Origin of the sequence: Aeromonas sp. s8 (genome assembly GCF_040907785.1) — a bacterium.
Taxonomy (GTDB): Bacteria; Pseudomonadota; Gammaproteobacteria; order Enterobacterales; family Aeromonadaceae; genus Aeromonas; species Aeromonas veronii.
The window spans coordinates 1-56794 of record NZ_JBFOCL010000039.1; the positions used below are offsets into that span (position 1 = coordinate 1).

Sequence of the window (56794 nt, forward strand, 5' to 3'; positions counted from 1 at the left end):
GCGTTGGCGGAGCGGGTGAACGGGATTTTGAAAGGAGAGTTATTGTTGCAAAGCCCGCAGGATTTGGCGCAAGCGCGGGAAATGGTGCGTGAAGCAGTGGATATTTACAACGCGGAGCGGCCGCATCATGCGTTGAAATACAGAACCCCCGATGCGGTACATAGGGGGTTCTGAGTAGAGAAATGCTAGTTGAAAATGTGTAAACCTATTTCAGGACTAGACACTGTGAGTCAGCTAACAGTTTCCCGCCCACCAGCCCTGCGCAGTTTCAGATTGAAACATCCATCCCCCTTCTGCTGTTTCAAATCCGAACCAAATCGCCCGTCATTTTTATCCCTTTTTCTGTCGTTAGACTGGCTCCATCAACCATTTGCCCACCCGAGCGGTGGCAAGCCAAGGAGTGAGCCATGAAGAAACTGATCAATGCCGTCGATGCCGTGGTCCGTGAACAACTGATGGGGATGGCAGCCGCCCACCCCGAGCTCAAGGTACGTATCGAACCCCACTACATCACTCGCGCCGACTCCCCCGTGATGGGCAAGGTGGCGCTGGTCTCCGGCGGTGGCAGCGGCCACGAGCCGATGCACGGCGGTCTGGTGGGCAAAGGGATGCTGGATGGCGCCTGCCCCGGCGAGATCTTTACCTCCCCGACCCCGGATCAGATGTACGAGTGCGGTCAGGCCGTTGATGGCGGCGCGGGCGTGCTGTTTCTGGTGAAGAACTACACCGGCGACGTACTCAACTTCGAGACCGCGGTCGAGCTGCTGCACGGCGATGGTGTAAAAGTGGGCTTCGCCCTGATCGATGACGACGTGGCGGTCAAAGACAGCCTCTACACCGCCGGTCGCCGTGGCGTTGCCACGACCGTGCTGTGCGAGAAGCTGGTCGGTGCCGCCGCCGAGGCGGGCTACGATCTGGCGCGCTGCGAGGCGCTGGCCCGTCGTATCAACAACCAGAGCCGCACCATAGGCGTGGCCATGCATGCCTGCACCGTGCCTGCTGCTGGCAAGCCCTCCTTCACTCTGGCGGACAACGAGCTGGAGTTCGGCGTCGGTATTCACGGCGAGCCGGGCATCGAGCGTCGCCCCTTCACCGACCTCAATACCCTGGTGGACGATATGTTCAGCGAGCTTACTGACAACACCCCCTATGGCCGCACCCTGCGCCACTGGGATCGCACCAGCGGCAGCTGGCAGGAAGAGCACACCTTTATCGAACCGCTCAACAAGGGTGATCGGGTCATCGCGCTGGTCAACAGCCTCGGCGGCACCCCGATTTCAGAGCTCTACGGTGTCTATGGTCGCCTCGCGACCCTGTGCGAGGAGGCGGGCATCCATCTGGTGCGCAACCTCATTGGCCCCTACTGCACCTCCCTCGACATGACCGGTATCTCCATCACCCTGCTCAAGGTGGATGACGAACTGATGACCCTGTGGGATGCCCCCGTTCACACCCCCGCCCTGCGTCGCGGCTGCTAAGGAGAACCCATGTTAAGCAAGCATCACATCGTCAACTGGCTGCTCGACTGCGAACACATCTTTACCGAGCAACGTGACTACCTCACCGCGTTGGATACCGACATCGGTGACGGCGACCACGGCCTCAACATGCAGCGCGGCTTCGCCAAAGTGGCCGAAAAGCTGCCCGCAGTGGCAGACAAAGATATCGGGCAGGTACTGAAAACCACCGGCATGACATTGCTCTCCTCGGTCGGCGGTGCCAGCGGCCCGCTCTACGGCACCTTCTTTATCCGGGCCGCGGCCAGCAGCGATGCCTGCCAGAGCCTGAGCCTCAGCCAGCTGTGCAAAATGCTGAGTGACGGGGTCGAGGGGATCGTCTCCCGCGGCCGTGCCGAGCCGGGTGACAAGACCATGTGCGATGCCTGGTGGCCAGCACTGGCCGCCCTGCAACAGGCGCAGCAGCAAGAGTTGCCGCTCAATGAAGCGCTGGACAAGGCAGTAGCAGCCGCCGCAGCCGGTACCGAGGCCACCATCCAGATGCAGGCCCGCAAGGGGCGCGCCAGCTATCTTGGCGAGCGCAGCATCGGCCATCAGGATGCCGGGGCTACCTCGACCCTGCTGCTGCTGACCGCCCTGCGTGACAGAGCGAGGTTGTGACATGATCGGAATCGTAGTTGTCTCTCACAGCGCCCTGCTGGCAGCCGGCTTGAAAGCGCTGGCCGACCAGCTCGGCAGCCCGGCCCGATTGCTGCTGGCGGCCGGGGTCGATGACCCCGACCACCCCATCGGTACCGATGCCATCGCCGTGATGAGTGCGATTGAAGAAGCGGACGACGGCAGCGGCGTGCTGGTGCTGATGGATTTGGGCAGCGCTCTGCTGAGCGCCGAGACCGCCCTCGAACTGCTGCCACCGGAGTTGAGCGCGAGGGTGCGGCTCTGCCCCGCCCCGCTGGTGGAGGGCACCCTGGCCGCCGTGGTGGCGGCCGGTTCCGGCCTGACGCTGGAGGAGGTAGCCGCCGAGGCGCTCGGCGCGCTGGGCCCGAAACAGGCGATGCTGCCAGCCAGCGCGGCGCAGGCCGCCACCGAGACAGCCCCCGTTGCCGACGACGGCTGGCTGCGCTGCGAGGTGGTGGTGGATAACCCCCACGGCCTGCATGTGCGCCCCGCCGCCCGACTGGTGGCCGCCCTCAAGCCCTTTGCCGCTGAACTTAAGCTGCAAAAGGGGGATAAAGAGGCCAATCCCCGAAGCCTGACCCGGCTCGCCATGCTCAACGTGCGTCAGGGCGACCAGCTCACCCTGCTGGCGCGCGGCGAGGATGCCACCGCCGCCATGGCCTGCTTCCAGCAGCTGGCCAACGAGCGCTTTGGCGACTGACGCCACTGTTTCAAGGGGCTGCACTCGCTCGCTGAGCCAGTGCAGCTTCATTCAAGACGAAGGAGTCCCCGGCACAGCCGCCCCTTCGCCCCGATTCTTAATTCATAAAGAGAGAGGGATAGAATATGGACCGCATTATCATCAGCCCCAGCAAATACGTGCAAGGCAACGGGGCCCTCGCCAATATCGGCAACTACGTCAAAGCGCTCGGCAGCAAGCCACTTATTCTGGCCGACGCCTTCGTCACCAAGCTGGTCGGCGATACCGTGGCTACCAGCTTCCACGGCGCCGGTATCAAACCGGAGTTCGACTGCTTCAACGGCGAGTGCTCCCGCCCCGAGATCGACCGCCTGCTGGCCCGCTGCAAGCAGACCCCGTTTGACGTCATCATCGGCATCGGCGGCGGCAAAACGCTGGATACCGCCAAGTCGGTCGCCTTCTACCAGAAAGTGCCGGTGGTCATAGTGCCCACCATCGCCTCAACCGATGCCCCGACCAGCGCGCTGGCGGTCATCTACACCCCGGAGGGGCAGTTCAGCGAATACCTGATGATCCCGACCAACCCCAACATGGTCATCATGGATACCGGCGTGGTCTCCCGCGCCCCGGTGCGGCTGTTGGTCTCCGGCATGGGGGATGCGCTCTCCACCTACTTCGAGGCGCGCGCCAACAAGGTCTCCGGTTGCCAGACCATGGCCGGTGGTGCCTCTACGCTGGCGGCACAGGCCATTGCCGAGCTCTGCTACAAAACCCTGCTGGCCGATGGCTACAAGGCCAAGCTGGCGGTGGAGCAGGGGCTCTGCACCAAGGCGGTGGAGAACATCATCGAGGCCAACACCTATCTGAGCGGTATCGGCTTCGAGAGCAGCGGGCTGGCCGCCGCCCACGCCATCCACAACGGCCTGACCCAGCTGGCCGAGTGTCACCACCTCTACCACGGTGAGAAAGTGGCGTTCGGTACCCTGGTGCAGCTGGTGCTGGAGAACGCCCCGATGGCGGAGATCGAGACGGTGCTGGGTTTCTGCCGCTCGGTGGGCCTGCCGACCAACCTGCATATGATGGGGGTCAAGGAGCTGGATATGGCGCGCCTGATGGAGGTGGCCAAAGCCTCCACCGCCGAGGGCGAGACCATCCACAATATGCCGTTCAAGGTCACTGCCGAGGATGTGCTGGCGGCCATCGTCACCGCCCACCAGTTGGGGCTGTAGCAACGCCACCACTGACCCTGCCACATAACACGGCCCCGCATCTGCGGGGCCGTTTCGTTTTCTACGGGCCGGTTCGCAACGGCCTTAATAACCATCAGCCGTGATAGTCGGCGGGATCGATCTCGAGCAGCTTGAGCCGCCGCCAGAGGGTGGTGCGGCTGATGCCAAGATGCTGGGCCATCTGGCTCACCTGCCCCTTGCAGGCATGGGCGCAGCGCAGGATGGCTTGCCGCTCCAGCTCCGCCAGCGTGAGCAGCGGTTGCCCCACCACCTCGTCCGCCACCTGCTGATAGCCGTGCCGAATGGCAGCGGGCAGTGCCTCGGGCGGGATCGGCCCCTGACCGGCGTGAAGCAGCGCATGCTCGACGGCGCTGCGCAGCTCCCCCAGATTGCCGGGCCAGGGATAGGCCAGCAGACAATCGAGGGCCGCCGGACTGAACTGGCGCACCGGCTCGCGCCCCTGCGCCCCTAGCTGCTGGCTGATAAGGCCCGGCAGATCCGCCGCGCGCTCTCGCAGCCCCGGCAGCCATAACTCGCACGCCTGCAAGGCATAGAGCAGCTGGCGGCCAAACAGCCCCTCCTGCACCAGCTGCTCCAGCGGGGCGCTGCTGGTGGCGATGATCCGCACCTTGAGTGGCAGAATGCGGGCCGAATCGAAGCGCTGGATGCGGCCGGTCTTGAGCAGTTGCAGCAGCGCCGCCTGCATGGGGGCAGAGAGGCACTCCACCTGCTCCAGCACTAACGTACCGCCGTGGGCCAGCTCGAACTTGCCCGCCCGCTCCTGCCCCGCCTCGTCGGAGCCCATCAGCTCCAGCGCCATCCGCTCGCTCGGCAGCGCCTTGCAGTTGAGGGTAATAAGCGGCCCGGCGGCCCGCTCGCTGCCAAAGTGGATTGCCTCCGCCAGCTGGGCTTTGCCCACCTCCTCCTCGCCGCGCAGCAGGATCGGCCCCTGACTCTGGGCCGCCTGCCGGGCGTAGCGCAGCAGCTTGCGCATGGCGCTCGACTCCCCCACCAGCGCCGACAGCTCGGGCACCGTCTGGCGCAGCTGATGAATGGCCCGCAGCCGATCGACCGGGTGCAGCAGGGCGATAAAGCTGACCCCCTCCGGCCCCGGCAACGGCTTGAGGCTCACCAGCGCATTGATAAACTCCCCCTCCTGCGCGCCAAGCCGCTCCAGCGTCACCTCCACATGGCTGAGCGGCGTCTGGCCCTTGATGGCCAACTGTAACCGCTGGGGCAACAGCAGGTGCTGCTCCAGCGGTTGGCCGAGACAGAGCGCGGGATCGAGCCGCAGCCGGTGGGCCGCCAGCGCGTTGAGGTAGCGCAGCCGACCCTGCGGGTCCCAGGCCAGCACGCCGTCATCCATGCCATCGAGCAGGGCGTAAAGCTCGCTCAGGTGATGCTGGGACTCCTGCATCAGGGTCTCCATCTGCAGCAGATGGGCCAATTCGCGCCCGGCGCTGACGGTGAGCGCCAGATCGCCCGCGCTCGCCTCCTCCACCTTGCAGATCAAAGCTATGATGGCGACCTGACGGCCATTGCTGTTGTAGACCGGGCTGGCGCAGCTGTGCCAGGGGTGCAGGGTCTGATTGAAGTGCTGGGGGCCGCTGACACAGAGCGGCACGCCCTCCAGCGCCGCCAGATTGATGGCATTGGTGCCGATGCGCCCCTCGCTGAAAAAGGCGCCGGGGCCAAACCCCAGCGCCGCCAGCTCGCGCAGGGTGTCGGGGTGACCGGTTTGGGCCAGCAGGCAGCCGCTCTCGTCGGTGAGCAGCAGGGCGCAGGGGCGCCCCTCCATAAATTCGTAGAGATCCTCGAGGGCCATCTCGCCAGTGGTGAGCAGGTCGCGCTTGCGCTGGCGCAGGCTCTGCAAGGTCTGTCCCTTGGCGCTGTGGGGCGGATGCCAGAGGGTGGCACTGGTCTGGTGGGCGCAGCGCAGCCAGGATGCCTGCAGATAGTCGGGCCAAGGCTGAAGTTGCTGAAGGAGCTGAAGGTCAGATGGCATGGTCACAGCAATATCCGGCAAGATGTGAGCCGACCATTTAACCACGCCAGCGCCCCCGATTCAGTGACCTGCCTCAGAGGGTGGCAACCCCATCCTCAGCACGGTCGGATTCGCCCCCGGCAAATTGCTGGCCGAGCCAGTGGCAGAAGGCGCGGCACTCCTTCGATTTTTTGATATATAGCCCCCGATCACACTACTGACTTGTTTATGAAAAGGAGGTTGGATGGCGCTTTCCATTGCTGCTCCTTAAGTGTATTTTGGCTCAGCAGTGAAATGCAGAGCCAAAGGAAAATGTTGAGCGAACGCGTTCAGCACCAGAGATTAGTCTGGCAATATTTTAATTTAAAATGACTTTTTCACAGAAAACAGGGTGAACCGGAGTTATATGAAAGGCACTGTTAATGGATTAGTACCGCCTTTCATCTAATCACTATTAGATTTTCTTTGAAGTAGGTGGTTATATGAATAAAATCAGGAAGAAGCTCGACCCTAAAATAAAGAAAAAAATTTTAGATGAGTGTGGCAACAAGTGCGCTAATCCTGGTTGTTCAAACTGGAGAACTCACGTTCACCACATAGAGCATTGGGCAGTTTATGGTTCTAATGATGAAAAAATTCTAATACCAGTTTGTCCGTCTTGCCATGATGCGATTCACCACGGAAGCATCGAAATTGATGATGAGACACTTTATAAATGGAAGGATATTGAGCGACCTATTAAATCAGGTAGAGCGCATATCTATGTCGAACCATCAAAAGATATAAAGCTATTAACTGGCACAATTGCTATTGCAACAAAGAATAGAAAAGTCACGGTATTTAAACTATCAGACAATAATAAACTGAGCTTTAAAATATTAGACGGAGACATATCTCTGGTAAACCTCAAGATTTCCAATCTCAGCGGAAAAGAGGTTCTTAAAGTGTCGGATAATCACATAAAGGTACACGACCTAAATCAGGTCGGTTTCCAACAAGTTCCCGGTCATATTGTTGTAACTACTGTGAAAGCAGAACAGCATCTTGCCCCTACCTTACTAAAAAAAATGCTAATAGAACAGCCGGACTTTTATAACGGTTCAGAACTTTTATTATTGGAGCTTGAAGTATTGAAGCCCGGATTAGTTAAAGTAAAAGGCTGCTGGGCTGATCACGACAAAGCGGTAATAATTACTGATAAATCGTTGTCTTTTTTGAATAATCAACTCCAAAGGCCTTTAAGTATGGTTGGTTATGGTGAAGATTCAGTATTATTTTATACAGGGTCTGTCGATTGTTCTTTGTTTGGATTTAAACAGGATTCTGATACTAGCGCATTGAAAATATAACAACGCATTTAAGAGTGGTTCCTGACGCTTGCCGATTTCGCTTCGCTCAGAGTGTGGCAAGCGTACGTCACACCTAGCCTGTAGGTTCGATTAGCCGTAAGGCGTAATCGGACGTTCGCGTAAATTAATTCCCCCGCTATAACGGCCATCCATATTTCCCCTCTGCCAGATGCCGCTGACTCATGGATACAACCGGGACGGCGGCATCTCGATCGTCCGATTACGCTTCGCTAATCGAACCTACATGAGACGGTCATATGTAGGATATGGAGGTTGGCGAGGATCAACCAATCTGACTCGATCGCCATAAGCCACGATCACCACAAACAAAAGAGCCGCCCAGTTCACACCGGGCGGCTCTTGGTATCAGCGATGGATGGCTGAATCGTCTTTTTACTGAATCGTTATTGGGCTTTGGGAGCGTCAACCGCGGCAGTCGCCGGTTGGTCATCTTCCTTGATCCAGGCATCCAGCAGGGTGTAGCCCACCGCCAGCACCACGGGGCCGATAAAGAGACCGATGATCCCCATGGTCAGCAAGCCACCGATTACCCCCACCAGAATGAGGATCAGCGGCAAGTCGGCGCCCCGCTTGATCAGGAAGGGGCGCAGGAAGTTATCCATGGTGCCCGCAATCAGTGACCACACCAGCAGGAAGGTGCCCCAGGTGGTGTCGCCGCTCCAGTAGAGGTAGCCGATACAGGCCAGCAGCACCGGGAAGGGGCCGATCTGGGCGACGATCAACAGGAACATCACCACCACCAGCACCATGGCGTAAGGGATACCTGCAATCAGCAGGCCGACACCGGCCACCGAAGATTGCACCAGCGCGGTCACCACCACCCCCATCGCCACGGCGCGGATCGCCTGTGAAGCGAGCACAGTGGCGTTGTCACCACGCTGACCCGCCAACCGGTGGGCAAAGCGGCGAATGCCGGTCGCCACCACTTCACCTGAGTGATAGAGCACCCCGCAGATACCGACCGTCAGCAGGAAGTGGACGAACAGCAGCCCCAGATTGCCGGCCTGAGAGGCTAGCCAGCGGGCGGTCTGACCGAAATAGGGGGCCAGCTTGGCAAACAGCACCTGACCACCGCTCGCCAGAATTTGCTGCCAGAAGTCATAGAGCTTGTCGCCCACCAGCGGGATCTGTTGCAGCCAGAGCAACTCCGGCGGCGGTGACTGGCTGATATGGGTACCCAGCTCGATCAGCATGGGCGCCTTCTCCGCCACATTGGCCAGCGTCATAAAGAGCGGGATAACGAACATCAGCAGCAGCACCAGCGTCATAAAGAGGGCCGCCAGGGTGCGCTTGCCCCACAACAGGCGCTGCACCATCAACATCAGCGGCCAGGTGGCGATGGTGATCATGGTGGCCCACACCAGCGCAGGCAGGAAGGGCTGCAACACCAGGAAACAGGAGATAATCAGGATGCTGAGAAACAGCACCCCCAGGGTTATCTTGGCCAAATCCACTTTTTTCACATTCATAGAGTTCCCTTGTCAGAGCCGTTGCCCTTGGGTCGTGTGTCGCATTTCAAGAAAGAGAGTATCCACCAGAGGCCAGCGCTCAACCAGAGCCCCAGCCCGAAAAAGAGCACAAACTGGCCAAGCAGTATGGCCAGCGAACTGCTGGTCAGCAGCGGCAGCGCCCAGAGCCCCGCCCCTATCACCGCGCCCCCCACCAGGGTGACCGCGCCAGTCACAATGGGGGGATAACCGCCGCGGGTCAGGGTAAGCAAACCGCCAACCCAGATCCCGAGGGCCGCCAGCCCGATCCCGGCCAGATGGGCCGACTGGGTCAGGCCCGCGCAAACCAGTGCTGCAGCGATCAGCAAGCCCCACACGGATGAACGCTGATCCAGCCGCCAGTAGGGGCGAACCGCCAGCAGCAAGGCGCCAATCAGCAGCCCCGCCGCCACATCGGAGATAAAGTGCACCCCGAGCCAGACCCGCGCCAGACCTGTGGTAAGGGCCAGCAGCAAGGCCAGCGAATAAGCCAGCCCGCGCCGGGCAGGCCAAAGCCAGCCAAGCAGTGCCCCCCAGAACAGCAGGGCCGAGGCGGTGTGGCCGCTCGGCATGCCAAAGCCTTGCGCGCTCTGGGTTGCCAGTTCAGGTTGCAGATGGAAGGGGCGCGGCCAGCCGATCCCCTCCTTGCTTGCCTGCACCAGCAGCCCAAGCCAGAGCATGGCGAACAGCAGCTGGCGCAGCCGCGGCCACCCCAGCAGCGGGAGCAGCAAAGGTATCAGGGCAAGCTGAAAGCCGCCTGAACCAAACAGATTGCTGACCGACAGCCACCAGACATCGGGCCCCAGCCACTGCTGCAGGCGCACCATCAGCGGGATCTCGGCCTGATGCAGCGCATTGCCCTGCGCCACGAAATCGGCCTGCCAGTGCACCTCGCTCTCGGGCACCTTATCCAGTCGGGATTGCAGCCAGTCGAGCTGATCTGGGAAGCGGCGCTGCTCGCGGGGAAGCTGGTCGATGGCGATCAGCCTTGCGTTAAGGATCTCCCCGCCCAGATTGGGAGCTTTCAGCAGCGAGACAAAATCGGAATCTTGCTGGGCGACGATGGGTTCAAGCGTGTGGCAGGCGAAGATAAGCGCCCGCTGCCAGCGACCCAGCTCCTGCACCACCTCCCCCTGCAAGCCGGTCTCCTCATAGAGTTCGCGCAGTGCCGCCTGCTCGGGGCGCTCGCCGCCATCGATATAGCCACCGCTCAGGCTGTAGCGGGAGGAGATGCGATCCTGCACCAGCAGCAGTTGATCCTGATGGCGGATGGCGCAGGCCGCCGCCGAGGGAGCCGCCGGTTCGGCGCTCAGGGCTGGCAGAGCGGCAAACAACGCCAACAAGAGTAAAAAGAGGGTTCTCGACATCAATTTGCTTTCCCTATGCACAATGGCGACAAGCCTCCCAGAAATCAGATAGTTGGGCAACGGTAGCGGCCGGATCGCCGCCGTTCCCGCCGCGCTGGCGGTGCACGGATGATTGCGATGAAGCAGGGCACTCCCTACTATTGGCGGCTATCTTCAATTTCATGCAGCAAACGCTGGAGCCCTCCATGAGACAGTTCGGCTTTTTCCTCGGCATCGCCATCGGTGTCATTTTGATCCTGTTCGGCAGCATCGTCATCTTCCAGGCGCTTCCTGCCGCACTGGATGTACTGGAGATGCCAAGCCGCATCCCGTTCGTGCGCGAGGTCTACACCTGGCTGATGACCAGCGCCAACGGCCTGACCGCCCAGCTGGAGCAGAACTTCCTGGAAGCCTTCCAGACCGTGCTCAAGCTGATCCTGCTCATCACCTTCATGTGGGTCTGCGTCAAGCTGGTCAACATGGGGGTGCTGATTATCCGCGCCGGGGTTGATCTCATCCGCACCGCCATCGCCCACAGCGAAGGCCCCCACGACCAGAAGAAGCAGGATCAGCACGATCACTTCTGACTCTGACATGGTTGATGGATGTGAACGCTGCCGCCCCCAACCGGGGCGGCAGTGTTATATGCGCGGTATGAAGGCCCTTCCCAGCCCCCATGGATACCCGATAAAGCAGCGGCTTTCCCTTGTGAATCAGCAAACTGCCCATATGTTGCATCACCTTGACATGGTTTGCGCCCCGCGCGGCGGCGGCCCGGTTTCTATCCCGACCCCGTGCTCTGGTATAATCGACCACCTCTTTTCCCCGTTATGGAGCCTGTTCATGCCCAATCATGCAGAAAGTGCCCTCGAGGTTCGTCTCGACAAGTGGTTGTGGGCGGCCCGTTTCTACAAGACCCGCTCCATTGCGCGGGATCAGATAGACGGGGGCAAGGTGCACTACAATGGTCAGCGCAGCAAACCGGGCAAACAGGTGGAAGTGGGTGCACTAATCCGCTTCTGGCAGGGGCAGGACGAACGCGAAGTGCGGGTGCTGGCCTTGAGCGAGCAGCGCAAATCGGCCCCGCTGGCCCAGCAGCTCTATGAAGAGACCGCCGAGAGCCTGAAAAAACGGGCCGAGAACAGCGAGGCGCGCCGCTTCAATAGCCAATTTGCCCCCAGCCCCGAGCGCCGCCCCGACAAGCAGGAGCGACGCCAGTTGCTCAAGGTCAAACAGTACTGACCGACCCCGATTTGATACCGGGCTGGCCTCAACCCCAGCCCGCCCGATTTACCTCACCGAAAAGCCAGGAATACATGATGAGCAACCAAGATCTGCTGTATCGCTATCTGTTTGAAGAGTACGAAGTGCGTGGCGAGCTGGTCCAGCTGGATCACACCTACCGCCACGTAGTGGAAGCCCAGAACTACCCGGTGCAGGTGCAAAAACTGCTGGGCGAGCTGCTGGTCGCCACCAGCCTGCTGACCGCCACCCTCAAGTTTGAAGGCTCCATCACGGTGCAACTGCAGGGCGATGGCCCGGTGCGTCTGGCCGTGATCAACGGTGACAACAACCAGCAGCTGCGCGGCGTGGCCCGCTATGAAGGCGAGCTGCCGAACGATGGCAAGCTGCAGAGCCTGATTGGCAATGGCCAACTGATCATCACCATCACCCCGGAGCAGGGCGAGCGCTATCAGGGCATCATCGCGCTGGACGCCGATACCCTGGCGGGCTGCCTGGAGCACTACTTCGCCCGCTCCGAACAGCTGGCCACCAAGCTGTGGATCCGCACCGGATATCACGAAGGTGCGCCGCGTGCTGCCGGCATCATGCTGCAGGAGCTGCCAGCCCAGAGCGAGGATCACAGCAACGATTTCGATCACCTGACCCAGCTCACCAGCACCATCAAGGATGAAGAGCTGTTCGGCCTGCAGGCAGAAGAGATCCTCTACCGTCTCTACCATCAGGACAAGGTGCGGGTGTTCGATCCGCAGGCGGTCGAGTTCCGCTGCACCTGCTCCCGCGAGCGCTGCGAAGGGGCCCTGTTGCAGATAGAAAAGGAAGAGGTCATGGAGATGGTGCAGGAGCTCGGCAAGATCGACATGCACTGTGATTATTGCGGCGCCCAGTACCAATTTAATGGGATCGATGTCGAAACCCTGTTCAGCAGGGCTCCCGGCAATGATGCAAACCAGTTACACTAATTAAAGGCGGGCAAAACCCGCCTTTAACTTTAATAACAAAAAAATACCCTATTTTATAAAGTTTGATGGCGATCGCTAAACTCTACCACCTAAGTGATAGGATGACCGTCAGATAGAACCCTACCAACCTCTGAACCCAGGAGAATACAATGACAATCGTGGCAGAACCCACCCTGGCCCAACAATTAGGACTGGACCAGTACGGCATCAAAAACAGCCAAGAAATCGTTCGCAACCCCTCTTACGAGCAGCTTTTCGCCGAAGAGACACGCCCTGACCTGGAAGGGTTCGAGCGCGGTGTGGTGACCGAACTGGGCGCCGTCAACGTAAACACCGGTATCTTCACCGGTCGCTCCCCGAAAGATAAATATATCGTCAAAGATGCCACTACCCAGGATACTGTGTGGTGGTCTGACCAGGGTAAAAACGATAACAAAGCCATTACCCCGGAAGTGTGGTCACATCTGAAAGGGCTGGTCACCAAACAGCTCTCCGGCAAGCGCCTGTTTGTAGTCGACGGTTTCTGCGGTGCCAACCCGGATACCCGCTTGGCCGTGCGCATCATCACCGAGGTGGCCTGGCAGGCACACTTCGTGAAAAACATGTTCATCCGTCCGAGCGATGAAGAGCTGAAAACCTTCAAGCCTGACTTCGTGGTGATGAACGGTGCCAAGTGCACCAACCCGAACTGGAAGGAGCAGGGCCTCAACTCCGAGAACTTTGTTGCCTTCAACATGACCGAGAAGATGCAGCTCATCGGTGGCACCTGGTACGGTGGCGAGATGAAGAAGGGCATGTTCTCCATGATGAACTACTTCCTGCCCCTGCGCGGCATTGCCTCCATGCACTGCTCCGCCAACGTGGGTCAGGACGGCGACGTTGCCATCTTCTTCGGCCTCTCCGGCACCGGCAAGACCACCCTCTCCACCGATCCGAAGCGCCAGCTGATCGGCGATGACGAGCACGGCTGGGATGACCACGGCGTGTTCAACTTCGAAGGTGGCTGCTACGCCAAGACCATCAAGCTCTCCGAAGAGGCCGAGCCGGATATCTACCACGCCATCCGTCGCGATGCGCTGCTGGAGAACGTGACCGTTGCTGCCGATGGCACCATCGACTTCGATGATGGCTCCAAGACCGAGAACACCCGCGTCTCCTACCCCATCTATCACATCGACAACATCGTCAAGCCGGTCTCCAAGGCAGGTCACGCCACCAAGGTGATCTTCCTGACTGCCGACGCCTTCGGCGTACTGCCCCCGGTCTCCAAACTGACCAAGGAGCAGACCAAGTACCACTTCCTGTCTGGCTTCACCGCCAAACTGGCCGGTACCGAGCGCGGCATCACAGAGCCGACTCCGACCTTCTCCTCCTGCTTCGGCGCAGCCTTCCTCTCCCTGCACCCGACCAAGTACGGTCAGGAGCTGGTGAAACGGATGGAAGCGGCAGGTGCAGAGGCCTATCTGGTCAACACCGGCTGGAACGGCACCGGCAAGCGCATCTCCATCAAGGATACCCGCGCCATCATCGACGCCATCCTGGATGGCTCCATCGAGAAGGCCGAGACCAAGGTGCTGCCGATCTTCAATCTGGAGATCCCGACCGCGCTGCACGATGTGAACCCGGCGATCCTCGACCCGCGCGACACTTACGCCGACAAGGCCGAGTGGGATGCCAAGGCCGTCGATCTGGCAGGCCGTTTCATCAAGAACTTCGAGCGCTTCACCGATAACGATGAAGGCAAACGTCTGGTTGCGGCAGGCCCGCAGCTGTAACAGGCTCGCTTCGTATCAGTGACATCATGCCGGTCAGCCACGCTGACCGGCATTTTTGTTTTTGTGGAGCCTCGAACGCCGCCATCGCCCCCGTTAAAGGGGCCAAAACCTTGCCTTTGCCTATTGTGACAGGTTAGATTCAGCCAAACTTTATACAATATACAATTCTGTAACGCCCAATCGTGACCCGACCATGACCCCACCCTACAAGACCCGAACCCAGATGGTGATGGAAAACCTCCGTGGCCGGATCCTCCGTGGGGAGTTCCCCGCTGGCGCCCCCTTGCGTCAGGATGCCATTGCCAAAGAGCTGGCCGTGAGCCGCATTCCGGTGCGCGAAGCCCTGATGCAGCTGGAAGCGCAGGGGCTGGTGAAGTTCGAAGCCCATCGCGGCGCCGTGGTCACCATGCTGGACGCCTCGGCCATTGAAGAGCTCTTTTATTTGCGAGCGCTGCTGGAAGCCGATACCCTGTTTCACGCCGTCGACAAGATGACGGAAGCCACCTTCGCGCAAGCGGAGGCGATCCTCGCCCAGTTTGATCACGCCCTGGAGTCAGGCACCCAGATCGAACATTGGGCCGAGTTGAACCACAGCTTTCACGCCACCCTCTATCAGGCAGCCGGTCGCCCCCAGGCACTTGAACTGATCGCCCAGATCAATCTGAGCTGTGACCGCTATGTCCGCTTCGAGCTGCTGTTTGCCAGCGACGGCGTGGACAAGGCGGAGCGTGAACACGCCCAATTGCTGGAACTGTGTCGCGCCCGGCGCAAGCACGAGGCGGTGGTGCTGCTCAGGCAGCATATCGAAGCGGCAGGTCAGTCGATCAAGCGGATCCTGGCCAGCGGCCATAAAAACTGAACACTCATATAGCAACCATCTGGCACTAACGACATGAATAATTTCGAGATAATTGAAACCCGCGTCGCCCAAGTCAGGGCCGAGCTGGCCATGCAGGAGTTGGACGCCTTTATCGTCCCCCACGATGATGAGCACCTCGGCGAGTACATCCCCGCCTATGCCGAGCGGCTTGACTGGATCACCGGTTTCAACGGCTCTGCCGGAGTCGCCATTATCATGGCCCAGCGGGCAGCCCTCTTTGTCGATGGTCGCTATACGGTGCAGGCGCGGATGCAAACTCCCGCCGAACTGTTCGAATTCCTCCACCTCATTGAAAATCCTCATGTGCAGTGGCTGGCCGAGCAGCTGCCGTCAGGCTCCCGGGTTGGCTTCGATGCCCGCCTGCACAGCCTGACCTGGTACAAGAATGCCAAAGCCGTGCTGGCCGACCGCGGTATAGAGCTGATCCGCGTCGAGCAGAACCCCATCGACCTGAACTGGAGCGATCGCCCGGAGCCGACCAAGAGCCCGGTCATCCTCTACAGCGAGGAGCTGGCGGGCCAGTCCAGCCAGTCCAAACGTGAACAGCTGGCAGCAGACCTGCGCAAGCGCGGGCTGGATGCTGTGCTGCTGACCCAGGCCGAGCCCATCAACTGGCTGCTCAACCTGCGCGGCCGCGATATCGACCGGCTGCCGGTGGTGCTGGGCTTTGCGGTGCTCTACGCCAACACCAGCATGGATTTCTTCGTCGATACCGACAAAATTGACTGCTTCGCCTTCACCCAACACGTGGGGCAGGATGTCTCCGTCTACCCCATCGACAAGCTGGGCGACGTGCTGCAGCGCATCGGTGAAGATCAGCAGAAGGTGCTGGCCGATCCGGACAGCGCCAACGCCTGGACCCAGCTCGTCATGGAAGAGGCGGGCGCCATTCTGGTAGCAGGGCAAGACCCGACCATGCTGCCGAAAGCGTGCAAGAACGAAATCGAACTGACCGGCATGCGTGCCGCTCACCTGCGCGATGGCGTGGCCATGACCCGCTTCCTCGCCTGGCTGGATCGGCTGGTCGCCTCCGGCGAGTTCGAGGGAGTGGATGAAGGCACCCTGGCCGATCAGGTGGAAGCGTTCCGCCGCGAGCAGGAGCACTACGTCGAGCCGAGCTTCGATACCATCTCCGCGCTCGGCCCCAACGCCGCCATGTGCCACTACCACCACACCAATGGCACCCCGCGTGCGTTCGGTCAGGACAGCCTCTATCTGCTGGACTCCGGCGCCCAGTATATGGATGGCACCACCGACATCACCCGCACCATCAAGGTGGGTGAGGTGAGCGACGAGCAAAAGGCGATGTTTACCCGGGTACTGCAGGGCCATATCGCACTGGATCAGGCCCGCTTCCCCCGTGGCACCGCCGGTATCCAGCTCGACGTGCTGGCCCGCATGCCGCTGTGGCAGGCCGGTTACAACTATGACCATGGCACCGGTCACGGCGTCGGCCACTTCCTGAGTGTCCACGAAGGGCCCCAGCGCATCGCGCCGAAAGGGAGCATGGTTGCCCTGCAACCGGGCATGGTGCTCTCCAATGAGCCGGGCTACTACCGTGAAGATGGCTTTGGCATCCGTTGCGAAAACCTGGTGGTGGTGACCGAGCTGGAACAGGTTGGCGAGCTGCCGATGCTGGGCTTCGAGCGTCTGACCTACGTGCCGTTCGATACCCGCCTGATCGATCGCAGCCTGCTGAGCCCGGCCGAATTCCGCTGGATCAACGAATACCATGTCGAGGTGTTCCGCCGCCTGAGCCCGCTGCTCGAGGGCGAAGATCTCGCCTGGCTGGAGCAGGCAACCAGCCTCATCTGATGACACAGGGCCTGCGGGCCCTGTTTTTTATCCCCCCTTTTGACCTGTATCAACACCCAAAGCGAGCAGGTCAGGAGAATGGCGGCCATGAAAAGTCATCATGCCAGCCCAGCCCGGGGCTCACACGCCGCAGCCAGCAAAAAGGCGAGTGACCATCCCAGACTCATGCGCGAGCAGCAGACGGTCAGCGCCATGATCCGCCTCTACTGCCAGCACCATCATCAGGATCCCCATTGCCGCCACTGTCGCCAGTTGCGGGATTTCGCCCATCAGCGCCTGCGTCGCTGCCGTTATGGCCACGGCCACAAACCCACCTGCGCCAACTGCAATATCCACTGCTACGCACCGGCGATGCGCAAACAGATCCAGCAGGTGATGAAGTGGAGCGGCCCGCGCATGTTGCTGCGCCACCCCTGGCTCACCCTCCGCCACCTGCTCGACGGCTTTCGCAAAGCCCCCAAACTGCCCCAGAGCCGCCCCCTGCCGCCATAACCGCCAATCCCTTGCATCCGGCAGGGGATGACTACTACCCTATGACTCCTTTTTTGCCGTTGACCCCAAGGTCAGCGGCGTTGCCGATCCGTTTGCTGCCAATGGAGTCCTGATGCACCACAACCCGCCCCTGCTACGCCCCGCTACCCACCATGACATGCACGCCATCTGGCAGATCGATGCCAAGGTGTTTGGCGAAGATGTCTATCCCGCCTTCTTCTTCCGTCAGGCGATGGATTTGTGGCCCGAGTTGTTGCTGGTGGCCGAATACGAGGGGCAGCTGGTGGGTTATGTGCTGGGGGGCTTTGGTCAGGAGCGGTCGCAAGGCTGGGTGCTCTCGCTGGCGGTGCTGCCCGAGGCACGCGGTTTTGGTCTGGCCGAGCGAATGATGCGCCAGATGGAGGCCAACCAGCAGGCGCTGCAGATCAGCGAACTGCGGCTCACGGTCGATCCGGCCAATCCGGCCCAGCGCCTCTACTACCGGCTCGGTTACACATTGCAGGCGGAAGTAGCCAACTATTTCGGCCCCGGAGAAGACCGTCTGCTGCTGGTTAAAACCCTCTCCGGTACAGCTGCGATTCAAGGACAAAACCGGTTACAGAACGCATAATTGGTTACATTTTGCCGATTTCATGTGTGACGGGGTTGGAGTAAAGTTCACTCATCAACCGGATTGTTCAAATTACGTGCAGCCCAGGAGGCCCACCATGTTGAAGCGTATGACCCTTATTGCCCTGCTGGCAGCAACCACCATCACCGGATGCGCCAACAGTGACGTTTACTCTGGCGATGTTTACACCAAAGACCGCGCCAAACAGGTGCAGACCGTCAGCTACGGCACCATCATCTCCACCCGCCCGGTGAAGATCCAGGCCGATGAGAACTCACTGATTGGCACCATTGGCGGCGCCGTAGTCGGCGGCCTGCTGGGCAGCACAGTCGGTGGCGGCACCGGACGCGACATCGCAGCCGCAGGCGGCGCCATCGCCGGTGCGGCGGCAGGTAACGCCATCGGCAACAAGATGAATCAGGTCGACGGCGTCGAGCTGGAGATCAAGAAAGAGAACGGCGAAGCCATCGTGGTCGTGCAGAAAGCCAGCCCCACCTTCACCCCGGGTGCTCGCGTGCGCATGACCCAGGGTAACGGCAGCATCAACGTGGCCGTCGTGAATTAAGCGTGTGAATTCAGGTTTCGTCACGCTCGAGCCATAAAAAAACCGCCGACCCCGGCGGTTTTTTGTTGTCTGGCATTCGGGATTACATGCTGTAAGCCTTCTCGCCGTGGGAGGTGACATCCAGCCCTTCCCGCTCGGCATCGCCATTCACCCGCAGACCCACCAGCATGTCGACCGCCTTGAAGGCAATCGCCGCCACGACACCGGACCAGAGCAGGGTGACACCGACCCCGATGGCCTGGATCTTCACCTGAGTCAGAATGGAGTAACCCTCGGCAACCTGATTGGTGACATAGTCCCACACCCCGGTGCCGCCCAGATCCGGGCTGGCAAAAACGCCGGTCAGCAGGGCACCGAGAATGCCGCACACTCCGTGCAAGCCAAACACATCGAGACTGTCATCGGCCCCCAGCAAACGCTTGAGACCGTGGACACCCCACAGACCCGCCACGCCACTGATAAGACCCATCACCAAAGCACCGCCCACACCAACGAAACCGGCAGCCGGGGTAATCATCACCAGGCCTGACACCGCGCCAGAGGCCGCACCCAGCAGGGAGGGACGTCCCTTCATCACCCACTCGGCCAGCGTCCATGACAGAGCTGCCGCAGCCGGCGCCACCCAGGTGTTGATAAAGGCGAGCGCGGCGATACCATTGGCTTCCAGCGCGGAGCCCGCGTTGAAACCGAACCAGCCGAACCAGAGCAGGGAGGCGCCGATCATGGTCATGGTCAGGCTGTGGGGGGTCATGGGATCACGACCGTAGCCCAGACGCTTGCCCACCAGATAGGCACCCACCAGACCCGCCACGGCGGCGTTGATGTGCACCACTGTGCCGCCTGCAAAGTCCAGCGCACCATGCTGGAACAGATAACCGGCAGTGGCGGTCGCGGTTGCTGCGGCTTCGGCGCTGGTATAGGCATCCGGACCCGCCCAGTACCACACCATATGAGCCAGCGGGATGTAGGCGAAGGTGAACCAGATCACCGAGAAGAGCAGCACGGCAGCGAACTTGATGCGCTCGGCAAACGCCCCCACGATAAGTCCGCAGGTGATGGCGGCAAAGGCCCCCTGGAACACCACATAGAGCAGCTCGCTGATCCCGACACCCTTGCTGAAGGTGGCGGCGATGGAGTCAGGGGTCACCCCCTTGAGCAGCACCTTGCTGAAGGAGCCATAGAAATTGCCCCCCTCGGTAAAGGCCAGCGAATAGCCGTAGATCACCCAGAGCACGCAGATGAGGCAGAACAGGGTAAAGACCTGCATCAGCACGCTCAGCATGTTTTTGGCCCGCACCAGACCACCGTAGAAGAGGGCCAGACCGGGGATCGACATCAGGATCACCAGCGCCGCCGAGAGCAGCATCCAGGTGTTGTCACCCTTGTTGATTGTCATGGCGGCAACCGGAGCCACCGCCGCCTGTACCTGAGCGACCTCTTCGGCCCAACTTGGGGTAACCAGCAAGGCAGGCAACATCGTCAGACCCGCCATCATCCATTTTTTGACCATAGAGCACTCTCCTTCCCTGTCGTACCGGTACAAGACCGGCTCCGTTTTCCTGATTGAATCTGTGGCGAACCGCAAGGTGTTGCTGCAACCCGCCAGAATCACACCCGCGCCCGGCACGGGGATGTCTCTTGCCACTTCCTCATCACTGCGTCTGCCGCCGATGACCACAAGAGACCGTCTGACATGTAAAAAGCATAAAGCGGGCCACAAATTTAAATCCTTTTAAATCACTGCATTAGTAAGATCATGCATCATCGATGCACCAATTTGGCGCATGAGCTGCGCTAACCTGCCCAGGGTCGCCCTGTCACAGGGCAGGCGATACTTCACGCACCAGAAATGCGCAAACCCTGAGCCAGCCCACAAGCTGACGTCATCGATATCGCGCGCTGCGGGCCCGCTCGTTTACACTGACAGACCAGCCGTTTCCTGTTATCCGACCACGGCATGCCATTACACAGCCCCTTGTTTGCAACCTGATGGCAGGCCCAATCCGAGGAACACCATGCAGTTCGATCGTCTCGACATCAGCCTCTCCCACTACCGTCATCTCGACCGGGAGCATCGCGCCCACATCGCGCTGCTGGGGATAGTGATGCTGGCCATCATGGCCCTTCATCTGTTGCTGCTGCCCCACTTCCCTTACGAGCGCTTTTACGCCGTCAGCTTTGGCTTCGAGGTGATCAACTGGCTCACCATGCTGTTCCTGTTCTGGGTGGTGCAGTGCGCCCACCTGCCCACCCACACCTACCGCATGCTCTCCTGCGGTCTGATGTTGTGGATCATGGGGGCCACCGCCGACATCATGGATGAGCTGGTGGCGCAGCCACTCTGGCTAGCCATCTATGCCGAGGATCTGCTGCGCTCCAGCGGCATCCTGCTCAGCAGCATCGGCATCCTGAGCACCATGCACCACCTCTTCCACATCAATACCCAGCTCAGACAACAGGCACTGTTCGACGATCTGACCCGGCTGCCAAACCGGCGCTACTTTCATCAGCAGCTGTTTCTGGAACAGGGGATTTGCCACGCCCTCATCCTGCTGGATCTGGATCACTTCAAGGGGATCAATGACAACTACGGCCACGATATCGGGAATCGGGTGTTGCAGCAGTTTGGCGAGCTGTTGCAACAGCACTGCCCGCCCGGTGCGCTGGCGGCCCGTGTCGGGGGTGAAGAGTTTGCCCTGCTGCTGCCCGTCGCCCACGAAGCCGAGCTGCAGCAACTGGCCAACACCCTGCTCACTGCGACCCGCACCATAGCCCCCGACCCGACCCATACCATGACGGTCAGTCTGGGAGTGGGGATCCGCGAGCCCAAGGAACCTGCAGTCTCGCTGTTCAAACGGGTGGATCAGGCGCTTTATGGCGCCAAGGAGGCGGGCAGAAACTGCGCGGTATGGGCGACGCCGACTAATAAAGAGGCGTGAAGAGCTACCGATTGATTACCGATCACGGCGGAACATTGCTGCTGAAACAGGGGCCCAATGGCCCCTGTTTCATAGGGAAAATCCCCTCACCTAAAAGCGGAAGGTAAGACCGATATTGGCCTGCCACTGAGTTACCAGCTCCCCGCGCACCTTGAACACGCACTGCTCCGGGTTGCAGAGAAACTGGTTGTTGTCGTTGACCAGCGAGCCATAACCGCGCACCTCGGCCCGCAGGGCCAGATACTCGGCGAGGCGCGGTTGCACCCCGAGCGCCAGCGACATGGAAGGAGTCACCTCGCTGTCGTAGGCGGCAAAGCGGGTCACCCCGATCCCGGCGCCGATATAGGGCGCCATCAGGTTGTCAGAGAGAGTAAGCGCACCGGCAAAGTGCAGGGTATCGACCGTCAGGCGATCCGGCTGGTCGGGAGAGAGGGTGGTGGACTGGTGGCTGTAGAGCAGCTCGATCATGCCGGGATCATCCACCTCCTTGCTGATAAAGAGGCCCCAGCTGCCGGAGCCCTGTCCCTGCAGTGAATCAAACGATGCAGAAAGCGGCACCGGCTGCACCACATCGTCACTCTTCTCGAAGTCGATGACTGAGCTGTAGCCGAAAAATGGCGTCACCTGCCAACCGGATGTGGTCGCGGCCTCGCTACTCCAGGCCTGCCCCAGTGGCAGCAACAGCCCCATCATCACAATCCCGGCTCTCTTCATCATCATCCCCTGCTCCCTGTGTGATTGTGCAGAAAGCATACCAGAGGCGTCCTAGGCCCATCCTAAACGGCGGCTGTACCGGATCACTTTCATCGCGGGATTTCCCTCTCGCCGAAACCTCTGCCGAGCCGCCCCACTGGCGCCGCTATGCGCCCCTGCCACCATTCATCGACGGTTAACCTCTGCCACGTATGCTGGCGCCAAATCGGGTCATCGGGGCCCGTTATCACTACTCAAAAGGACATCAGGGAATGGTTGCCGCGCAACTCAACGACCCCACAACTACCCTCGCGGATACCCTGCGGGCCACCGCGCATGCCATCGACGAGAGCCACATCAGCCTGCGCCAGATGCTCGCGCTGGTGGGCGAGCAGGGCATGCTGCTGTTTTGCGTGCTGCTCACCGTCCCCTTCCTGCTGCCGGTCTCCATTCCCGGGGTCAGCACCCCTTTTGGCCTGCTGATCCTCTTTATCGGCATCGGCATCACCCTCAATCGGGTGCCCTGGCTGCCCGCCATGCTGATGGAGCGTCGCTTCGCTGCCGACCAGCTCAAGCCGACCCTGCACAAGGGGGCGGATCTGCTGGCCCGGGTCGATCGCGTTATCCGCCCACGCCTGCTGGTGCTGACCGGCAGCAACACGGTCAACCGCTGCAACGGCCTGCTGATCATGCTGGCCGCCCTGCTGCTGATGCTGCCCCTGGGCGCCATCCCATTCACCAACGCCATGCCTGCCTGGGCCATCTTGCTGCTGGCCACCGGCATGTTGCAGCGGGACGGTCTGTTCGTCGCCAGCGGCTATCTACTGGTAAGCGCAACCCTGGTCTGGTTCAGCGTGCTGGCCATCGGCTTGCTGATGGCGGGCCAGAGCGCCAGCGGTCTGCTCGGCTAACCCCGATGCACAGAAAAAGGGCGACCAGATGGTCGCCCTTTTTGATTTGTGCGGGATACCGCCCGGTCAAAGCAGATCGTAGATAAGGGCCGAGATGGCAAGCAGCCCCATCACCAACACAAAAAGGGTACTCGGCCCGCGATAACGCTTGAGTGCGGGCAAGCGATAGATGGAGCAGGCCGGCAGCAGAAACAGGATCACCGCGATCAGCGGGCCACTGACGCGCTCGATGATGTCGAGCACGTTGGGGTTCAGATAGGTGATGACGGCGGTCACCATAAACAGGATCACCGATGACACCCGGGCGATGGTCGACTCCTTGAGGGAGAGCCCCAGCCCCTGACAGGCACCGCTCACCATGCTCACCGTCCCCTCGCTCACCCCCATGGAGGTGCCGAGGAAGGATTTGGACATGGCCAGAATGGCGATGAGCGGCCCCACATAGGCGATCAGCGGGTTGGAGAACTTGTTCGCCAGCGCCGACAGGACGGAGATATTGTCGGTGCGGGCCAGCGCCATCTCGGCCTGACTCAGGCTCATCACGCAGCTCACCACGAAAAAAAGCACGCTGCCGCAAATCAGCATGCTGCTGTACTTGATGATCCGCTTGGCACGCAGGTCGGCACTCTCCTGACAGCGCTTCTTCTGCGCCGCGCTGAAGGAGGAGATAATGGGCGCATGGCTGAAGGAGAAGACCATCACCGGCACGATCAGCCAGAGGGATTTCCAGAACGCCGGGTCACGCCAATCCACCGCCTGACTCTCGCTGAAATAGGAGAGGCTCCACTGGGGCAGCAGATAGATGGAGAGGCCAATCAGAAAGGCGACCATCGGTAGCGCCAGCACGCTGATGGCCGACACCACGATCTGTTTGCCGGCCAGCAGCACCAGATGCAGGCCCAGCATCACCCCCAGCACCAGCAAGCCGCGCGGCAGCTCGGCATCCCCCAGCTGGTGAACCACGAAGCTCTGAATCGCGTTGGTGATGGAGATGCTGTAGACCAGAATGATGGGGTAGAAGGCCATCAGATAGACCAGCATCAACAGCTTGCCCGCCTTGGCTCCGAAGTGCTCCTCCACCACATGGGTGATATCCCCCTCCTTGTGGGAGCTGGAGAGCACAAAGCGGCTCAATGCCCGGTGGGAATAATAAGAGAGCGGAAAAGCCAGCAATAAAATAAACAGCAAAATAACCGGGGAATTACTGCCAACAGTAATAGGGAGAAATAACGTACCGGCACCGACAGCAGTGGCATATAGGCCCATGGTCCATACCGAATCGCTTTTCTCCCATTTCAATTTTGAAACAGGGTTACTCTTTTCAGCAATAGAAACACTCATTGCAATATATACCTTATTAATCTGTCATCATTATTTTTATTGGCCGAATAACAGGCTGGAGATATGTCGTTGCATATCGCCCTGCACATGAAAAAACAACGCCGCCAGTGGCCAACAGGGCCACCGGAGAGAAACGGAGCTGCCACGCTACCATCGTTGAAATCGCTATCCGGGTCAAGGTTAATAATTCATGACTGTTTGAATCGGAATGTTTCAAAAGACAACAGGATGTATCACATTCGTCACCCAAAACCCGATTCACGCCTGTTTGATAACATACCGATAAAACCTCATGCTGTTGCCCAACAACATAAATAAGACCAGCGAACAGGCCGATAATATTAACACCTTAAGCTGTGGAATATGAGTTAAATAATACGGCCAACTTTTCTACTAATTGACAGTGATGTCAGCCAATTTATTCAGGGTAAAAGCGCAGGCTATTTCAGACAGCGACCGGGGCGGCACTTTCAACCTACCGGGCAGTGCGCCACCCGGTTGCGGCCTGCCCGCTTGGCCCGATAGAGCCACTCGTCGGCCCGAGCCAGCGCCTGATTGATCTCCTCCTCCGGCTGCACCAGAGTTGTGCCCAGACTGACCGTGATGGCGACCGGATCGGCAGGCAGCGCTTCGACGGCGGCACGGATCTGCTCCGCCATCTGCAGCAAACCGGCTTCATCGATCCGCGGCAGCAGGATCAGAAACTCCTCGCCACCGCTGCGCACAAAGAGATCGTCCGCCCGCAACAGGGCATCGATACAACTACTGAAGCGCTGCAAGGCCCGATCTCCCTGCTGATGGCCGTAGTGATCGTTGATCTGCTTGAAGTGATCGATGTCGAGCATGATAAGACCACAGGGGGCCTCCCCTGCCCGCAACGGCTGGCAGTGCTCAAAGAAGAACCGGCGGTTGTAGAGGCCGGTCAGCTGGTCGGTTTCACTCTGGCGCAGCAGTCGCTGCTGCAACTCGTACTGGCGGGTGATATTGCGGGTCACCCAGGCCACCGCCCGCTTGCCGTCATAGAGGGAGGGCAGCGGCGCAATCTTGCCCTCAAAACGCTGTATCCCTTGCGGCCCGGCGGCGGCATTAATCCCCCCCACTTCGACGGCGGAGAGCTCATACTCCACCACCCGCACCTGACCGTTTGCCAGCGACTCGGCCACCTGCGCCTTGACCCACATGGCCATCTCGGGTGGCAGCACATCGGCCAGCTGCTTGCCCGCCAGCGGATTGCCGTCGTGATAGGATTGCTGCTCCATACCGCCGATATATTCCACGTAATAGCCATCTTCACTGAGGATAAAGACGGGATCTGGCAGCTGGGCCATCACTTCATAAAGCTGGGTTACCGAAAGCGCCACTGAGACTCCTGTACTTCAACGTCAAACAGGGGGGAGATATTCTGCCTCAAGAGGACTCACTCGCCCTCATCGGCAGAACAGAAAAATCTGCGGCCACAGCCAACAATCCTTTACATCTAGCAGCCTGCCAGCCTCTCGGCCACCACCTGTGGCCTGCGCGTTGCTACTCCCGCCACTGCGCTCGCTCACGGCGGCGAAAGCCCCCTCACCCGGTCACGCATATCCCATTGTTTCAACTCACAAGTTCATTTACGCTGGCCGTCCTGAGTCCAGTTTTCACCTCATCAGCCATCAGGAACGCCAGCCACCCGCAACCGCAGGGGCTGTACCACGGAAAAGGAATCGCCAGATGAAAAACGCCATCGTTACCGCCCGCTTCGACGCCATCAGCACCGAAGGGGAACAGCTCGTCCTCAAGATCGCCATCAAGGCCCCCGAGCCGGATCCCAAGTCCGCCAGCGGCGACTGGCGTTGCAAGGTGAAGCTGGCGGGGCTGAGCGACAAGACCTTTATCTACGGCATCGACAGCCTGCAGGCCCTGAGCCTCGCCATCAAGTTTGTCGAAACCGAACTGCGCGCCTTCTCCGATGCGGGCTGGCAATTTTATCTGCCCAATTGCCCAGATCACCCCATCGACATGAGCGCCTGCTACTTCCCGGCGCTCTAGCCCAAGGTCAACTCAGGGAGCATGGGGTGCAGCCCAGCTCCCACAATATCCCTTTCATCGACAACGAGCTCATCATAGGCAAGTGCTGCCCCACAACCCGCAATGCCAAGGGTACTGTTAGAAAATTTGACAATTAAATCAACAACATGCATCCAAAAACAATTGACAATAATTCTCATTTAATCAATGATTGATTCCCAAATGAACCACTCTGGAGATAGTGGATGAAGCTCTGTTTAGCCACAGCATTATTGCTGTGCAGTATTTCAAGTGCCAATGCCAATACTTGCCCATTGAGTAACTGCAACACACTACACGCTGGTGAACATTACTCTATTAATGCCGATGGAAAGTATTGCATCAATTTCAACAAAGAAAACATCACGGTGGTAAACCTTTCGAGTCGATACATTGAAATAGAAGACAAAAATTCAAATCCAACTGTTATATACCCTGGTGAATTTGTTGATGTCGATACCATATCAACAATCGCAAATTCAACCAAGGTAGTTATCAGCATAGAGCACGATAGCTTTATCGTGATAAGAGATATAAATGAAAGCAAGCGTAACAAGAGAGCGGCACCCGCATTGGTATGGGCGGGCGGCGGGGCCGTTATGGGGGCGATGGGCGTCATTGCCAACAATCCTGATGCCAGCATGAGAGATATTGCTGCAGGTGCATTTGGTGGTGCCGTTACCGGTAGGTTAAGCCCCATCATGGGAAGTGGTGTCGCAGGCATGATGGCTTCAGGCAGTGCTGGCCTGGCAGCCAGTGGTGCCTGTGCCTCATGTCACTAGTGATGATAATCGTCACATTGATAGCGGCCGTTGTAGCACCCTTTCTTTTAAGCAAAAACCTTGCCCATCGAATTGGGCTGCTACTAATTTCAAGCGGTTCAATACTATTGAATTATTTCTCGGGCACTTTCTCAGCCTGGATATATTTAACCTTTATTGTATTTACAGTTATTTTAAAGGCTAACTATCGTTCTACTCTGGTGCGTTGTGATGATGCAATACTAGGTTGCTATATAATTTTCTACATCCAGCCATTAGTTTTCAGGATGATTTAAAACTCTCTATTTAAATGAAGCTGACAAAATAAACTAGCCATAAAAAGAGCGCATATTATGCGCTCTTTTTATTTAAGGCCTGTTTGGTAATATTTATCAACCCGTATTACGCATCCCTGCGGCAATACCGGCGATGGTGACCATCAGTGCCTTGTCCAGCTCGGGGTGCAGGGTCTCCGGGTGGTTGCGGGAGCGGTTGAGCAGCTCGGCCTGCAGCACGTTGAGCGGGTCTGTGTAGGGGTTGCGCAGCTTGATGGACTCCTTGATCCAAGGCTGATCCTCCAGCAGATCCCCGCGCGGGCTCAGTTTCAGCACCACCTCGATGGACTCGGCGAGCTCCTGACGCAGCTGTTTGCCAAGGCCCCACAGCTCCTGCGGCACCAGACGGGTGTCGTAGTATTCGGCAAGCCAGACGTCCGCCTTGAGGAACACCATCTCCAGCATCTCGAGGCGAGTGCGGAAGAAGGGCCACTGGGCGCTCATCTCTTCCAGCACCGCCAGCTTGCCGTCGTCGATAGCCTGTTGCAGCGCCTTGTGGGCACCGAGCCAGGCCGGCAGCATCAGGCGGTTCTGGGTCCAGGCGAAGATCCACGGAATGGCGCGCAGGCTCTCGACACCGCCATTGGGCTTACGCTTGGAGGGACGGGAGCCGAGCGGCAGCTTGCCGAGCTCCATCTCCGGGGTAGCGGCACGGAAGTAAGGGACGAAGTCCGGATGACCGCGCACGATACTGCGGTAGTGCTCGCAGGAGTCGGCGGCCAGCTGTTCCATCACCTCGCGCCAGCACTCTTTCGGCTTGGGCGGCGGCAGCAGGTTCCCTTCCAGCACGGCGCTGGTGTAGAGCTCCAGACTCTTGATTGCCACTTTCGGCAGACCGAACTTGAAGCGGATCATCTCCCCCTGTTCGGTGGTACGCAGACCGCCGCGCAGGGATCCCGGCGGCTGGGAGAGGATGGCCTGATGGGCAGGGGCACCACCACGACCGACGGTACCGCCACGGCCATGGAACAGGGTGAGGCGGATGTTGTTGGCTTCGGCAAGCCCCACCAGGGATTCCATGGCGGCGTACTGGGCCCAGCCAGCGGCCATCATGCCCGCATCCTTGGCGGAGTCGGAGTAGCCGATCATTACGTACTGACGGCCCTGAATGTAGCCGCGATACCAGTCCACCGAGAGCAGACGCTCCATCACGGCGGTGCCTGCCATCAGGTCATCCTGGGTTTCAAACAGCGGGGCGACCGGCATGCGGAACTTGCAGCCCGCCTCCTTGAGCAGCAGTTGCACCGACAGCACATCGGACGGCGCACCGGCCATGGAGATGATGTAGATGCCGAACGCATCGGGGTCGTGCTGGGCGATGACCTGACAGGTATCCAGCGTCTCGCGCACCTCGGCACTCGGCTCCCAGTCGTGGGGAATGAGCGGGCGGCGGGAGTTCAGTTCGTTTAGCAGGAAAGCCTGCTTGTCATCCTCGCTCCACTCGGCGTAGTCACCCAGACCCAGATAGCGGGTCAGCTCGGAGAAGACCAGCCCGTGACGCTCGCCATCCTGACGGATATCGAGCTTGACCAGATGAATGCCGAAACAGGCGACCTTGCGCAGCACATCCAGCAGCATGCCATCGGCGATGTTGCCCATGCCGCAGGCGTGCAATGAGTGGTAGCAGAGCTCCAGCGGCTCGCGCAACTGGGCGGTGGTCTTGACCAGATCCTGGCTCTCGCTCGCCTGACCCTGCACCTTGGCGGTCAGGTGCTCCTTGGTTTCGCGCAGCGCTTCACGCAGCTCGCGCACCAGCGCACGGTAGGGCTCGGGGTGATCGCCAACGCGAGCACGCACGGCGTCGGTACAGTCGGACATGGAGAGCTCGGAGGTGAGCTCCTTGATGTCTTTGTAGAACAGGCTAACCGCCATCCAGCGGCCCAGCTCCAGCACTTCGGCAGTCACCTTGGCGGTAACGAAGGGGTTGCCATCTCGGTCACCGCCCATCCAGGAGGTGAACTTGACCGGCGCGGCATCCAGCGGCAGCCGCACACCCAGATGATGTTGCAAACGCTCGTCCAGATTGCGCATGAATTCGGGAATGGCTGGCCACAGGCTGTTCTCCACCACGGCGAAGCCCCACTTGGCCTCGTCGACCGGAGTCGGGCGCTGTTCGCGGATCTCGTTGGTGTGCCATGCCTGATTGATCAGCTGCTCGATGCGATTGAGGATCTTGTCCCGCTCGCGGGGCAGCAGGTCGGAGAGCTCCAGCGCCTCGAGGCAGTCGTTGAGCTGCACGTGCTTGTGGATCAGGGTGCGACGGGTCACCTCGGTGGGGTGAGCGGTCAGCACCAGATCGATATCCAGCTCGCGCACGGCCGCAATGATGGCCTCTTGCGACAGGTTGGACGCTTTCAGCTTGTCGAACATCTGCTCCAGCGGGTCCGGGGTGCAGACCTGCTCCTCGCAGCGACGGGAGATGGTGTGGAACTGTTCCGCCACGTTGGCCAGATTGAGGAACTGGCTGAAGGCGCGGGCCACCGGCAGCAGTTCATCATCGCTCAGGGTGCGCAGGGTATCGAGCAGACGTTCCCGGTCTGATTCATTGCCCTTGCGGGAGGACTTGGCCAATTGGCGAATGGTTTCGATCTTGTCGAGAAAGGCCTGACCCTGATGATCCTTGATGGATTTACCCAGCAGCTGACCCAGCATACCTACGTTGGCGCGTAGTGCGGCGTACTTTTCGTTCATTCCACATCCTTATCTTGTTGGTGCCTGACACCCATCCGGGGTGCTAGACGACCTCACTTATTGTTGTGCGATTACAACATATGCTCCGTCATCTTAGGGTGACAATCTACCCAGATTGTCTGCGCAAGGTCAAATAACAGGCCGATTCAGAACATGTATTTCCCTCACCACTCCACAACCGGCTTGTTATGTAACTTACTTACAGTTCTTACGCCCCTTTCACCGCCGCCGCTACAGGCAAAAACGTCTGATCAGGTGCTGCAACACCGAGGTGGTCGGCTTGACGAAGGAGAGGTCGAGATACTCATCCGGCTGGTGCGCCTGGGTGATATGACCGGGGCCCATCACTATGGTCTGGCAGCCAAGCTGCTGGATAAACGGCGCCTCGGTGCAGTAGTTGACCGACTCGGCGGCGCGGCCGCTCGCCTTCTCAGCTTCGCGCACCAGCACAGAGTCGTCGGCGCAGGCATAGGCGGGAATAGGCTCGTGCAGATGTTGCAGATGCAGGCAGCCCGGCTGGTGGATCTCGATGGGTGACAGCGCCTCTTTGAGCATCCCCATCAACTCGTCCGGCCCCACCTGCGGAGTGGGTCGCAGGTCGATATGCAGCTCGCAGCAGCCGCAGATGCGGTTCGGGCTGTCACCGCCCTGAATGTAACCGAGGTTCAGGGTTGGCTGCGGCACGGCAAAGCGGTGGTCGGCGTAGCGATCTTTCAGATCCTGCTGCAAGCGCAGCACCTGCCCCATCGCCTTGTGCATGATCTCCATGGCGTTAACGCCGTTGGCGGGATCCGAGCTGTGACCGCTCTTGCCGGTAATGCGGATCGCCTCCGACATATGCCCCTTGTGGGCCACCACCGGCACCAATCCGGTCGGCTCGCCAATCACGGCGTAGTCGGGTTTCAATTCGGCCGCCGCGGCGATGGCGCGGGCCCCCGCCATGGTGGTCTCTTCGTCGGCAGTGGCGAGAATACGCAGCGGCTTGTTGAGCTTGGTGAGATCAATATCTTTGAGCGCCTCGACGATAAAGGCGAAGAAGCCCTTCATGTCGATGGTACCGAGGCCATAGAGTCGGTTGCCCTCTTCCGTCACCTTGAAGGGATCCTTGCTCCAGCCCCCCTCATCGAACGGCACAGTATCGGTGTGACCCGCCAGCAGCAGACCGCCCTCCCCCTGACCGAGCGTCGCCACCAGATTGAACTTGCCCGGCAGATCGGGGAGCGCCGTTACCTCGCACTGAAAACCGAGCTGACCGAACCAGTCGGCCAGCAGCCGGATCACTGCCTCGTTGCTCTGATCCCACTTGGGATCCGTGCTGCTGATAGAGGGAATCGCAATAATATTCTTATAAAGTGAAAAAAAATCCAGATTGGCCATCAGCTCCTCCTTGCGTCCCCGGAATGTTTCTGTTAGAAAATACAAATGCAAAGTGAGTGCATGAATATTCCGTAATTTTACCTGAATATCTGGCTCATCAACAAAGGCTTCTAGTTGTAAGGGAAAGTTAATGTTCTGTCACCTGATCTATAACCGACGACACACACCCGCCTGAATTGCCCCTCCGCACTTGTGCAAAGGGGCGATCGAACCCCCTTGTGCACTGCAGCGTCATGCTGTGAATCTCGAACTCTGACTTGGAATATTCAACATGCTCAACACCGTTATCGTCGGTGCCAGTGGCTACGCGGGAGCCGAACTGGCCGCACTGGTACAGAACCACCCACAACTCAAGCTGTTCGGCCTCTATGTCTCCGCCGGCAGTCAGGATGCCCACAAGCGCTTCTCTTCCCTGCATCCCCAGTGGGTCGGCGCCCTCGATCAGCCGCTGCTGCCACTGGACGACGACGGAATGACCCGGATCCTGACCCAGGCCGATCTGGTGCTGCTAGCTACCGCCCACGAGGTGAGCGCCGAGCTGGCACCCAAGTTTCTCGCCAAGGGGCTGCCGGTGTTCGATCTCTCCGGCGCCTTCCGGGTCAAGGATCAGGGCTTTTACGACAGCTTCTACGGCTTCACCCACGACAGCGAACAGTGGCTGGATCAGGCCGTCTATGGCTTGGCCGAGTGGAACGCTGATGCCATCACCAGCGCCCAGCTGATTGCGGTGCCCGGTTGCTACCCGACCGCATCGCTGTGCGCCCTCAAGCCGCTGCAGCAGAATGGCCTGATTGCCAAGGGGTGGCAGCCCATCATCAACGCCGTCTCCGGGGTTTCCGGCGCCGGGCGCAAGGCCGCCATCAACACCAGCTTCTGCGAAGTGAGCCTCAATCCCTACGGCACCTTCAATCACAGACACCAGCCGGAGATCAGCCACCACCTCGGCAAGGAGGTGCTGTTCCAGCCCCACCTTGGCAACTATGTGCGCGGCATCCTGGCCACCATCTATGTGCAGCTGGCGGACGGCGTGACCCCCACCCAGGTGGATCAGGCCTTCCTCAAGGCCTACGAAGGCAAACCGCTGGTGCGCCTCACCGGCCAGATGCCCTCCATTCGCGGCGTAGCGGGCACCCCTTACTGCGATATCGCCTGGCAACAGCAGGGCAACATGCTGGTGGTGGTCTCTGCCATCGACAATCTGCTCAAGGGCGCCGCCTCGCAAGCCATGCAGTGCATAAATATCAAATTTGGATTTGAACCGGCCACCGGCCTGATTTAAGGACTTAAGGAAGGATTGAGAGATATGGACAAGCAGACGTTGGTAATCAAGCTGGGCGGCGCCCTTATCGAGAACGACGAGGCGCTGACCGCCCTGTTCGCCACCCTCAAAACCTTTCTCGATGATCAGCACCGTCCACTGGTGCTGGTGCACGGCGGTGGCTGTCTGGTGGATGACCTGCTCAAGGGGCTGGGTCTCACCTCTACCAAGAAGAACGGCCTGCGGGTAACCCCGTTCGAGCAGATCCCCTTTATTGCCGGGGCGCTGGCAGGGACGGCCAACAAGCAGATGATGGCCAAGGCAATCGCCACCGGCATTCCGGCAGTTGGGCTCTGCCTCGCCGACGGCGGCCTCTGTCAGGTGACCCAGCTCGACCCGGATCTCGGCGCGGTCGGCGAGTGCAAGCCGGGCAACTCGGCGCTGGTAGCAGGCATCCTAGGTCAGGGCTTCCTGCCGGTGGTGAGCTCCATCGGCATCACCGCCGAGGGGCAACTGATGAACGTCAACGCGGATCAGGCGGCCACCGCCATTGCCGAGGCGCTCGGTGCCGATCTGGTGATGCTCTCCGATGTGAGCGGCATCCTCGATGGCAAGGGCAAGCTGGTGCCCCAGCTCGACAAGCTGACCGCACTGGATCTGATGGAGAAAGGGGTGATCCGCGATGGTATGGCGGTCAAGGTAGAAGCGGCCCTGCACGCCGCCCAGACCCTCGGCAAGCCGGTCTGTGTCGCCAGCTGGCGTTACCCGGATCAGCTGCTCAAGCTGCTGGCTGGCGGCGCGGTCGGCACTCTGGTCAAGATTGCCGATGGCAATCAGGTAGCCCTCTAATCCTCACCGGAACAAGGAACATCCGATGCAACATCTTCTGAAAGACAGTGATCTGAACAAAGCCCAGATCGAGGCGCTGATTGCGCTGGGCAAAGCGGTCAAGGCCGACCCGAAGAAGTACAGCCAGGCGCTGGCCGGCAAGAGCGTGGTCACCCTGTTCGAGAAACCCTCCCTGCGCACCCGGGTCACTTTCGACATCGGCATCGCCAAGCTGGGCGGCCACAGCGTCTATCTGGATCAGCAGAACGGCGCGCTGGGCAAGCGGGAGTCGGTGAAGGATTTCGCCGCCAACCTGTCGCGCTGGTGTGATGCCATCGTCGCTCGGGTGTTCGATCACCAGACCCTGGTCGAGCTGGCAGAGCACGGCACAGTGCCGGTGGTGAACAGCCTGTGCAACCTCTACCACCCCTGTCAGGGGCTGGCCGACTTTATGACCATTGCCGAGCACTACGACGACCTGTCGAAGGTGAAGCTTGCCTACCTCGGTGATGGCAACAACGTCAGCCACTCTCTGCTGCTGCTGGGGGCGACCCTCGGCACCGACGTCACCCTCATCTGCCCGAAAGGCCACGGCCCGGATACCCAGATCTTCCTGCAGGCGCAGGCTCTGGCGGCCAAGTCAGGGGCAACCATCCACATCAGCGATGACGTGGCGGATATCGAAGGGTTCGACGTGGCCTACACAGATACCTGGGTCTCCATGGGCGACAACACTCCGATGGAGCAGGTCACCGAGCTCTTTATGCCTTACCAGATCAACCAGGCCCTGCTCGACCGCACCGGCATCCAGCATGTGCTGCACTGCCAACCGGCGCACCGGGAGCTGGAGATCACCTCGCAGGTGATGGATGGCCCCGCCTCCCTCATCATGGACGAGGCCGAAAACCGGATGCATATCCAGAACGCCGTGTTGCTGACCCTTCTCGGCGGCAAGTAACGCGGCACTCAACCTGAATCACGACCCTTTTATTGAATCATCATCGAATCATCACGGAGAGAAGTAACATGAGCGGAATCAACAAGATCGTACTGGCTTACTCGGGTGGACTGGATACCTCGGCCATCATTCCCTGGCTGAAAGAGCACTATGACGCCGAAATCATCGCCTTCGTGGCCGACGTCGGTCAGGAGCGCGACGATCTGGAAGGGATCGAGCAGAAGGCCATCGCCTCCGGCGCCACCAAGTGCATCATCAAGGATCTGCGCGAAGAGTTCGTCAAAGAGTACGTCTATCCGACCCTGAAGACCGGCGCCGTCTATGAGGGCACCTATCTGCTGGGTACCTCCATGGCCCGTCCGGTGATCGCCAAAGCGATGGTCGAGGCCGCGCTGGCGGAAGGGGCCGATGCCATCTCCCACGGCTGCACCGGCAAGGGTAACGATCAGGTACGTTTCGAAGGTGCGGTCGCTGCGCTGGCGCCCCAGCTGAAAGTGATCGCCCCGTGGCGGATCTGGGACATGCGCTCCCGGGAAGATCTGCTCTCCTATCTGGAGACCCGCAACATCCCCTGCAAGGCGACCCTGAAGAAGATCTACAGCCGCGACGCCAACGCCTGGCACATCTCCACCGAGGGTGGCGAGCTGGAGAGCACCTGGAACGAGCCCTCCGAAGCGGTCTGGCAGTGGACCGTACCGGCCGAACAGGCACCGGATCAGCCGGAGTATGTCAAGCTGACCGTGGCGCAGGGTGAAGTGGTGGCCGTGGATGACCAGCCGCTGAGCCCGCACCAGATCCTGATGACCCTGAACGAGCGTGCCGGCAAGCACGGCGTGGGCCGCATCGACATCACCGAAAACCGGATGGTGGGGATGAAGTCCCGCGGCTGCTACGAGACCCCGGGCGGTACCGTGATGGTCGCCGCGCTGCGCGCCGTGGAAGAGCTGGTACTGGATCGCCCGACCCGCGCCTGGCGGGAGAAGCTGGGTGCCGAGTTCTCCCATCTGGTCTATGACGGCCGCTGGTTCACCCCGCTGTGCAAGGCGATCCTCGCCTCTGCCAACGCCATCGCCGAAGATCTGGACGGTGAAGTGGTGCTGAAGATGTACAAGGGTCAGGTCACTGCGGTGCAGAAGAAGTCGCCAAACAGCCTCTACTCCGAAGACTTCGCCACCTTCGGTGCCGATGAAGTGTATGACCAGAGCCATGCCGAAGGCTTTATCCGTCTCTACACCCTGGCCAGCCGGATCCGCGCCATGAAGGAGCAGCATCAGGCTATCGGTGGCGATCACACCCACGGCTAACCAAGCGCGATAACCCGTTGATTCCATTGAGGGGGCATGGCCCCCTCTTCTACAGGCAGAGGGCATAACCCCTGACCCATCATCGGCGGGTGTGACAAGAGCGGCAGCGCACCGGCCGCTTCTGTGAGATAACAGGGGCCGTGTGAATATGATGCTGACGTATTTTCTCCCTTCTCCCCTTGCGGGAGAAGGGGCGGGGATGAGGGGGGAATTACCCTCACCCTAGCCCTCTCCCAGAGGGAGAGGGAACCGATTCGCAGTTGCTGGATTTGACGTGTTCAACGGCAACAGCACTCATCACCACCGCACTGTTATTCAGGAAAATACAGGGCAAGATTTCTGCGCGCAGGCCAAGAGGCAGCGCGAGTACGGCAGGCGTAAACGCCTACCGACAACGCATTCAAGGAGAGCAGTATGGCACTTTGGGGTGGACGCTTCAGTCAGGGAGCCGATAGCCGGTTCAAGCAGTTCAACGATTCGCTGCGGTTCGATTACCGCTTGGCGGAGCAGGATATTCAGGGCTCCATGGCCTGGGCCAAAGCGCTGGTGAAAGTGGGCGTGTTGACCGACGATGAGCAGGGCAAGCTGCAACAGGCGATGGAGGTGCTGCTCGCCTCGGTGCAGCAGGATCCCCAGCAGATCCTGAGTTCGGACGCCGAAGATATCCACTCCTGGGTCGAGAGCCAACTGATTGCCGCCGTCGGCGATCTTGGCAAGAAACTGCACACCGGCCGCTCGCGCAACGATCAGGTCGCCACCGACTTGAAACTCTGGTGCAAGGCGCAGGGCGAGCTGCTGCAGGGCTCCATCACCGCCCTGCAGCAGGGGCTGGTCGCCTCCGCCCGTGCCAATCAGGCGGCGGTGCTACCCGGTTACACCCACCTGCAGCGGGCCCAGCCGGTCACCTATGCCCACTGGGCGCTGGCCTATGTGGAGATGCTGGAGCGGGACTACTCCCGCCTGCAGGATGCGCTGAAGCGCCTCGACACCAGCCCGCTCGGCTGCGGCGCGCTGGCGGGCACTGCCTATGCCATCGACCGTGAAGCGCTGGCGCTGGACATGGGCTTTGGTGGCGCCACCCGCAACAGTCTGGATTCGGTCTCCGATCGGGATCACGTGGTGGAGCTGATGCACGTGGCGTCCCTCTCCATGACCCACCTGTCGCGCTTTGCTGAAGATCTCATCTTCTACAACACCGGCGAGGCGGGCTTTGTCGAGCTCTCCGACGCGGTTACCTCCGGCTCGTCGCTGATGCCACAGAAGAAGAACCCGGATGCGCTGGAGCTGATCCGCGGCAAGACCGGCCGGGTGGTGGGCGCCCAGATGGGCATGCTGATGAGCCTCAAGGCGCTGCCACTGGCCTACAACAAGGACATGCAGGAAGACAAGGAGGGGCTGTTCGATGCCCTCGACACCTGGCACGACTGCCTCGATATGGCCGCGCTGGTGCTGATCGATCTGAAGGTCAACGGCGAGCGCACCATGGCGGCGGCCCAAGGCGGCTACGCCAACGCCACCGAGCTGGCGGACTATCTGGTAGCCAAGGGCATTCCGTTCCGTGAAGCGCACCATATCGTCGGCGAAACCGTGGTCTTCGCCATCAGCGTGGGCCGCCCGCTGGAGGAGCTATCCATCGGCGAGTTCCAGCGCTTCAGCCCGGTGATCGAGTTCGACGTCTACCCCAATCTGGAACTGGAAGCGACCCTCGCCAAGCGGGTCGCCAAAGGCGGCGTCGCCCGCGAGCAGGTAGAAGCGGCCCTCACTGCCGCCGAACAGTGGCTGGCCAAGCGGGTGGGTTAAACCAACCTGCTTGTCATTCGAATAAGAAAGCAAAACGGCAACCTCGGTTGCCGTTTTTTATTCTCATATAAATCACTCAGTACATATTCATACCAAAACCTATAGGCTTATAAAGCTATAAACTATGGTAACTGAAAATGCATCCATTATTCATTAGGAAATCGCAGCTCATCGTACAATTCCTGTAGGCATTGCTCAATCAATTTAATTGAATTTTCATACACAGATATTGCGCTGCTTGATAATTCTGAATCTTTATTACCACCAGACATGTAAAGCTCTATGTTACATAGAGTAGAACAACGACTGTGTAAATCATTCAAAATATCTTTTGATTTTTTTGAGAGGAAGATGAAATCCTCCTGCATTATATAATGCAAAGCTGTTAGATGAAGCAAGGCGGAAGTGTAAACCTCTGGTGATAGCGAATCAAATGTAGGATGAAAATCCCCTCGCACATCATGCTCACCAAGTGATGCTTCACAATACTTCTTGAAATCAACAAGTTGATTTTGAAGCCTTTTGAAAACCCTAATTTTTTCATCCAACAAAACATCTTGTTTTTTAGATAGTAAAGATAAATCCACCTTTAATCGTTCAATTTCTTTCAAGTAAACTACTTTTACATCCTCAACCTTCCTTGTTATCTCCTCAATATCTTCTTGTGTCGCTAAGTTTTTACCTTTTTCAGATGAGTAAGCAAATAAGTAACGTCGAAATAAGAATACGCAACCTATACCTAACAGAATTAGGCACTGTAAAAAAATCATAACCCCACTCATAGACACATCGACCTCTAGAGGAAACATTGCTCATTTAAAAAAAATGAACTAAAAACATAGTTGCTTTAAGATCTAACATCTTATTTTATGATTATTCCATGTCAACATTTAAATCTGCAGAATAATAACCTCGGGAGCACTAATTACAACTCCCCTCAAGCGCTGGCATTGAGCAGTTTGCCAACCCCCTCCCCCTTACCATTGGGCAAGGTCTGTTTAAAGGCGCCGAGCAACTGATCGAGATTGAGAACGCTGGCACCAAGGGTGCCCTTGAGGGTATCGAGCTCGCTTTGCAGCGCATCGAGGCGGGTGCTCTGGGTGCCGCTCGCCAGCTGATTGCGGGCGCTATCGATGGCAGCTGGGAGTGACTGACCGCTATTCTCCTGCCCCAGAGTCTGCATCAGCTCCCCCATAAAGTGGTTGATGGCCGAGCGGTTCTGTTCGCTGTCGGCATCCTTGACCCCCAGCCGCTGGAACAAGCTCTGGACGGTCGGGGCGAGGCGATCTTCCTGCACTGTTTGCTGCACAGGCTCAGATTTAGCACTGCTGCCGAGCAGCTGACTGCCCAGCTTGAGGGCGATAGAGGCAAGGGGAAGCAGGTTGCTGATCATGATATTTCTCCGCGACAACGACCCTTGATGGTGTTGCCAAGAGATGTGCATAAGCGGGGCCAGCACGGCGATAAAACGCACTGCACCGGCTAATCCCTTGAATGGCTGATCTATTTATTCAACCAGCACGCAGGAGATAGCCGAGCGCAAAGGGGAGTCAGGCGGCCAGTAGCTGCCGCCACGGGCGGTAGTGGCAATATGGTGGCAAAGCGTTTTGCCGCCCCCCCCGGGCAGCTATCGCCCTCTTTTCACACCCGGATCGCCAACTCTTTGAGCCACTTGCGCAGCCGCCCGTTGGCGTTGAGATAGGGGGAAGCGCTATTGAACTGGATCATCCGCCCCAACGTCCACTTCTCATACCAGAGGCAGCCATACAGCTGCTGGTCGCTGCGCGCCTCCACCAGTTCAATGATGTGCCCTCTGGCAGCAGCCAACCGCTGCAACAACGCCGGATAGCAGAGCCCCTCGTAATCCCGATAGAACTTTTGGGCCAGCCCGCCCAACTCGTTCCACTTAAAACCGGTTTCGGGAAAATCCACTGGCAGACCCGCCGCATCCCGCTCGATCCACTTGATCAGCAGTTCGTTCCAGCCGATAAGGTAGGCCAGCAGATTGGCAACGCTCATGGTGGTTCCCTTGCTGTGCCCTGCCAGGGTCGGCTCCCGCACCCGGCTCTCGGGGACGGCCTGCAACGCCTTGAACAACTTGCTGAAATTGGTATCGATCGCGAGTAGCAGCTCGGCCTTGTTTTGCGGGATCCCCATTGCTCTCCCCTTTTCAGGTTTACTTGCGGTGCAGCCGAGGCGATTGCCGCAACCCCGGCAGCACGTTACGCTAGCCCTCTTCCATCCTGTGCAGCTCATCCAGTGCAGGCCAACCATCACGGCAAGATCGGCAATGAATCAACTAATCAGCTATATCAGGGCCATTCATCGACAGGAGAGCCCCGTCACTCTCACCCGCCAAGAGAGTGAACACTATAGCGAGCATGATGAGAGCGGCACTGTGATCCAGCACCAGATAACCACCAGCTGGTTTGCCAATGGGGTCGTCATCCGCCAGCAAACCGAACAGGACGAAGCGCCATCGCAGCAGCTTTGTGCCGAGTGCTGGATCAGCTATCGGGTCATCGCCAGTCCCATTCCCATCACTCCAGCCAGCAAGCTGTTTCACAACCACTGTCAGGAGCGATTCTGGTTGAAGGTGCAGGGCATCACGCCACAAGGGTGATTGGTATGCCCATGAACAGAACCGGCAGGGAGAAATGCAAAGAGGCTCCGAAGAGCCTCTTTGCGTTTCCGTGTCTGAACCCGACTCAGCCCAGCAGCAGATAGAGCTGGTGAGCGGCCACACCGGCGCACAGGCCACCGATAGTGTGGGCGACGATGGCGCGGGAGGTGAGATGGCGATAGCCGAGGGCATCGAGCATGGCTGTATGGGTGCTCAAAAAGCCGCTCCAGCACATCCCCATGGCGGTAAACACCGCGACCTCGTTACCGGTGATCCACCCTTTGGCAATAAAAGGCGGCACCAGTGACATGGCGGCACCAACCGCACCGAGCGAGGTAGCCGGGAAGGCAACCAGCTCCGGCTGCTGGAAGCCGAACAGCAGGTCAAACAGCCAGCTCACCTTGGCGGCCAGCACCGGCAGCAGGGCAACCCCCTGAAACGCTTCGCCGGTATAGCCCTTGTCGCCCGGGCCAAAGGTGAGCAGCATCACGAAGGTACTGATGATCAGCACACCCGGGATCACCGCCATACCCAGCTCCACACCGGATTTGCCGCCATCGAGCAGAGAGTTGAGGATCCGCAGCCAGCCGGGAGCCACCTCTTTGGTCACCCCTACCTTGCGGCCGTCGGACGATACAGCGTCATCGTTCAGCACTTCCCCCACCAAGGGGCGGATCATCCGCTGCATCAGTCGGGTAGAGACCACCGAGCCCACCAGAGCACCGAGCAGCCCGATCAGCGCCGCGCTGGCGGTGGATTCACCGCTCGGCAGTTGCAGGGTGGCCATAAAGGTGACCACGATCAGCCCCATGCCGAAGGCGGTGCCGAAGTTGGTGAGCGACACCAGTTGCCACGGAGTGAAGCCTTTGCGAAAGCGGCTGTCCTTGGCGAGGCTGATCACCGCCGGGTTGTCGGAGAAGAAGGTCATCAGCGCCGCCAGCGCGGTGCGGCCAGGCAGACGAAACACCGGCTTCATCAGCGGGGCCAGCAGCACCTCCAGCAGGCGGATCACCCCGAACTCGCTCAAGAGTTGGCTCAGGGCACCGGAGAGCACCGTGATCCCCATGATAAAGAGCACGGTATTGAGCAGCAGCTGGTGGGCGGTATTGAACAGGGTGTTGACCATGGCAGAGAGGCCCATCTGGCTGCCGAGGTAACCGAACAGGCTGCCAAGAATAAGCAGTACCAGCACGGGTTCCATCCAGTTCCTAATGGCGGCAAGTCGCCCCTTTGACTCTATAACTACATGATTTTCCATATCTATCCTGCGGTTCATCTGTGCATGTGTGGTTGTTTTTATGGTTAAAAAATGGCTGCGCCAAATAGAAAAAAGCCCTTGTCTTGCGACAAGGGCTTTTTTAATTGGCTCCTCCTACTGGACTTGAACCAGTGACATACGGATTAACAGTCCGCCGTTCTACCGACTGAACTAAGGAGGAATTGTAATTGGTGCCCAGAGACGGAATCGAACCGCCGACACGGGGATTTTCAATCCCCTGCTCTACCGACTGAGCTATCTGGGCAAATGGTGCCGGCTACCGGAATCGAACTGGTGACCTACTGATTACAAGTCAGTTGCTCTACCTACTGAGCTAAGCCGGCACACTTTAAACCATTGTGCATGAACAAATTTTATATTTCATGGCACCAAAATTGGTGCCCAGAGACGGAATCGAACCGCCGACACGGGGATTTTCAATCCCCTGCTCTACCGACTGAGCTATCTGGGCGTGGGCGCTATTAAACGGATTTTAAGGCGGATGGTCAACGGGAAATTTCACTTTTTGTCTCGTTCGTCTCTTTTTTGCGCAAATTGCACAACTATGAGCACTTTTCGGCATTTTCCCGAGTGTGGGGCCGCCAGAGATCAATAAGAGAGGTCGTCAGAACGGCTGGCTACAGGCAAGAGTTAAGCAGAGAGCCTCCCCCTTATTGGCTGTCGTCATGGCTGAGTGTTTGACGCAGGACCAAGCACCGCCAGCAGCCCAATTGTGAATCAGCTAGCCATCACCTCTCATAGCAGAAAGAGGGCCGCCCCATTATGAGTGGTCACGGGGTTGGACTGTCCTGACACTCCTGTATCGGCTATGGGACTTATTCCCTCCTAGCCACACTGAGTCAGCCAGCTTGGGAAGTATCACCACCATCCACCACGCGACAATAGATCCGCCTCGGATGACCAATCTTGCCATACAGCATATCAACCCGCAGAAAACCGCTCTCGACACAGTGTTCGAGATAACGACGGGTGGTGGTTTTGCTTAGGCCTGTTGCACTGACTACATCATCCACTGAAAAGAATTGGCAATCTGCATCGTTGAACAGCTTTTGTACCAAGGTCAGCGTACTCTCTTCGATCCCCTTGGCACTGTTATCCAGGCGATAATTTTTGGCCTGCAACAGATAAAGTGAATCGACACTCTTCTGGTCAACAATCTTCCAAAGCCGCTGTTGCTCGGTAAATTGAACAAAACGCTCAAGAGACTGGTCAAGGCGCCGCCATGATACGGGCTTTAGGATGTAGTCAAAGGCCCCGTTACGGATCGCCTGACTGCACGTATTCATATCGCTGGCAGCGGTAATAAAAATGACCGAGGTATTGGCCAGCAGATCCGGGTGATTGATGAGCGTGATGCCTTTCCCATCGGGTAAATAGTTATCCAGCAAAATCAGCTGTGGCTGCTTGCTGGCGATCTGTGCCTGTGCATCAGCCAGTGATGACGCGATACCCACCAGCCGTAAACAGGGATGCTTCTGGATCGACTCCGAATGCAACTGTGCCAGCGCATTCTCATCTTCAACAATAAGGACGTCTATCGGTTCATATCGCATGATTATGTTTTTCCAGCCCTGAATTATTAATATGTTCAGCTACGGGTATAAAGATGGAAAATATTGTTCCACGGGGGATGTTATTCGTCACCTCGATGGAGCCGCTCACCTGCGTCACATAACTATTGACCAAATACAGACCTATACCATGGTCACCACTAACCTTGGTTGTCACCCCTCGTTGGAAAATATGCTCTCTAATGTTATTATTAATTCCAATCCCTTGATCAGCCACCTCAACAATCAATTCTCGCTGTGTCAGTTTAATCAATATCTCTACCGGGGCATGAGGTAATGGCGCACGTTGGGTTGCCTCAATGGCATTATCCAGCAGGTTGCCAATAATCGATATCAGTTCAGATTCCGCAAGCGTGCCAAACTCATTCGTCATCGAGCAAGCTGGGTCAAATTGTAACACCACTCCTTTCTCGGTGGCGCGTGAAACCTTGCCCAGCAGCAAACCGCATACTGTCGGTGAACTGAAATTCAACGAGATAAAATCAAGCAACTCCTGCGCATATTCAGAGTGAGCCTGGATATAACGAATTGCTTCATCATAGCGCCCCATATGAAGCATGCCTGACAAGGCAGCCATCCGATTCAGTTGTTCATGCCGCATAATCCTAAGATTATCAACATATCGTTTCACCTGGCTTAACTGGGCACTCAATGAATCGATTTCTTTACGATCTCTGAATGTTATCACCCACCCCTGCAAATCATCTCCCAGCATAATTCTGACTCTACTGGCGATCACCGTTAAATTATTAAAAGTACAGATTTCATCATGTGTATCATTTGCCAGCATAATATTTTCATCAAAAAATGGCACTGGGCTTATCACATTACCAATCGGCTGACCACGTAAAGAGTGGGCAGATTGAGGAAAATCAAGCAATGTCCGTGCGGCATGGTTAATAACCTCAATATGTAATTGGCTATCAATAGCGATCACCCCTTCAAATATCGACTCCATCAGTGCTTTTTGTTGCCGCACCAGCAAGCCAATTTCTCGCGGCTCCAACGCAAACATCTGTTTTTTGATGCTTCGAGTGAAATACCATGAAAATACAAATAGCGCAGCAAGGAAAGAGATCGCAACCATCAATATATTAACCACTTTGCTGATAGTGATGTTATCAAGATAACTCGTCAGATACCCCACCGAGACAATCCCGACAACGCGCCCGGCATCATCTCTAATTGGCACCTTGCTACGCAGGGACACGCCCAAGCCCCCACGACGCAGGGTCACGATGCTTTTTCCAGCCAACACTTCCGCATTATCACCGCCTATCAGAGCGGTCCCCACCCGATCATCAAACACCGAATGGTACAAATGACGCCCTTGCGTATCACCGATGACGATAAAACTGGCATCGCTTCGTGCAGCCAGTTTCTCCATTAACAATTTAATCGCGTCAGTGTCATTCTTCAGCACATCGAGGCGTAATGTCGGAATCAAGGCAATCTCTTCTGCCTGTATTTTTGCCCGTTCACCCATATGCTCATACAACTGGCGACTAAAACTTGTGTAATACATGCCCCCCAATACCAGAGAGAGTACCAGAGAAAACAACGCCAACGAGACAAACAATCTGATTTGGAACGACATTTTCATAACATTATGCAACAATAAAAACCAGCATTTAGCTTATCAGCTTTTATGCAATGTGGTGGCTCACAATATAAATGTTGTGAGCTATTCCACAACATACCTGCAGCCCTAACCTAAGGCGACAATGCACGGGACAATTAATAAAGTTAGTGCTCTCTGTTACAAAATCGGCCGTGATTGAAAAGAAACCATAAAAACCACACTATAAAAAACGACATCGATCACGCAGGATAAAAAGAAACCATAAAATCCATAGCCACCATTAAAATCATGACTTTATCATGCGGTCACTCACACAAAGCAATCAGGGATGTCTATATCTTGGCGATGACAAATAACTGAAAGGATGGCTTGACTATGAGTGCAATAGACAACTTGGATGCACCAGGAGCACTGAATACCAAATCGGTCTCTCTCAAGGAGCGGTGGTGGTACATCATGGACACCTGGAAGGTAGGCATTATTCCACTGCCTCTTTTTATATTGGCTGGAGTACTGATTGCTATTGATTGTCTGGGTGGCAAATTACCCAGTGATATAGTTGTTATGGTTGCCACACTGGCATTTTTCGGTTTTGCCTGTGGTGAATTTGGCAAACGACTCCCTATTGTTGGTAAACTTGGTGCAGCCGCGATTTGTGCGACCTTTATTCCGTCTGCGCTGGTCTATTATGGTCTGCTACCTGACTCAGTCGTCGAATCAACAATAAAATTCTACAAATCCACCAACATTCTTTATCTCTATATCTGCTGCATTATTGTTGGCAGCATTATGAGCATGAATCGCCAGGTACTAATCCAGGGCTTCTTGCGTATCTTCTTCCCGATGCTGTGTGGCGAAATCGTTGGCATGATCGTTGGCATGGGTGTTGGCCTGGCATTAGGTCTTGAACCATTCCAGATCTTCTTCTTCATTATCTTGCCAATCATGGCAGGGGGGGTAGGAGAAGGCGCAATTCCACTATCTATCGGCTATGCCACGCTCCTCCACATGGATCAGGGGGTTGCCCTTGGCCGTATTCTGCCAATGGTAATGCTGGGCAGTTTGACCGCAATTATTATTGCAGGTTGCCTGAACCAACTTGGCAAACGCTACCCACATTTGACCGGCGAAGGCCAGTTAATACCCAACAGCAATAGCCGCGATGACAAAATCGCCAATTTGTCCGGCGCATTTACTGGCAAGACCGATGTGACAACCTTAGCTTCAGGGGTATTGCTGGCAGTCCTGCTTTATATGCTCGGCATGCTTGGTCATGAACTGATTGGCCTGCCTGCACCGGTCGGCATGCTGTTTATCGCCGTACTGGTGAAACTGACCCATGGTGTCTCACCGCGAATTCTGGAAGGTTCTCAGGTTGTTTATAAATTCTTTCAAACATCCGTGACCTACCCCGTGCTGTTTGCGGTTGGTGTCGCCATCACCCCATGGCAAGAACTGGTGAATGCCTTCACTCTGACCAACCTGCTGGTGATTATTAGCACGGTATCAGCACTGGTTGTGACCGGCTTCTTCGTGGGTAAAAAAATCGGTATGCACCCTATTGATGTCGCCATTGTCTCATGCTGCCAAAGCGGCCAGGGCGGAACGGGTGACGTGGCCATTCTGACTGCCGGCAACCGCATGAGCTTGATGCCTTTTGCCCAGATTGCAACCCGTATTGGCGGTGCAATCAATGTCTCCATTGCACTGCTGGTATTGGGCAATTTCCTCATTTGATTGAATAGAAGTAATAAGGAACACGCGATGAAACTCGCAAGTTTTATGTATCAAGGTATGAGTAGCTACGGCATTGTCCGCGCGCAAGGCGTGGTCGATTTAGGACGCCGCCTTGGCCACCGTTATAACAATCTGAAGTCACTGCTTGATGCCAATGCGCTCAGCGAAGCTGCAAACTATCAACATGATCCTGTTGATCTGGATATTGCTGAAATTACCTTTTTACCGGTCATTGAACAGCCTGGAAAAATTCTTTGCGTTGGCATGAATTATGCCGCCAAACGTCAGGAGTTTGATCAACATAATCCGGCGCCCACGCTTTTTGTCCGATTTGCTGATTCCCAGACTGGCCACAACAACCCCGTCATCAAGCCATATCACTCCAGCGAATTCGATTATGAAGGCGAGCTGGCGGTCATTATCGGCAAAGGCGGCGAGCATATCGCCAAACAGGATGCTCTCAGCCATGTCGCCGGGTATAGCTGCTATATGGATGGTTCGGCCCGGGACTGGCAGCACACCTGGTTTACCGCTGGTAAAAACTGGCGGCAAACCGGTGCCTTCGGCCCGTGGCTGACCACCGCTGACGAGATCCCCGACCCGCATCAACTGGCCATTCGCACCTGGCTAAACGGGATCATGGTGCAAGAGGACAACACCAGCAGCATGATCCACAAAATTGCTGACCTGATCGAGTACATCAGTACCTTCACTCGCCTCAGCCCGGGGGATGTCATCATCACCGGCTCACCCGGTGGTGTTGGCAAAAAACGCAACCCGCCACTGTTCATGAAAGCCGGAGATCGCATCGAGGTCGAAATTGAACATGTTGGCCGCCTGAGCAATGTGATCGTCGAATCACCCGCAGATGTGCAAAGTGCGGCCTAAGAGAACCCGGACAAGACTATGCAGTCACTACCTACAATTGACTTCAGATTGACCGACGTTGCCAAACAGCCGGAGCGCCTTGAGCGGCTTCGTGGCCTGCTCGCGAACAATGGCCTGGGGCTGGATGCCGACATCACCCTCTTTGTCGAGGCCTGGTCAGGCTTCAAATTGGTGGGATGTGCCGGTCTGGCACACAACGTCATTAAATGCGTGGCGGTCGACAAACAGTTGCGCGGTGCCAACCTGAGCACCCGGCTGCTGGCAGAAGTAGAACATCTGGCCCTGGAACAGGGCCATTTTCACCTGTTCCTCTGTACCAAACCAGCCAACCGGGAGCGTTTTGAACAGTGTGGATTCTGGCCCATTGCCCAAAGTGGCGATGATGCCATTCTGATGGAAAACACCCCCGGTGGCGTTGACCGTTACTGTCGTTCGCTCCTTCCTTACCGGCATGAAGGCAAAGAGGTCGGGGCGATTGTGATGAATGCCAATCCGTTCACCCTTGGTCATTATCACCTGATCACCCAAGCGGCCAAACAGTGCGACTGGGTTCATCTGTTTGTCGTACGGGAAGATGCCTCCTTTTTCCCGTTCCACGCCCGGCTGCAAATGGTGCGTGCCGGTGTGGCGAACCTGGCGAATGTGACCGTGCATGAAGGTTCAAAATACATCATCTCCCGCGCCACATTTCCGACCTACTTCCTGAAAGAAAGCGGCAAGGTGCTGCAAGCCTGGAGCGAAATAGACGTGATTACCTTTCGCGACCATATCGCCCCCGCGCTGGGCATTACCCATCGCTTCATCGGCACGGAACCGTTTTGCCAGATTTCCCGGCAATACAATCAGACGCTGCATGACCTGCTGGCTGACACGATTGATGTAGTGGAAATACCGCGTATCAAGGATGCCGACAAAGCGATTTCAGCGTCAGAAGTCCGTCGCTTACTTCAGCAGCAGCTCTTTTCCCGGATCAGAACGATCGTCCCCGAGAGCACCCTTGCCTATCTCGAAACCCATTACAGCGCGGAAGTAGCATAGCAGTTAAGGAATTCACCATGAACATAGTAAGAGAGGCGCTGGCAGGAACTCAGGAGTCCAGCGACCTGATGGTAAAGATTGCCCCCTCTGACCAGGGGTTGGAGATCGAAATCTACAGCGAAGTGATGAAACAGTTTGGCGAACAGATCCGCCAGGTCGTGGAGAGCACACTCGATGCCATGGGCATCACCCGGGGATTGATCATCATCGAGGATAAAGGGGCGCTGGACTGCGTCATTCGTGCCCGCCTGCAAAGCGCAATACTGCGTGCCACCGATGTGCAGCAGATTGCTTGGGAGAAACTGCAATGAAAAAACTTCGCCGCAGCATGCTGTTCCTGCCGGGGGCCAATGCCGCCATGCTCTCGAACGCCTTTATCTACAATCCCGACTCCATCATGTTTGATCTGGAGGATGCCGTCGCACTGCGGGAGAAAGACTCGGCCCGATTGCTGGTCTTCCACGCCTTGCAGCACCCCATGTATCGGGATATCGAAACCGTAGTGCGTATCAATCCACTGAACACCCCCTTTGGCCTACTCGACCTGGAAGCGGCAGTCCGGGGTGGTGTGGACGTGATCCGCCTGCCGAAAACCGATACCCCCGATGATATCTATGAGCTGGAAGGCCATCTGGAACGAATTGAGCTGGAATGTGGCCGTGAGGTTGGCTCGACCAAAGTGATGGCCGCCATCGAATCCGCGGTTGGCGTGATCAATGCGGTCGCCATCGCCCGCAGCTCACAGCGCCTGATCGGGATCGCCCTCGCGGCCTTTGACTATGTCATGGACATGCAAACTGAGCGGGGAGATGGCACCGAACTGTTTTACGCCCGCTGCGCCGTGTTGCATGCAGCGCGTGCCGCAGGTATCGATGCCTTTGACGTCGTATGGTCGGATGTGAATGACGAGGCCGGCTTTTTACGGGAAGTCGAGCTGATCCGCCGCATGGGCTTTAACGGCAAATCCCTGATCAACCCGCGCCAAATCGACCTATTGCATAACGCTTATGCCCCGACGCAACAGGAAGTCGAACACGCGCAGCGGATCATTAAGGCCGCCAAAGAGGGTGAGCGCAACGGATTGGGGGTGGTCTCCCTCAACGGGAAAATGGTGGATGCCCCCATTATCAATCACGCCCAAGTAGTGCTGGAGCGCGCCGCGGCCTCCGGCGTGCACCGTTAAGGATTCAACCATGAAACAGACTGAACGACTCCATCTCAACTTTCCTCACCTGCGGGCACTGATCCCGTTCGCCGGAGCCTACAACGCAACCCCCTGGCTGGGAGATCAGGCTGCCAAGCACAATCGCAAACTGTGTGAATCCCTAGAGCAGGCGGTTGCACGTTGCGGCCTGCAAGATGGCATGACCATCTCGTTCCACCACGCTTTTCGCGAAGGGGACAAGGTGATCAATCAGGTCGTAGCCACGCTGGCCAAACTGGGCTTCAAAAATCTGACCCTGGCCTCCAGCTCCCTGATGACCTGTAATGATGCGCTGATTGAGCACATCAAAAACGGGGTGATCACCCGGATTTACACCTCCGGCATGCGCGGCAAGCTGGCCGACGCCATCTCCCATGGTCTGATGGATGAACCGGTCCAGATCCACTCCCATGGCGGACGGGTCAAACTGCTGCAAGATGGCGAACTGAAGATCGACGTAGCGTTTCTTGGCGTCCCCTGCAGCGACGAGTTTGGCAATGCCAATGGCACCCACGGCAAATCCTGCTGTGGTTCGCTCGGCTATGCGATGGTCGATGCCCACTTCGCCCGTCATGTGGTGCTGATGACCGAAGAGCTGGTGCCCTTCCCCAATATGCCTGCCAGCCTGGCTCAGGATCAGGTCGATTACATCGTCAAAGTGGAGAGCGTTGGGGATCCGGCAAAAATCAGCGTGGGCGCAGCCCGCGTCACCAGCAACCCGCGCGAACTACTGATTGCCCGCTTTGCCGCCGATGTGATTGAACACTCGGGTTACTTCAAGAATGGCTTCTCGATGCAGACCGGCTCCGGCGCGGCATCAACAGCCTGTACCCGCTTCATGGCAGAAAAAATGGAGCGCAATGGCGTCAAAGCCCGTTTTGCCCTGGGCGGTATCACCGGCAGTCTGGTCGATCTTCATGAAAAAGGGTTGATTGAAAAGCTGCTTGATACCCAATGCTTTGATGGCCAAGCAGCAGCATCTCTGGCTCGCAACCCCAATCACATTGAGATCTCCACCAACGTCTATGCCAACCCGGGTAGCAAGGCGACCTGCTGCGACCAACTGGACATCGTCATTCTGAGCGCACTGGAGATTGACGTCGATTTTAACGTCAACGTGATCACCGGCTCGGACGGGGTGATGCGTGGTGCATCCGGCGGTCACTGCGATGTCGCCGCGGCCGCCAATCTCACCATTGTGGTCGCGCCCTTGCTGCGCAGCCGCATCCCGACCGTAGTGAAGCAGGTCACCACTCGACTGACACCGGGCGAAAGCATCGGTGTGCTGGTCACCGATCACGGGATCGCGGTGAATCCGGCACGTCCGGAAATTCGTGCGCGACTGGCCGCTGCGGGGCTGAAACTGGTCGATATCGAGGCACTTTATGAGAAAGCCATCTCGCTGACGGGTAAACCGAAAGCGATCGAATTTACCGACAAGATTGTTGGCGTGATCCGCTATCGCGATGGGAGTGTTATCGATACGGTACGAGAGGTGAAAGAGAGTTGATCAGTGATAAAGAGTCCCCCGCTCTGGCGGGGGTCAACCTGGAACAACTGCTGGCGGCAAAAGAGTGCCGCGCAGCACGCCAGCAAGAGTGGCTGACACGTTACCAGCACCCCATCATTTCACTCACTCTGGTCACGCCGGGGGCCATAAAAGATAGCCCCCATTACCGCCAATGCATGCAAACCGCCATCACACAGTGCCAGCAACTCCTGCAAGCCCGGCAATGGCAAGTCTTGGAGCACCAGGTTCTATGGCTACCCACAGGCCCGGAAGGACTATGGTCCATTGCCCACGCCGCCACCGACATTAAAACCGCCTGTGTCGTGCTGGAGCGAACTCACCCCCTTGGCAGACTGTGGGATCTCGATGTCATTTGTCATCAGTCCGGCCAGATCGGACGACGCGCCCTGGGCGAACCTCTCCGTCAGTGCCTGATATGTGATGAACCGGCGCACGGTTGTGCCCGCTCCCGCCGCCACCAGCTCCCAGAGCTAGCCAGACGAATCGAGGAGTTAATCGATGACTGCTTCACTACTCGCCCTTAAACGCCATGCCATCGATGTCCCAGCTATCGCGGCCCGTGCACTGCTTCAGGAGCTGGGTTTGACCCCCAAACCGGGTTTGGTGGATCAAGCAAACTCAGGCTCGCACTCCGATATGGATTACCCGCTGTTTTTACGCAGCATTGCTGCAATCACCCCCTGGTTGACCATCTTTGAAGAGATGGGCAGAGCAAATGCCCAGCAGGCCCCGGATAGACAGTTGGCGCTGGTACGCCCTGCAGGGATGGCCTGCGAACAGGATATGCTCAACGCAACGGGCGGGGTGAATACCCATAAAGGCGGGATCTTTTCACTGGGTCTGCTCTGCTTTGCCGCTGGTCGTCTGCAGGGACAAAACAGGCTCGTGACCAGCGACAATGTCTGCCGGACGGTCAGTGAAATCTGTCAGGGACTAGTCAGTCGAGAGTTGCACCACACACCCCACCCCAGCACGGCAGGTGAGCGTCAATTTCAGCAATTTGCCCTGACGGGAGCGCGAGGTGAAGTGGAAAGCGGTTTTGCTACGATAAGGCGCTTCGTCCTACCACATTGGCATGCCGAGCAGGGGGAGCGACGGTTGCACCATGCCTTGTTAAGGCTGATGGCGACCAATAACGACAGTAACCTGGTCTCCCGAGGCGGTATTGCTGGCCTGCGCTACGTTCAAAGCTACGCGCAAAACCTGCTGAACAATGGCTGGGACTTGACCAGACTGCAAGAGATGGACAGAGCGCTGATCGCCAAGCACCTGAGCCCTGGCGGGAGTGCCGACTTGCTAGCAGTCGCCTGCGTACTGGCCGAACTGGCCCATAGCTGACCATCACGGCGGGTCATGATTAACGCTGCACTCCCCCAAGGGGTTGCCTGCAGAGTCGCTACGACTCCTCTTTCTGCTTTACTCCTTTTCGCCCCCAGACTCTGGGTTCCTCTCCTTTGAGCAGGCGGGAGATGTTCTCGTGATGGCGGATCAGGATAAGGCAGGAGAGCAGGGAGACTGGCAGGGTATATTCGGGTTTGAGCAGGTAGGTAAAGAGCGGCGTCAGCAGCACGGTAATGATGGAGGCCAGCGAGGAGTAGCCGCTCACCAGCAACACCAGCAGCCAGGTGCCAATCACGGCGCCCCCCATGGTAAAGCCGATGGGCATCATGGTCCCCAGTGCCGTGGCGACTCCTTTGCCACCACGAAAATGAAAGAAGATGGGGTACATATGGCCGAGGCAGGCGGCGACCCCGATAAAGCCGAGGTAGACGGGTTTGATCTGCAGATACCAGGCGAGATAGACGGGCACAGTGCCCTTGAGCACATCGAGCAGCAGCACCACCAGCGCCGCCATCCGGCCACCGAGGCGCAGCACATTGGTTGCCCCCGGATTGTGGGAGCCATGATCCCGCGGGTCGGGCAGACCGGTGCAACGGGAGACCAGCACAGCACTGGATAGTGAACCACCCAGGTAGGCCAGAATAATCATCAAAATCGTCAGGGCCGTCATCTTGGTCGTTTTTACCACGATATGAATGGGGTATGATGCGGGCCACATACGCTGGCATGGGCCCATGCCCACCCAGAGCGCCTCGGCAAGCCTGTTGCCCGGCCAGCATCCCTGCGCTGTCATTACAGCCCATCAAGAGTAAAGAAGAAGTACAGTCATGGACAAGGTGTTTATTCGCGGACTCGAAGTTTTGACCACCATAGGTGTATATGAGTGGGAGAAGGGCATTCGCCAAAAGCTCCGTTTTGACCTCGAGATGGGGTTCGACAACCGCCCCGCGGCAGCAACCGACGACATCAATCTGGCACTGGATTATGCCGACCTCTCCAACAAGATTTGCGAGCATGTCAGCGGCAAGGTGGTCGAGCTGGTCGAGACCATGGCCGAGCAGGTCGCCATGCTGGTGCTCGCCGACGAGCGGGTGCAGTGGGTCAAGGTGACCCTCACCAAGCCGGGCGCCGTGCCCAATGCCGCCGGGGTCGGTGTCGAGATCCTGCGCCATCGCACCCCGGCCGCGAGCAGCAACTGATGACCACCATCTATATCAGCCTGGGCTCCAACATCGAGCGGGAGCGCCACATTCGCGCCGGGCTCGATGCCCTGCACGCCGAATTTGGCGAGCTGCGGGTCTCCCGGGTATTCGAGAGCGAGGCGGTCGGCTTCAACGGCCGCCCCTTCTACAACCTGGTGGCGGCTGCCGAGACCGATCTGCCGCTGACCACCGTCTGCCAGCGACTGCGGGCCATGGAGTTCGCCCACGGCCGCGAGCCGGATGCCAAGAAGTTCGCCCCGCGCACCCTGGATCTCGATCTGCTGCTCTATGGCGATCTGGTCTGCGACACCCCGCTGGCGCTGCCGCGCGGTGAAGTGCTCACCAACGCCTTCGTGCTCTGGCCGCTGGCCGAGCTGGCCCCCAAACTGCGCCACCCCGTCGATGGCCGCACCATGGGCGAGCTGTGGCAAGCCTATGACAAGGCCTCCCAGCAGCTGTGCCCCATTCCCTTTCACTGGGAAGCGTGCGAATTGCAGCATCACTGATCCGCAAGGGCGCCTCACGGCGCCCTTGTTGTTTGCACGGACAGGGTTGCTTATCACGGATAAGAAAGTGTCATTGGGCCTGACCCTGCGAGGCTGGCAGGATAGCGCCCACTACAGGAGAACCCCATGCCACTCGATACCATTCACCATTTCAACTGCCAGTTGCTGGCTGAACTGCCCCACCAGCGCTATGAGCATGAACCCATTCTCGACTACGCCACCGATGAAAAGGTCAAGGCCCGCCTCGGCTGGCAGGCGGAGTTCAGCAAGACCCTGTTTCTCAAGTTCAAGGATGGCCGCTTCGCCCTGCTGCTGACCCACAGGGACGGACGGCTCGACAACAAGGCGGTCAAAGCCGCACTCGGTGCCAAGCCCTCCATCTGCACCGCCGAAGAGATGCAGGCGGAGATTGGCTGCCTGCCGGGAGCGGTCTGCCCCTTCCTGCCCCGTGCCGATATTCCACTACTGGTGGACCCGCAACTGCTCCACCACACCGCCTTCACCTGGACTCCGGGCCACCCGGAGCAGACCTTTCTGCTGGCGACCGAGCATCTGGCCGAAGTGCTGGCGCAGCTCCCCTGCGAGGTCAGCTATTTGCCCGCCCCGACGGCGTAGCCCCATCGCGCGCCAGCTGGGCGAAGATGAGCGCCGCCAGCATGGAGAGCAACCCGACACAGAGGTAGGTAAGGTGGAACCCGGCCAGCCACTGCCCCTCGGCCACTAAGGTGCCCGCTGAGGTGCCCGCCGAGAAGAGCCCGAGCAGGCTGGCGGCAATCGCCACCCCCAAGCTCATGGAGAGCTGCATCACCACCGAGAGCAGACCGTTGCCACTGCTGGCCAGGGTCGGGCTGAGATCTTGCAGCGTGAGAGTGTTCATGGCGGAGAACTGCAGCGAGTTGATGGCGCCGAAGATCGCCAGCCAGCCCAGCAAGACCCCGTAGGGGAGCTGGTTGTCGATGAAATAGAAGCTGGCGATCATCGCCCCCAGTAGCAGGGTGTTGCCGATCAGGATGCGGCGATAGCCCACCTTCGGAATAAGCTTGTTCACCAGCGTCTTGGTCAGCATGGCGCCAATCACGGTGGGGATCATGGTCATCCCCGCCTTGCTCGGGGAGAAGCCGAGCCCCAGCTGCAGAAACAGCGGGGTGAGGAAAGGCATGGCGCCGCTGCCAAGGCGGGCAAACAGGTTGCCCCAGATGCCGATGGCAAAGGTGGCGGTCTTGAACAGGCTCAGGCTAAAGAGCGGCTGCGGTGCATTGGCGGCATAGAGCCAGTAGCTCGCCATCGCCGCCAAGCCGAAGATCAGTGCAAACAGCGCCCAACCGGTGGAGATGCTGTGCTCCCCCAGTCCCTGCAAGCCGACCGACACCAGCACCATGCCGACGCTGAACATCACAAAGCCCTGCCAGTCGAACCGGGCGGTCTGCTGCCGCAGCTCCGGCATAAAGTGCCAGCTGGCGATAAAGCCGAGCAACCCCACCGGCAGGTTGATGAGAAATACCCAGTGCCAGCTCGCCACTTCCACCAGCCAGCCACCGAGCGCCGGCCCCATCAACGGGCCGAGCAGCCCCGGGATGGTGACAAACGACATCACCCGCAGCAGCTCGTGCTTGTCATAGACCCGCAGCACCGCCAACCGTCCTACCGGCATCAGCAGCGCACCACCAATCCCCTGAAGCACCCGGGCGGCCACCAGCATGGAGAGCGAATTGGAGGCGGCGCAGGCGAGCGAACCAAGGGTAAAGAGCGAGATGGCAGCCAGATAGATGCGGCGGGTACCGAATCTGTCTGCCAGCCAGCCGGAAGCCGGGATCAGCAACGCCACCGTCAACATGTAGGCAATGATCACCGACTGCATCTGCAGCGGGCTCTCTCCCAAGGTCTCGGCCATGCTGGGCAGGGCGGTGTTGAGAATGGTGCCATCCAGCGCCTGCATAAAGAAACCGACCGCCGCCAGCAGGGGCAGCCACTTGCGCTGGGCATCTGTCACTGTGTGGCTCATTGCCACCTCCATTATTTTTGCGGGGAAGCGGCGGCGGTCAGGAAGAGATCGACACAACTCAGGGTCCAGGCATCCTGCTCGGCAGCGCTCTGGGTCAACGGCAGACCCAGCTCACGGAGCATGCGCTCCTTGCCCTGCCACATCAGCAACAGCTGCAAGGCGGCCTGTTCGCTGTCTTGATGGCACAGCAGGCCTTGCTGCTTCTGCTGCTCCAGCCAGTTGGACAGCATCTCGGTCACATAGAGCGGGCCCGCCTCGAAAAAAAGGGTGGCCAGCTGGGCATCGTTGCAGCTGATGCAGGTGCGAAAGATATTGATGGCATCATCGCTCAGGATCAACTTGCGAAAGCTGCGACCAAAGGCAATCAGACTCTCCCGCACATTGTTGCCACGCAGCAACACCTCCGGCATCAACTCGCTGCTGACGCACTTGCTGCCCACCGCTTCGGCAAACAGCGACTCCTTGTTGGCAAAATGG

Annotated in this window: 54 protein-coding genes and 4 tRNA genes (1 of these 58 cut by a window edge); 36 read left to right on the forward strand and 22 right to left on the reverse strand. The window is 58.3% G+C overall.

The features are described 5' to 3' along the window. The 5 genes from AB5Y86_RS11895 to AB5Y86_RS11915 form a co-directional block, all read left to right on the forward strand. Positions 1-174: integrase core domain-containing protein (locus AB5Y86_RS11895; protein ID WP_005340247.1), on the forward strand; the 174-nt coding region annotated here is incomplete at its 5' end. Between the two features lie 233 nt (positions 175-407). After that, positions 408-1478, forward strand: a complete 1071-nt coding sequence (gene dhaK, locus AB5Y86_RS11900) for a dihydroxyacetone kinase subunit DhaK (RefSeq protein WP_043851621.1) — start codon at positions 408-410, stop codon at positions 1476-1478. A gap of 9 nt (positions 1479-1487) precedes the next feature. Further along, entirely contained in the window at positions 1488-2117 is a 630-nt protein-coding gene (dhaL, locus tag AB5Y86_RS11905; RefSeq protein ID WP_021231630.1) for a dihydroxyacetone kinase subunit DhaL, read from the forward strand. A 1-nt stretch (position 2118) separates the two neighbouring features. Next, positions 2119-2835 (forward strand): dihydroxyacetone kinase phosphoryl donor subunit DhaM, encoded by a 717-nt coding sequence (gene dhaM, locus AB5Y86_RS11910; protein ID WP_368192927.1) that lies wholly within the window; start codon positions 2119-2121, stop codon positions 2833-2835. Positions 2836-2960: 125 nt separating this feature from the next. Further along, positions 2961-4043 (forward strand): glycerol dehydrogenase, encoded by a 1083-nt coding sequence (locus AB5Y86_RS11915; RefSeq protein WP_064337434.1) that lies wholly within the window; start codon positions 2961-2963, stop codon positions 4041-4043. 94 nt (positions 4044-4137) lie between these two features. On the opposite strand, the gene dhaR is transcribed toward AB5Y86_RS11915, so the two are convergent. Next, positions 4138-6048, reverse strand: coding sequence for a dihydroxyacetone kinase operon transcriptional regulator DhaR (dhaR, locus tag AB5Y86_RS11920; protein ID WP_368192928.1), 1911 nt, complete (start codon positions 6046-6048; stop codon positions 4138-4140). A gap of 461 nt (positions 6049-6509) precedes the next feature. On the opposite strand from dhaR, the gene AB5Y86_RS11925 reads away from it, so the two are divergent. Beyond that, positions 6510-7376, forward strand: coding sequence for an HNH endonuclease signature motif containing protein (locus AB5Y86_RS11925; protein WP_368192929.1), 867 nt, complete (start codon positions 6510-6512; stop codon positions 7374-7376). A 404-nt stretch (positions 7377-7780) separates the two neighbouring features. Here AB5Y86_RS11925 and ydiK read toward each other — a convergent pair whose 3' ends face one another. Continuing rightward, on the reverse strand, positions 7781-8866 hold the full coding sequence (gene ydiK / locus AB5Y86_RS11930; protein WP_201905909.1) for an AI-2E family transporter YdiK: 1086 nt from the start codon (positions 8864-8866) through the stop codon (positions 7781-7783). Next, a complete protein-coding gene (locus tag AB5Y86_RS11935; protein ID WP_368192930.1) occupies positions 8863-10251 on the reverse strand; it encodes a phosphatase PAP2 family protein in 1389 nt (462 codons plus the stop codon). Before AB5Y86_RS11935 ends, ydiK begins: the two co-directional genes overlap by 4 nt. A gap of 185 nt (positions 10252-10436) precedes the next feature. On the opposite strand from AB5Y86_RS11935, the gene AB5Y86_RS11940 reads away from it, so the two are divergent. The 9 genes from AB5Y86_RS11940 (at position 10437) to AB5Y86_RS11980 (ending at position 18571) form a co-directional block, all read left to right on the forward strand. After that, on the forward strand, positions 10437-10817 hold the full coding sequence (locus AB5Y86_RS11940) for a hypothetical protein (RefSeq protein ID WP_201952819.1): 381 nt from the start codon (positions 10437-10439) through the stop codon (positions 10815-10817). A gap of 256 nt (positions 10818-11073) precedes the next feature. Further along, complete coding sequence (gene hslR / locus AB5Y86_RS11945; RefSeq protein ID WP_005340141.1) at positions 11074-11472, forward strand: ribosome-associated heat shock protein Hsp15; 399 nt, start codon at positions 11074-11076, stop codon at positions 11470-11472. Between the two features lie 77 nt (positions 11473-11549). Next, positions 11550-12434: an Hsp33 family molecular chaperone HslO gene (gene hslO, locus AB5Y86_RS11950; RefSeq protein WP_162517420.1), complete on the forward strand. Its 885-nt coding sequence runs from the start codon at positions 11550-11552 to the stop codon at positions 12432-12434. A gap of 149 nt (positions 12435-12583) precedes the next feature. Continuing rightward, positions 12584-14209 (forward strand): phosphoenolpyruvate carboxykinase (ATP), encoded by a 1626-nt coding sequence (gene pckA / locus AB5Y86_RS11955; RefSeq protein ID WP_005340139.1) that lies wholly within the window; start codon positions 12584-12586, stop codon positions 14207-14209. 193 nt (positions 14210-14402) lie between these two features. After that, on the forward strand, positions 14403-15068 hold the full coding sequence (locus AB5Y86_RS11960; protein WP_005340138.1) for a GntR family transcriptional regulator: 666 nt from the start codon (positions 14403-14405) through the stop codon (positions 15066-15068). Positions 15069-15101: 33 nt separating this feature from the next. Continuing rightward, positions 15102-16904 (forward strand): aminopeptidase P family protein, encoded by a 1803-nt coding sequence (locus tag AB5Y86_RS11965; protein WP_005355029.1) that lies wholly within the window; start codon positions 15102-15104, stop codon positions 16902-16904. 87 nt (positions 16905-16991) lie between these two features. Further along, on the forward strand, positions 16992-17396 hold the full coding sequence (locus tag AB5Y86_RS11970) for a nitrous oxide-stimulated promoter family protein (protein WP_005340128.1): 405 nt from the start codon (positions 16992-16994) through the stop codon (positions 17394-17396). Positions 17397-17508: 112 nt separating this feature from the next. After that, complete coding sequence (locus tag AB5Y86_RS11975) at positions 17509-18006, forward strand: GNAT family N-acetyltransferase (RefSeq protein WP_368192931.1); 498 nt, start codon at positions 17509-17511, stop codon at positions 18004-18006. A gap of 97 nt (positions 18007-18103) precedes the next feature. Further along, a complete protein-coding gene (locus AB5Y86_RS11980) occupies positions 18104-18571 on the forward strand; it encodes a glycine zipper 2TM domain-containing protein (protein WP_005340126.1) in 468 nt (155 codons plus the stop codon). An 82-nt stretch (positions 18572-18653) separates the two neighbouring features. Here AB5Y86_RS11980 and amt read toward each other — a convergent pair whose 3' ends face one another. Then, positions 18654-20081, reverse strand: coding sequence for an ammonium transporter (gene amt, locus AB5Y86_RS11985; protein WP_323896160.1), 1428 nt, complete (start codon positions 20079-20081; stop codon positions 18654-18656). Positions 20082-20586: 505 nt separating this feature from the next. Between amt and AB5Y86_RS11990 the strand changes: the two genes are divergently transcribed. Next, positions 20587-21510, forward strand: a complete 924-nt coding sequence (locus AB5Y86_RS11990; RefSeq protein WP_331377675.1) for a GGDEF domain-containing protein — start codon at positions 20587-20589, stop codon at positions 21508-21510. 90 nt (positions 21511-21600) lie between these two features. On the opposite strand, the gene AB5Y86_RS11995 is transcribed toward AB5Y86_RS11990, so the two are convergent. Next, positions 21601-22224: an outer membrane beta-barrel protein gene (locus AB5Y86_RS11995; protein WP_368192993.1), complete on the reverse strand. Its 624-nt coding sequence runs from the start codon at positions 22222-22224 to the stop codon at positions 21601-21603. 251 nt (positions 22225-22475) lie between these two features. Between AB5Y86_RS11995 and AB5Y86_RS12000 the strand changes: the two genes are divergently transcribed. Next, positions 22476-23114 carry an exopolysaccharide biosynthesis protein gene (locus AB5Y86_RS12000; protein ID WP_005356544.1) on the forward strand — a complete coding sequence of 213 codons (639 nt, stop codon included), beginning with the start codon at positions 22476-22478 and terminating at the stop codon, positions 23112-23114. Between the two features lie 66 nt (positions 23115-23180). Here AB5Y86_RS12000 and AB5Y86_RS12005 read toward each other — a convergent pair whose 3' ends face one another. Next, positions 23181-24455 (reverse strand): HAAAP family serine/threonine permease, encoded by a 1275-nt coding sequence (locus AB5Y86_RS12005; protein ID WP_335833514.1) that lies wholly within the window; start codon positions 24453-24455, stop codon positions 23181-23183. Between the two features lie 470 nt (positions 24456-24925). Then, positions 24926-25816 carry a diguanylate cyclase gene (locus AB5Y86_RS12010; RefSeq protein ID WP_368192932.1) on the reverse strand — a complete coding sequence of 297 codons (891 nt, stop codon included), beginning with the start codon at positions 25814-25816 and terminating at the stop codon, positions 24926-24928. A gap of 349 nt (positions 25817-26165) precedes the next feature. Between AB5Y86_RS12010 and AB5Y86_RS12015 the strand changes: the two genes are divergently transcribed. Both AB5Y86_RS12015 and AB5Y86_RS12020 read left to right on the forward strand, forming a co-directional pair. Continuing rightward, a complete protein-coding gene (locus AB5Y86_RS12015; RefSeq protein ID WP_005340119.1) occupies positions 26166-26483 on the forward strand; it encodes a hypothetical protein in 318 nt (105 codons plus the stop codon). A gap of 224 nt (positions 26484-26707) precedes the next feature. Further along, complete coding sequence (locus AB5Y86_RS12020) at positions 26708-27283, forward strand: hypothetical protein (RefSeq protein WP_368192933.1); 576 nt, start codon at positions 26708-26710, stop codon at positions 27281-27283. Between the two features lie 371 nt (positions 27284-27654). On the opposite strand, the gene ppc is transcribed toward AB5Y86_RS12020, so the two are convergent. Continuing rightward, positions 27655-30288, reverse strand: coding sequence for a phosphoenolpyruvate carboxylase (gene ppc / locus AB5Y86_RS12025; protein ID WP_368192934.1), 2634 nt, complete (start codon positions 30286-30288; stop codon positions 27655-27657). 231 nt (positions 30289-30519) lie between these two features. Beyond that, positions 30520-31665: an acetylornithine deacetylase gene (gene argE, locus AB5Y86_RS12030; RefSeq protein ID WP_368192935.1), complete on the reverse strand. Its 1146-nt coding sequence runs from the start codon at positions 31663-31665 to the stop codon at positions 30520-30522. A gap of 271 nt (positions 31666-31936) precedes the next feature. On the opposite strand from argE, the gene argC reads away from it, so the two are divergent. From argC to argH, 5 genes are all read left to right on the forward strand, one after another. After that, positions 31937-32944, forward strand: coding sequence for an N-acetyl-gamma-glutamyl-phosphate reductase (argC, locus tag AB5Y86_RS12035; RefSeq protein WP_368192936.1), 1008 nt, complete (start codon positions 31937-31939; stop codon positions 32942-32944). A 24-nt stretch (positions 32945-32968) separates the two neighbouring features. After that, positions 32969-33772 carry an acetylglutamate kinase gene (gene argB, locus AB5Y86_RS12040; protein ID WP_368192937.1) on the forward strand — a complete coding sequence of 268 codons (804 nt, stop codon included), beginning with the start codon at positions 32969-32971 and terminating at the stop codon, positions 33770-33772. Positions 33773-33797: 25 nt separating this feature from the next. Then, a complete protein-coding gene (locus tag AB5Y86_RS12045) occupies positions 33798-34709 on the forward strand; it encodes an ornithine carbamoyltransferase (RefSeq protein ID WP_149152045.1) in 912 nt (303 codons plus the stop codon). A gap of 68 nt (positions 34710-34777) precedes the next feature. Further along, positions 34778-36013: an argininosuccinate synthase gene (locus AB5Y86_RS12050; RefSeq protein WP_033115910.1), complete on the forward strand. Its 1236-nt coding sequence runs from the start codon at positions 34778-34780 to the stop codon at positions 36011-36013. A 414-nt stretch (positions 36014-36427) separates the two neighbouring features. After that, positions 36428-37813 carry an argininosuccinate lyase gene (gene argH, locus AB5Y86_RS12055; protein ID WP_368192938.1) on the forward strand — a complete coding sequence of 462 codons (1386 nt, stop codon included), beginning with the start codon at positions 36428-36430 and terminating at the stop codon, positions 37811-37813. Positions 37814-37959: 146 nt separating this feature from the next. Here the strand turns inward: argH and AB5Y86_RS12060 are convergent, their stop codons facing one another. The 3 genes from AB5Y86_RS12060 to AB5Y86_RS12070 all read right to left on the reverse strand — a co-directional run bounded on the left by AB5Y86_RS12060 (position 37960) and on the right by AB5Y86_RS12070 (position 39970). Then, entirely contained in the window at positions 37960-38595 is a 636-nt protein-coding gene (locus AB5Y86_RS12060) for a hypothetical protein (RefSeq protein WP_368192939.1), read from the reverse strand. A gap of 155 nt (positions 38596-38750) precedes the next feature. Then, positions 38751-39206, reverse strand: a complete 456-nt coding sequence (locus AB5Y86_RS12065; protein ID WP_368192940.1) for a hypothetical protein — start codon at positions 39204-39206, stop codon at positions 38751-38753. A gap of 248 nt (positions 39207-39454) precedes the next feature. After that, entirely contained in the window at positions 39455-39970 is a 516-nt protein-coding gene (locus tag AB5Y86_RS12070; RefSeq protein ID WP_368192941.1) for a ClbS/DfsB family four-helix bundle protein, read from the reverse strand. A gap of 133 nt (positions 39971-40103) precedes the next feature. On the opposite strand from AB5Y86_RS12070, the gene AB5Y86_RS12075 reads away from it, so the two are divergent. Next, complete coding sequence (locus AB5Y86_RS12075) at positions 40104-40436, forward strand: nucleotidyltransferase family protein (RefSeq protein WP_139460954.1); 333 nt, start codon at positions 40104-40106, stop codon at positions 40434-40436. An 85-nt stretch (positions 40437-40521) separates the two neighbouring features. Here AB5Y86_RS12075 and AB5Y86_RS12080 read toward each other — a convergent pair whose 3' ends face one another. The 7 genes from AB5Y86_RS12080 to AB5Y86_RS12110 all read right to left on the reverse strand — a co-directional run bounded on the left by AB5Y86_RS12080 (position 40522) and on the right by AB5Y86_RS12110 (position 44883). After that, on the reverse strand, positions 40522-41694 hold the full coding sequence (locus AB5Y86_RS12080; protein ID WP_042053565.1) for a nucleoside recognition domain-containing protein: 1173 nt from the start codon (positions 41692-41694) through the stop codon (positions 40522-40524). A 105-nt stretch (positions 41695-41799) separates the two neighbouring features. Continuing rightward, positions 41800-41875 (reverse strand) — tRNA-Asn (locus AB5Y86_RS12085). An 8-nt stretch (positions 41876-41883) separates the two neighbouring features. Beyond that, a tRNA-Phe gene (locus AB5Y86_RS12090) sits at positions 41884-41959 on the reverse strand. A 3-nt stretch (positions 41960-41962) separates the two neighbouring features. Then, a tRNA-Thr gene (locus AB5Y86_RS12095) sits at positions 41963-42038 on the reverse strand. 52 nt (positions 42039-42090) lie between these two features. Beyond that, positions 42091-42166: transfer RNA gene (locus AB5Y86_RS12100), tRNA-Phe, on the reverse strand. A gap of 388 nt (positions 42167-42554) precedes the next feature. Beyond that, complete coding sequence (locus AB5Y86_RS12105; RefSeq protein WP_368192942.1) at positions 42555-43268, reverse strand: response regulator; 714 nt, start codon at positions 43266-43268, stop codon at positions 42555-42557. Continuing rightward, a complete protein-coding gene (locus tag AB5Y86_RS12110; protein ID WP_368192943.1) occupies positions 43258-44883 on the reverse strand; it encodes an ATP-binding protein in 1626 nt (541 codons plus the stop codon). Before AB5Y86_RS12110 ends, AB5Y86_RS12105 begins: the two co-directional genes overlap by 11 nt. A gap of 360 nt (positions 44884-45243) precedes the next feature. Here AB5Y86_RS12110 and AB5Y86_RS12115 point away from each other — a divergent pair, with 360 nt between their 5' ends. The 8 genes from AB5Y86_RS12115 to citG are packed head-to-tail and all read left to right on the forward strand — an operon-like array spanning position 45244 to position 52604. Beyond that, the gene (locus AB5Y86_RS12115) at positions 45244-46605 is read left to right on the forward strand and encodes a 2-hydroxycarboxylate transporter family protein (RefSeq protein WP_108588218.1); all 1362 of its coding nucleotides are present in this window, start codon (positions 45244-45246) and stop codon (positions 46603-46605) included. Between the two features lie 27 nt (positions 46606-46632). After that, a complete protein-coding gene (locus AB5Y86_RS12120; protein WP_368192944.1) occupies positions 46633-47493 on the forward strand; it encodes a fumarylacetoacetate hydrolase family protein in 861 nt (286 codons plus the stop codon). 18 nt (positions 47494-47511) lie between these two features. Next, positions 47512-48531, forward strand: a complete 1020-nt coding sequence (gene citC / locus AB5Y86_RS12125) for a [citrate (pro-3S)-lyase] ligase (RefSeq protein WP_368192945.1) — start codon at positions 47512-47514, stop codon at positions 48529-48531. Between the two features lie 17 nt (positions 48532-48548). Further along, positions 48549-48842: a citrate lyase acyl carrier protein gene (gene citD, locus AB5Y86_RS12130; RefSeq protein ID WP_155603920.1), complete on the forward strand. Its 294-nt coding sequence runs from the start codon at positions 48549-48551 to the stop codon at positions 48840-48842. Next, positions 48839-49714 carry a citrate (pro-3S)-lyase subunit beta gene (gene citE, locus AB5Y86_RS12135; RefSeq protein WP_368192946.1) on the forward strand — a complete coding sequence of 292 codons (876 nt, stop codon included), beginning with the start codon at positions 48839-48841 and terminating at the stop codon, positions 49712-49714. The genes citD and citE overlap by 4 nt, the downstream gene beginning before the upstream one ends. A gap of 10 nt (positions 49715-49724) precedes the next feature. After that, positions 49725-51245, forward strand: coding sequence for a citrate lyase subunit alpha (citF, locus tag AB5Y86_RS12140; protein ID WP_368192947.1), 1521 nt, complete (start codon positions 49725-49727; stop codon positions 51243-51245). Continuing rightward, complete coding sequence (gene citX / locus AB5Y86_RS12145; protein ID WP_368192948.1) at positions 51242-51790, forward strand: citrate lyase holo-[acyl-carrier protein] synthase; 549 nt, start codon at positions 51242-51244, stop codon at positions 51788-51790. The genes citF and citX overlap by 4 nt, the downstream gene beginning before the upstream one ends. Then, positions 51765-52604, forward strand: coding sequence for a triphosphoribosyl-dephospho-CoA synthase CitG (gene citG, locus AB5Y86_RS12150; RefSeq protein ID WP_368192949.1), 840 nt, complete (start codon positions 51765-51767; stop codon positions 52602-52604). Before citX ends, citG begins: the two co-directional genes overlap by 26 nt. 58 nt (positions 52605-52662) lie before the next feature. Here the strand turns inward: citG and plsY are convergent, their stop codons facing one another. Continuing rightward, positions 52663-53277, reverse strand: coding sequence for a glycerol-3-phosphate 1-O-acyltransferase PlsY (plsY, locus tag AB5Y86_RS12155; RefSeq protein ID WP_146181096.1), 615 nt, complete (start codon positions 53275-53277; stop codon positions 52663-52665). Between the two features lie 157 nt (positions 53278-53434). Here plsY and folB point away from each other — a divergent pair, with 157 nt between their 5' ends. From folB to AB5Y86_RS12170, 3 genes are all read left to right on the forward strand, one after another. Then, positions 53435-53806, forward strand: a complete 372-nt coding sequence (gene folB, locus AB5Y86_RS12160; RefSeq protein ID WP_005355064.1) for a dihydroneopterin aldolase — start codon at positions 53435-53437, stop codon at positions 53804-53806. Then, positions 53806-54315 (forward strand): 2-amino-4-hydroxy-6-hydroxymethyldihydropteridine diphosphokinase, encoded by a 510-nt coding sequence (folK, locus tag AB5Y86_RS12165; protein WP_368192950.1) that lies wholly within the window; start codon positions 53806-53808, stop codon positions 54313-54315. The genes folB and folK overlap by 1 nt, the downstream gene beginning before the upstream one ends. A gap of 126 nt (positions 54316-54441) precedes the next feature. Next, a complete protein-coding gene (locus AB5Y86_RS12170; RefSeq protein ID WP_236373296.1) occupies positions 54442-54930 on the forward strand; it encodes a YbaK/EbsC family protein in 489 nt (162 codons plus the stop codon). Here AB5Y86_RS12170 and mdtD read toward each other — a convergent pair. Both mdtD and AB5Y86_RS12180 read right to left on the reverse strand, forming a co-directional pair. Further along, positions 54902-56317, reverse strand: a complete 1416-nt coding sequence (gene mdtD, locus AB5Y86_RS12175; protein WP_368192951.1) for a multidrug transporter subunit MdtD — start codon at positions 56315-56317, stop codon at positions 54902-54904. The genes AB5Y86_RS12170 and mdtD overlap by 29 nt on opposite strands. Before the next feature lie 11 nt (positions 56318-56328). Beyond that, on the reverse strand, positions 56329-56794 hold the 3' portion of the coding sequence (locus tag AB5Y86_RS12180) for a TetR/AcrR family transcriptional regulator (RefSeq protein ID WP_368192952.1). It continues 143 nt past the right edge of the window; 466 of the gene's 609 nt are visible here — the last part of the coding sequence; the start codon falls outside the window, past its right edge — the gene reads right to left on this strand; it ends in the stop codon at positions 56329-56331.

Bases quoted from the DNA above. Each gene is read 5' to 3' on its own strand.
- AB5Y86_RS11970 (WP_005340128.1), top strand. From the start codon at position 16,992: ATGAAAAGTCATCATGCCAGCCCAGCCCGGGGCTCACACGCCGCAGCC.
- mdtD (WP_368192951.1), bottom strand. From the start codon at position 56,317: ATGAGCCACACAGTGACAGATGCCCAGCGCAAGTGGCTGCCCCTGCTG.
- AB5Y86_RS11995 (WP_368192993.1), bottom strand. From the start codon at position 22,224: ATGAAGAGAGCCGGGATTGTGATGATGGGGCTGTTGCTGCCACTGGGG.
- AB5Y86_RS12115 (WP_108588218.1), top strand. From the start codon at position 45,244: ATGAGTGCAATAGACAACTTGGATGCACCAGGAGCACTGAATACCAAA.
- AB5Y86_RS12000 (WP_005356544.1), top strand. From the start codon at position 22,476: ATGGTTGCCGCGCAACTCAACGACCCCACAACTACCCTCGCGGATACC.
- AB5Y86_RS12020 (WP_368192933.1), top strand. From the start codon at position 26,708: ATGAAGCTCTGTTTAGCCACAGCATTATTGCTGTGCAGTATTTCAAGT.
- AB5Y86_RS12080 (WP_042053565.1), bottom strand. From the start codon at position 41,694: ATGGAAAATCATGTAGTTATAGAGTCAAAGGGGCGACTTGCCGCCATT.
- AB5Y86_RS11935 (WP_368192930.1), bottom strand. From the start codon at position 10,251: ATGTCGAGAACCCTCTTTTTACTCTTGTTGGCGTTGTTTGCCGCTCTG.
- AB5Y86_RS12170 (WP_236373296.1), top strand. From the start codon at position 54,442: ATGCCACTCGATACCATTCACCATTTCAACTGCCAGTTGCTGGCTGAA.
- folK (WP_368192950.1), top strand. From the start codon at position 53,806: ATGACCACCATCTATATCAGCCTGGGCTCCAACATCGAGCGGGAGCGC.
- AB5Y86_RS11940 (WP_201952819.1), top strand. From the start codon at position 10,437: ATGAGACAGTTCGGCTTTTTCCTCGGCATCGCCATCGGTGTCATTTTG.
- AB5Y86_RS12070 (WP_368192941.1), bottom strand. From the start codon at position 39,970: ATGGGGATCCCGCAAAACAAGGCCGAGCTGCTACTCGCGATCGATACC.
- argE (WP_368192935.1), bottom strand. From the start codon at position 31,665: ATGGCCAATCTGGATTTTTTTTCACTTTATAAGAATATTATTGCGATT.
- dhaL (WP_021231630.1), top strand. From the start codon at position 1,488: ATGTTAAGCAAGCATCACATCGTCAACTGGCTGCTCGACTGCGAACAC.
- folB (WP_005355064.1), top strand. From the start codon at position 53,435: ATGGACAAGGTGTTTATTCGCGGACTCGAAGTTTTGACCACCATAGGT.
- AB5Y86_RS11965 (WP_005355029.1), top strand. From the start codon at position 15,102: ATGAATAATTTCGAGATAATTGAAACCCGCGTCGCCCAAGTCAGGGCC.
- citF (WP_368192947.1), top strand. From the start codon at position 49,725: ATGAAACAGACTGAACGACTCCATCTCAACTTTCCTCACCTGCGGGCA.
- AB5Y86_RS11980 (WP_005340126.1), top strand. From the start codon at position 18,104: ATGTTGAAGCGTATGACCCTTATTGCCCTGCTGGCAGCAACCACCATC.
- dhaR (WP_368192928.1), bottom strand. From the start codon at position 6,048: ATGCCATCTGACCTTCAGCTCCTTCAGCAACTTCAGCCTTGGCCCGAC.
- AB5Y86_RS12065 (WP_368192940.1), bottom strand. From the start codon at position 39,206: ATGATCAGCAACCTGCTTCCCCTTGCCTCTATCGCCCTCAAGCTGGGC.
- ppc (WP_368192934.1), bottom strand. From the start codon at position 30,288: ATGAACGAAAAGTACGCCGCACTACGCGCCAACGTAGGTATGCTGGGT.
- argC (WP_368192936.1), top strand. From the start codon at position 31,937: ATGCTCAACACCGTTATCGTCGGTGCCAGTGGCTACGCGGGAGCCGAA.
- AB5Y86_RS11915 (WP_064337434.1), top strand. From the start codon at position 2,961: ATGGACCGCATTATCATCAGCCCCAGCAAATACGTGCAAGGCAACGGG.
- AB5Y86_RS11990 (WP_331377675.1), top strand. From the start codon at position 20,587: ATGCAGTTCGATCGTCTCGACATCAGCCTCTCCCACTACCGTCATCTC.
- citE (WP_368192946.1), top strand. From the start codon at position 48,839: ATGAAAAAACTTCGCCGCAGCATGCTGTTCCTGCCGGGGGCCAATGCC.
- AB5Y86_RS11925 (WP_368192929.1), top strand. From the start codon at position 6,510: ATGAATAAAATCAGGAAGAAGCTCGACCCTAAAATAAAGAAAAAAATT.
- AB5Y86_RS12045 (WP_149152045.1), top strand. From the start codon at position 33,798: ATGCAACATCTTCTGAAAGACAGTGATCTGAACAAAGCCCAGATCGAG.
- pckA (WP_005340139.1), top strand. From the start codon at position 12,584: ATGACAATCGTGGCAGAACCCACCCTGGCCCAACAATTAGGACTGGAC.
- dhaM (WP_368192927.1), top strand. From the start codon at position 2,119: ATGATCGGAATCGTAGTTGTCTCTCACAGCGCCCTGCTGGCAGCCGGC.
- argB (WP_368192937.1), top strand. From the start codon at position 32,969: ATGGACAAGCAGACGTTGGTAATCAAGCTGGGCGGCGCCCTTATCGAG.
- amt (WP_323896160.1), bottom strand. From the start codon at position 20,081: ATGGTCAAAAAATGGATGATGGCGGGTCTGACGATGTTGCCTGCCTTG.
- AB5Y86_RS12050 (WP_033115910.1), top strand. From the start codon at position 34,778: ATGAGCGGAATCAACAAGATCGTACTGGCTTACTCGGGTGGACTGGAT.
- AB5Y86_RS12005 (WP_335833514.1), bottom strand. From the start codon at position 24,455: ATGAGTGTTTCTATTGCTGAAAAGAGTAACCCTGTTTCAAAATTGAAA.
- AB5Y86_RS11960 (WP_005340138.1), top strand. From the start codon at position 14,403: ATGACCCCACCCTACAAGACCCGAACCCAGATGGTGATGGAAAACCTC.
- hslR (WP_005340141.1), top strand. From the start codon at position 11,074: ATGCCCAATCATGCAGAAAGTGCCCTCGAGGTTCGTCTCGACAAGTGG.
- argH (WP_368192938.1), top strand. From the start codon at position 36,428: ATGGCACTTTGGGGTGGACGCTTCAGTCAGGGAGCCGATAGCCGGTTC.
- plsY (WP_146181096.1), bottom strand. From the start codon at position 53,277: ATGACGGCCCTGACGATTTTGATGATTATTCTGGCCTACCTGGGTGGT.
- AB5Y86_RS12120 (WP_368192944.1), top strand. From the start codon at position 46,633: ATGAAACTCGCAAGTTTTATGTATCAAGGTATGAGTAGCTACGGCATT.
- citC (WP_368192945.1), top strand. From the start codon at position 47,512: ATGCAGTCACTACCTACAATTGACTTCAGATTGACCGACGTTGCCAAA.
- AB5Y86_RS12075 (WP_139460954.1), top strand. From the start codon at position 40,104: ATGAATCAACTAATCAGCTATATCAGGGCCATTCATCGACAGGAGAGC.
- citD (WP_155603920.1), top strand. From the start codon at position 48,549: ATGAACATAGTAAGAGAGGCGCTGGCAGGAACTCAGGAGTCCAGCGAC.
- hslO (WP_162517420.1), top strand. From the start codon at position 11,550: ATGAGCAACCAAGATCTGCTGTATCGCTATCTGTTTGAAGAGTACGAA.
- citG (WP_368192949.1), top strand. From the start codon at position 51,765: ATGACTGCTTCACTACTCGCCCTTAAACGCCATGCCATCGATGTCCCA.
- ydiK (WP_201905909.1), bottom strand. From the start codon at position 8,866: ATGAATGTGAAAAAAGTGGATTTGGCCAAGATAACCCTGGGGGTGCTG.
- AB5Y86_RS12060 (WP_368192939.1), bottom strand. From the start codon at position 38,595: ATGAGTGGGGTTATGATTTTTTTACAGTGCCTAATTCTGTTAGGTATA.
- dhaK (WP_043851621.1), top strand. From the start codon at position 408: ATGAAGAAACTGATCAATGCCGTCGATGCCGTGGTCCGTGAACAACTG.
- AB5Y86_RS12110 (WP_368192943.1), bottom strand. From the start codon at position 44,883: ATGTCGTTCCAAATCAGATTGTTTGTCTCGTTGGCGTTGTTTTCTCTG.
- AB5Y86_RS12105 (WP_368192942.1), bottom strand. From the start codon at position 43,268: ATGCGATATGAACCGATAGACGTCCTTATTGTTGAAGATGAGAATGCG.
- AB5Y86_RS11975 (WP_368192931.1), top strand. From the start codon at position 17,509: ATGCACCACAACCCGCCCCTGCTACGCCCCGCTACCCACCATGACATG.
- AB5Y86_RS12015 (WP_005340119.1), top strand. From the start codon at position 26,166: ATGAAAAACGCCATCGTTACCGCCCGCTTCGACGCCATCAGCACCGAA.